The 57,671-nt window shown below is 57.9% G+C and carries 51 protein-coding genes and 10 pseudogenes (2 of these 61 only partly in view); 31 read left to right on the forward strand and 30 right to left on the reverse strand.

The genetic code is table 11. From position 1 onward, the window contains the following. The 4 genes and pseudogenes from SBC1_RS36015 to SBC1_RS36030 form a co-directional block, all read left to right on the forward strand. A pseudogene (locus SBC1_RS36015) lies at positions 1-483 on the forward strand (NnrS family protein); it begins 148 nt to the left of the window's first position. A gap of 22 nt (positions 484-505) precedes the next feature. Continuing rightward, on the forward strand, positions 506-1,048 hold the full coding sequence (locus tag SBC1_RS36020) for a hemerythrin domain-containing protein (protein WP_165105348.1): 543 nt from the start codon (positions 506-508) through the stop codon (positions 1,046-1,048). 35 nt (positions 1,049-1,083) lie between these two features. Beyond that, a complete protein-coding gene (locus tag SBC1_RS36025; RefSeq protein ID WP_165106530.1) occupies positions 1,084-1,353 on the forward strand; it encodes a DUF2249 domain-containing protein in 270 nt (89 codons plus the stop codon). A 325-nt stretch (positions 1,354-1,678) separates the two neighbouring features. Then, a complete protein-coding gene (locus tag SBC1_RS36030) occupies positions 1,679-1,843 on the forward strand; it encodes a hypothetical protein (RefSeq protein WP_165105345.1) in 165 nt (54 codons plus the stop codon). A gap of 533 nt (positions 1,844-2,376) precedes the next feature. Here the strand turns inward: SBC1_RS36030 and SBC1_RS36035 are convergent. The 12 genes and pseudogenes from SBC1_RS36035 to SBC1_RS40750 form a co-directional block, all read right to left on the reverse strand. Then, a complete protein-coding gene (locus tag SBC1_RS36035; RefSeq protein ID WP_241202483.1) occupies positions 2,377-2,613 on the reverse strand; it encodes a hypothetical protein in 237 nt (78 codons plus the stop codon). Between the two features lie 32 nt (positions 2,614-2,645). Continuing rightward, complete coding sequence (locus tag SBC1_RS36040; RefSeq protein WP_165105342.1) at positions 2,646-3,353, reverse strand: succinate dehydrogenase iron-sulfur subunit; 708 nt, start codon at positions 3,351-3,353, stop codon at positions 2,646-2,648. Positions 3,354-3,798: 445 nt separating this feature from the next. After that, positions 3,799-4,185 (reverse strand): DUF488 domain-containing protein, encoded by a 387-nt coding sequence (locus SBC1_RS36045; RefSeq protein WP_165105340.1) that lies wholly within the window; start codon positions 4,183-4,185, stop codon positions 3,799-3,801. Positions 4,186-4,202: 17 nt separating this feature from the next. After that, positions 4,203-4,569 (reverse strand): annotated as a pseudogene (locus SBC1_RS36050) (uracil-DNA glycosylase family protein); the annotation flags it as partial. After that, positions 4,567-4,761 (reverse strand): annotated as a pseudogene (locus tag SBC1_RS39690) (transposase); the annotation flags it as partial. The pseudogenes SBC1_RS39690 and SBC1_RS36050, both read right to left, overlap by 3 nt. Positions 4,762-4,783: 22 nt before the next feature. Then, entirely contained in the window at positions 4,784-5,593 is an 810-nt protein-coding gene (locus SBC1_RS36055) for a cytochrome c (RefSeq protein WP_165105337.1), read from the reverse strand. Then, a complete protein-coding gene (locus tag SBC1_RS36060) occupies positions 5,590-7,218 on the reverse strand; it encodes a b(o/a)3-type cytochrome-c oxidase subunit 1 (RefSeq protein WP_165105334.1) in 1,629 nt (542 codons plus the stop codon). Before SBC1_RS36060 ends, SBC1_RS36055 begins: the two co-directional genes overlap by 4 nt. Then, complete coding sequence (locus tag SBC1_RS36065; protein ID WP_165105331.1) at positions 7,208-7,774, reverse strand: cytochrome C oxidase subunit II; 567 nt, start codon at positions 7,772-7,774, stop codon at positions 7,208-7,210. The genes SBC1_RS36060 and SBC1_RS36065 overlap by 11 nt, the downstream gene beginning before the upstream one ends. Before the next feature lie 31 nt (positions 7,775-7,805). Continuing rightward, on the reverse strand, positions 7,806-7,970 hold the full coding sequence (locus tag SBC1_RS36070; protein WP_165105328.1) for a hypothetical protein: 165 nt from the start codon (positions 7,968-7,970) through the stop codon (positions 7,806-7,808). Between the two features lie 15 nt (positions 7,971-7,985). Then, positions 7,986-9,233 carry a cytochrome c gene (locus SBC1_RS36075; RefSeq protein ID WP_165105326.1) on the reverse strand — a complete coding sequence of 416 codons (1,248 nt, stop codon included), beginning with the start codon at positions 9,231-9,233 and terminating at the stop codon, positions 7,986-7,988. Positions 9,234-9,248: 15 nt separating this feature from the next. Further along, on the reverse strand, positions 9,249-9,863 hold the full coding sequence (locus tag SBC1_RS36080) for a c-type cytochrome (RefSeq protein ID WP_165106524.1): 615 nt from the start codon (positions 9,861-9,863) through the stop codon (positions 9,249-9,251). Positions 9,864-10,171: 308 nt separating this feature from the next. Beyond that, on the reverse strand, positions 10,172-11,101 hold the full coding sequence (locus SBC1_RS40750; protein ID WP_371826767.1) for an HVA1 family protein: 930 nt from the start codon (positions 11,099-11,101) through the stop codon (positions 10,172-10,174). Positions 11,102-11,460: 359 nt separating this feature from the next. On the opposite strand from SBC1_RS40750, the gene ctaD reads away from it, so the two are divergent. From ctaD to SBC1_RS36125, 8 genes are all read left to right on the forward strand, one after another. Then, positions 11,461-13,047 carry a cytochrome c oxidase subunit I gene (gene ctaD, locus SBC1_RS36090; protein WP_165105323.1) on the forward strand — a complete coding sequence of 529 codons (1,587 nt, stop codon included), beginning with the start codon at positions 11,461-11,463 and terminating at the stop codon, positions 13,045-13,047. 174 nt (positions 13,048-13,221) lie between these two features. Further along, positions 13,222-13,437 (forward strand): copper chaperone, encoded by a 216-nt coding sequence (locus tag SBC1_RS36095; protein ID WP_241202482.1) that lies wholly within the window; start codon positions 13,222-13,224, stop codon positions 13,435-13,437. A 129-nt stretch (positions 13,438-13,566) separates the two neighbouring features. Then, positions 13,567-13,932, forward strand: a complete 366-nt coding sequence (locus tag SBC1_RS36100) for a carboxymuconolactone decarboxylase family protein (protein ID WP_165105313.1) — start codon at positions 13,567-13,569, stop codon at positions 13,930-13,932. Then, a complete protein-coding gene (locus SBC1_RS36105; RefSeq protein ID WP_165105310.1) occupies positions 13,916-14,521 on the forward strand; it encodes a hemerythrin domain-containing protein in 606 nt (201 codons plus the stop codon). The genes SBC1_RS36100 and SBC1_RS36105 overlap by 17 nt, the downstream gene beginning before the upstream one ends. 316 nt (positions 14,522-14,837) lie before the next feature. Further along, positions 14,838-15,248, forward strand: coding sequence for a cupin domain-containing protein (locus SBC1_RS36110; RefSeq protein WP_370469729.1), 411 nt, complete (start codon positions 14,838-14,840; stop codon positions 15,246-15,248). After that, positions 15,241-15,867: a uracil-DNA glycosylase family protein gene (locus SBC1_RS36115; protein ID WP_165105307.1), complete on the forward strand. Its 627-nt coding sequence runs from the start codon at positions 15,241-15,243 to the stop codon at positions 15,865-15,867. The genes SBC1_RS36110 and SBC1_RS36115 overlap by 8 nt, the downstream gene beginning before the upstream one ends. A gap of 35 nt (positions 15,868-15,902) precedes the next feature. Continuing rightward, positions 15,903-16,289: a DUF488 domain-containing protein gene (locus tag SBC1_RS36120; RefSeq protein WP_165105303.1), complete on the forward strand. Its 387-nt coding sequence runs from the start codon at positions 15,903-15,905 to the stop codon at positions 16,287-16,289. Between the two features lie 508 nt (positions 16,290-16,797). Continuing rightward, the gene (locus SBC1_RS36125) at positions 16,798-17,214 is read left to right on the forward strand and encodes a ribonucleotide reductase subunit alpha (protein WP_165105300.1); all 417 of its coding nucleotides are present in this window, start codon (positions 16,798-16,800) and stop codon (positions 17,212-17,214) included. Positions 17,215-17,340: 126 nt separating this feature from the next. Here SBC1_RS36125 and SBC1_RS36130 read toward each other — a convergent pair whose 3' ends face one another. The 4 genes and pseudogenes from SBC1_RS36130 to SBC1_RS36145 form a co-directional block, all read right to left on the reverse strand. After that, complete coding sequence (locus SBC1_RS36130) at positions 17,341-17,796, reverse strand: hypothetical protein (protein WP_241202481.1); 456 nt, start codon at positions 17,794-17,796, stop codon at positions 17,341-17,343. Continuing rightward, a complete protein-coding gene (locus SBC1_RS36135; protein ID WP_165105297.1) occupies positions 17,783-18,508 on the reverse strand; it encodes an RNA polymerase sigma factor in 726 nt (241 codons plus the stop codon). Before SBC1_RS36135 ends, SBC1_RS36130 begins: the two co-directional genes overlap by 14 nt. Positions 18,509-18,528: 20 nt before the next feature. Further along, a pseudogene (locus SBC1_RS36140) lies at positions 18,529-18,824 on the reverse strand (cupredoxin family copper-binding protein). Between the two features lie 85 nt (positions 18,825-18,909). Continuing rightward, a complete protein-coding gene (locus tag SBC1_RS36145) occupies positions 18,910-19,443 on the reverse strand; it encodes a DUF4142 domain-containing protein (RefSeq protein ID WP_165105293.1) in 534 nt (177 codons plus the stop codon). Positions 19,444-20,045: 602 nt separating this feature from the next. On the opposite strand from SBC1_RS36145, the gene SBC1_RS36150 reads away from it, so the two are divergent. From SBC1_RS36150 to SBC1_RS36180, 7 genes are all read left to right on the forward strand, one after another. Beyond that, positions 20,046-20,243, forward strand: coding sequence for a hypothetical protein (locus tag SBC1_RS36150; protein ID WP_165105290.1), 198 nt, complete (start codon positions 20,046-20,048; stop codon positions 20,241-20,243). A gap of 682 nt (positions 20,244-20,925) precedes the next feature. After that, on the forward strand, positions 20,926-21,111 hold the full coding sequence (locus tag SBC1_RS36155) for a hypothetical protein (RefSeq protein WP_165989181.1): 186 nt from the start codon (positions 20,926-20,928) through the stop codon (positions 21,109-21,111). Between the two features lie 89 nt (positions 21,112-21,200). Next, entirely contained in the window at positions 21,201-21,698 is a 498-nt protein-coding gene (locus tag SBC1_RS36160; protein ID WP_165105282.1) for a universal stress protein, read from the forward strand. 236 nt (positions 21,699-21,934) lie between these two features. Next, a complete protein-coding gene (locus SBC1_RS36165; RefSeq protein WP_165105279.1) occupies positions 21,935-22,348 on the forward strand; it encodes a MarR family winged helix-turn-helix transcriptional regulator in 414 nt (137 codons plus the stop codon). 41 nt (positions 22,349-22,389) lie between these two features. Continuing rightward, positions 22,390-24,201: a chloride channel protein gene (locus tag SBC1_RS36170; RefSeq protein WP_165105267.1), complete on the forward strand. Its 1,812-nt coding sequence runs from the start codon at positions 22,390-22,392 to the stop codon at positions 24,199-24,201. A 74-nt stretch (positions 24,202-24,275) separates the two neighbouring features. Further along, complete coding sequence (gene cysM, locus SBC1_RS36175) at positions 24,276-25,178, forward strand: cysteine synthase CysM (protein WP_165989183.1); 903 nt, start codon at positions 24,276-24,278, stop codon at positions 25,176-25,178. A gap of 230 nt (positions 25,179-25,408) precedes the next feature. Further along, positions 25,409-25,729, forward strand: coding sequence for a DUF1840 domain-containing protein (locus SBC1_RS36180; protein ID WP_165105255.1), 321 nt, complete (start codon positions 25,409-25,411; stop codon positions 25,727-25,729). A 399-nt stretch (positions 25,730-26,128) separates the two neighbouring features. Here SBC1_RS36180 and SBC1_RS36185 read toward each other — a convergent pair whose 3' ends face one another. The 6 genes and pseudogenes from SBC1_RS36185 to SBC1_RS36210 form a co-directional block, all read right to left on the reverse strand. After that, the gene (locus SBC1_RS36185) at positions 26,129-26,806 is read right to left on the reverse strand and encodes a heavy metal response regulator transcription factor (RefSeq protein ID WP_165105253.1); all 678 of its coding nucleotides are present in this window, start codon (positions 26,804-26,806) and stop codon (positions 26,129-26,131) included. Positions 26,807-28,198: 1,392 nt separating this feature from the next. Further along, positions 28,199-28,366 carry a DUF2934 domain-containing protein gene (locus SBC1_RS36190; RefSeq protein WP_165105247.1) on the reverse strand — a complete coding sequence of 56 codons (168 nt, stop codon included), beginning with the start codon at positions 28,364-28,366 and terminating at the stop codon, positions 28,199-28,201. 468 nt (positions 28,367-28,834) lie between these two features. After that, a complete protein-coding gene (locus SBC1_RS36195) occupies positions 28,835-29,614 on the reverse strand; it encodes an ABC transporter ATP-binding protein (protein ID WP_165105244.1) in 780 nt (259 codons plus the stop codon). A gap of 12 nt (positions 29,615-29,626) precedes the next feature. Then, complete coding sequence (locus SBC1_RS36200; RefSeq protein WP_165105242.1) at positions 29,627-30,661, reverse strand: ABC transporter substrate-binding protein; 1,035 nt, start codon at positions 30,659-30,661, stop codon at positions 29,627-29,629. 80 nt (positions 30,662-30,741) lie between these two features. Further along, positions 30,742-31,596: an ABC transporter permease gene (locus SBC1_RS36205; RefSeq protein WP_165105240.1), complete on the reverse strand. Its 855-nt coding sequence runs from the start codon at positions 31,594-31,596 to the stop codon at positions 30,742-30,744. A 646-nt stretch (positions 31,597-32,242) separates the two neighbouring features. Then, a pseudogene (locus SBC1_RS36210) lies at positions 32,243-32,437 on the reverse strand (arginase family protein); the annotation flags it as partial. 463 nt (positions 32,438-32,900) lie between these two features. Here SBC1_RS36210 and SBC1_RS36215 point away from each other — a divergent pair. Beyond that, a complete protein-coding gene (locus tag SBC1_RS36215) occupies positions 32,901-34,040 on the forward strand; it encodes an HPP family protein (RefSeq protein WP_165105237.1) in 1,140 nt (379 codons plus the stop codon). Between the two features lie 82 nt (positions 34,041-34,122). Here SBC1_RS36215 and SBC1_RS36220 read toward each other — a convergent pair whose 3' ends face one another. Continuing rightward, positions 34,123-34,344 carry a hypothetical protein gene (locus SBC1_RS36220; protein ID WP_165105235.1) on the reverse strand — a complete coding sequence of 74 codons (222 nt, stop codon included), beginning with the start codon at positions 34,342-34,344 and terminating at the stop codon, positions 34,123-34,125. A gap of 347 nt (positions 34,345-34,691) precedes the next feature. On the opposite strand from SBC1_RS36220, the gene SBC1_RS36225 reads away from it, so the two are divergent. The 4 genes and pseudogenes from SBC1_RS36225 (at position 34,692) to SBC1_RS36240 (ending at position 37,579) form a co-directional block, all read left to right on the forward strand. Then, positions 34,692-35,555: a LysR family transcriptional regulator gene (locus SBC1_RS36225; RefSeq protein ID WP_165105233.1), complete on the forward strand. Its 864-nt coding sequence runs from the start codon at positions 34,692-34,694 to the stop codon at positions 35,553-35,555. 240 nt (positions 35,556-35,795) lie between these two features. Further along, positions 35,796-36,209 carry a MarR family winged helix-turn-helix transcriptional regulator gene (locus tag SBC1_RS36230; protein ID WP_165989185.1) on the forward strand — a complete coding sequence of 138 codons (414 nt, stop codon included), beginning with the start codon at positions 35,796-35,798 and terminating at the stop codon, positions 36,207-36,209. 103 nt (positions 36,210-36,312) lie between these two features. After that, positions 36,313-36,573, forward strand: a pseudogene (locus tag SBC1_RS36235) (chloride channel protein); the annotation flags it as partial. 685 nt (positions 36,574-37,258) lie between these two features. After that, a complete protein-coding gene (locus SBC1_RS36240; RefSeq protein WP_165105231.1) occupies positions 37,259-37,579 on the forward strand; it encodes a DUF1840 domain-containing protein in 321 nt (106 codons plus the stop codon). Positions 37,580-38,813: 1,234 nt separating this feature from the next. Here the strand turns inward: SBC1_RS36240 and SBC1_RS36245 are convergent. Beyond that, positions 38,814-38,999 (reverse strand): hypothetical protein, encoded by a 186-nt coding sequence (locus tag SBC1_RS36245; RefSeq protein WP_165106515.1) that lies wholly within the window; start codon positions 38,997-38,999, stop codon positions 38,814-38,816. A 155-nt stretch (positions 39,000-39,154) separates the two neighbouring features. Here SBC1_RS36245 and SBC1_RS40285 point away from each other — a divergent pair. The 3 genes and pseudogenes from SBC1_RS40285 to SBC1_RS36260 all read left to right on the forward strand — a co-directional run. After that, positions 39,155-39,525, forward strand: a pseudogene (locus SBC1_RS40285) (nitronate monooxygenase); the annotation flags it as partial. A gap of 294 nt (positions 39,526-39,819) precedes the next feature. Beyond that, positions 39,820-40,131 (forward strand): high-potential iron-sulfur protein, encoded by a 312-nt coding sequence (locus SBC1_RS36255; RefSeq protein ID WP_165105229.1) that lies wholly within the window; start codon positions 39,820-39,822, stop codon positions 40,129-40,131. 243 nt (positions 40,132-40,374) lie between these two features. Continuing rightward, a pseudogene (locus SBC1_RS36260) lies at positions 40,375-41,415 on the forward strand (tellurite resistance/C4-dicarboxylate transporter family protein). A 74-nt stretch (positions 41,416-41,489) separates the two neighbouring features. Here the strand turns inward: SBC1_RS36260 and acs are convergent. The 3 genes and pseudogenes from acs to SBC1_RS36280 form a co-directional block, all read right to left on the reverse strand. Beyond that, positions 41,490-43,430: an acetate--CoA ligase gene (gene acs / locus SBC1_RS36270; RefSeq protein ID WP_165989187.1), complete on the reverse strand. Its 1,941-nt coding sequence runs from the start codon at positions 43,428-43,430 to the stop codon at positions 41,490-41,492. Between the two features lie 81 nt (positions 43,431-43,511). Continuing rightward, positions 43,512-44,090, reverse strand: coding sequence for an acetate uptake transporter family protein (locus SBC1_RS36275; protein ID WP_165105221.1), 579 nt, complete (start codon positions 44,088-44,090; stop codon positions 43,512-43,514). Between the two features lie 930 nt (positions 44,091-45,020). Then, positions 45,021-45,560: pseudogene (locus SBC1_RS36280) on the reverse strand (IS5 family transposase); the annotation flags it as partial. 704 nt (positions 45,561-46,264) lie between these two features. Between SBC1_RS36280 and SBC1_RS36285 the strand changes: the two are divergent. Continuing rightward, positions 46,265-46,648 (forward strand): hypothetical protein, encoded by a 384-nt coding sequence (locus tag SBC1_RS36285; RefSeq protein WP_241202480.1) that lies wholly within the window; start codon positions 46,265-46,267, stop codon positions 46,646-46,648. Positions 46,649-48,479: 1,831 nt separating this feature from the next. Here the strand turns inward: SBC1_RS36285 and SBC1_RS36290 are convergent. Both SBC1_RS36290 and SBC1_RS36295 read right to left on the reverse strand, forming a co-directional pair. After that, a pseudogene (locus tag SBC1_RS36290) lies at positions 48,480-48,647 on the reverse strand (transposase); the annotation flags it as partial. Between the two features lie 344 nt (positions 48,648-48,991). Further along, entirely contained in the window at positions 48,992-51,181 is a 2,190-nt protein-coding gene (locus tag SBC1_RS36295; RefSeq protein WP_165105219.1) for a glycogen debranching N-terminal domain-containing protein, read from the reverse strand. An 801-nt stretch (positions 51,182-51,982) separates the two neighbouring features. Between SBC1_RS36295 and SBC1_RS36300 the strand changes: the two genes are divergently transcribed. The 3 genes from SBC1_RS36300 (at position 51,983) to SBC1_RS36310 (ending at position 56,232) form a co-directional block, all read left to right on the forward strand. Beyond that, a complete protein-coding gene (locus SBC1_RS36300; protein WP_165105217.1) occupies positions 51,983-52,789 on the forward strand; it encodes a PRC-barrel domain-containing protein in 807 nt (268 codons plus the stop codon). 186 nt (positions 52,790-52,975) lie between these two features. Next, positions 52,976-53,881, forward strand: a complete 906-nt coding sequence (locus SBC1_RS36305) for a PRC-barrel domain-containing protein (protein WP_165989189.1) — start codon at positions 52,976-52,978, stop codon at positions 53,879-53,881. Positions 53,882-55,167: 1,286 nt separating this feature from the next. Then, complete coding sequence (locus SBC1_RS36310; RefSeq protein WP_165105213.1) at positions 55,168-56,232, forward strand: glycosyltransferase family 4 protein; 1,065 nt, start codon at positions 55,168-55,170, stop codon at positions 56,230-56,232. A gap of 540 nt (positions 56,233-56,772) precedes the next feature. On the opposite strand, the gene SBC1_RS36315 is transcribed toward SBC1_RS36310, so the two are convergent. Further along, positions 56,773-57,671, reverse strand: partial view of an NRAMP family divalent metal transporter gene (locus SBC1_RS36315; protein ID WP_165105211.1) — the 3' portion only. It continues 388 nt past the right edge of the window; 899 of the gene's 1,287 nt are visible here — the last part of the coding sequence; its start codon lies off the right edge, out of view; the stop codon is at positions 56,773-56,775.

Here is a 57,671-nt window from a genome sequence, read left to right on the forward strand (position 1 = left end):
CGAGCGCGTGGCTTGTCGGCAGCGCGGCAGGCGCTACGGCCGTGGTCCATGGCATCCGGCTCGCGGAATGGCGCTCGTGGCAGGTCGGCCGCCGACCGATTCTCGCTATCCTTCACGCGGCCTACGCTTGGGTTCCACTCAGCTTCGCCCCGCTGGCGCTGAGCGCGCTCGGATTTGTGCCGCATTCCATCGCGCTTCATGCCCTTGCCGTCGGTTTGCTCGGAGGCGGGATCATCGCCATGATCACGCGTACCGCGCTCGGCCATACCAGCCGCAGGCTCGTCGCCGGGTCAACTTATTGCCTGTTACTGCCTCGTGATCGCCGCCGCTATTCTGCGCGTTTTCGGCCCGTTGCTCGCGAGTAGCGGGAGCATCTGGTGGATCGACGCTGCCGGCCTGTGCTACGGCGTGGCGTTCGCTCTGTACGCGCGCCAATACTGGCTCTACCTGACACGTCCGCGAACTGACGGCAAGGCTGGCTGAAGCGAAACGATGTGAGTGCAAAATGAAGCCGGACAACTTTTTGATTAAACCCGCGCCCTCTTTCGACGAACCGGTCGAAATGCTCAGGGCGTGCCATGAGCGCATTGCAGCGCAGTGCACGACGCTCGAGAAGCTTGTGGTGCACCTGCCTTTGCATGGCCCAAATATGCAGGCGCAGCAGGCAGCCAGAAACGTCATGCGCTATTTCGACGTGGCGGGCCTGCATCACCATGCTGACGAGGAACAGAATCTCTTTCCGATGCTGATCGAGATCAGTCAACGCCAGTGCTCATCGGTGGGCGAACGGATCGCATCCCTGCTTGACGAGCATCGAGTCCTGGAGGCCGCGTGGGCGCAATTGCGCACTGTGCTCGCCGACATCGTCGAAGGAAAAACAAGGCTGCTCGAACAGGTCTGGGTGGCTGACTTTGTCGGAGCTTACCGTGGCCACATTGTCCTGGAGGAGAGTCAGATTTTTCCATTTGCTGAAGCGTGCCTTGATCGACAGCAACTGGCCAGGTTAAGCGCGACCATGGTCGCCCGACGCACCATCACGACGCAGTGACGGCCACGATCAACCGCCTTTCCGGAGAAACAGCGATGCAAAATCCAGGAGACGTCCTTCCTATTCTTTCCCAGCAGTACGCTTTCGATGCACGCGGCGTTGCCAGACGTTTTCGCCACGCGGCCATTTTCGGTGCGCTCGATGCGCTGGAGCCAGGCGAGGTGATGCGCTTTGTCAATGATCACGACCCGCTGCCGCTCCTGGCCCAGATCGAGCGTCATTTCGGGCCGCGCGTGGACATAGGATATGTCGCTCGTGAGCCGGGCAATATCGTGATTGACTTCACGGTGAAGGCGGTGGATTGAAATGCCCACAAAGCTTACGCATCGGTCGTCTGGATATTCATGGCCAGAGGAAAGCATGTTGACCACAACCGTACCCCAGAGAAGCCCCACTGCCGTCCCATATCGTGAATCGCTCGCGCGGCCGGGCGCCATCGCAACTTGCCGCCGCCGTGCGACTTTTTCAGCGAGGTTGAGCGGGTTTCTTGACGGGAGTTGATTTGGCACTTCGTCGAAGATACTGATATACCTCCGCTTGCGCGCACATTCGAGCTCAGAGAAAAGGATGCTGCTCCCGTATTTGACAGGCCTTCTGACCCGTCGCCTTTCCTGCTATGAGGATAACGTGATGAAAATTTCCCATGGAGTGGCCGTCCCAATTGGGGGCGAGAGCGTTGAATCGCGAGCAAATCATGTCGAAGAATTACTCGACGAAGCGGGCGATGAAAGCTTTCCGGCGAGCGATCCACCGGCTGTACACCCGGAGCACCCGGAGGCAAAATTGCTCGCATAAATCTGCTATGCAAATCGTCAGAGCGACGGCATCTGCCGTACGGGTTGTCCAGGGCGAAATCTGTCGAAAGAGTTCGAGTGCTGGCATGCGCTGTACCTGCGGTTCTCCCGATGGCAGCGTAAAGGAGTCGGGGAACGCGTAGCCGGCGCTAGCAGGCGAAACAGAAATCGGGCAACTGATGCCCAACTCGGCCGTCGTGCCGGCACACCCGCATTCGGCCAGTGCGTCGATAATCGATGGTCAGCGCGATTTTTACAGGTCGGTGTTGACGTAAATTGGACTTGCGAGGATCTATCAGGGGTCAATGTGAGAGCAGAAAGCCTCAAAGGCAGCACGTTGTGTGAGTGCGAGAAGTCGGCGTCGGGTGACGATCTCGGCATTCGGCAACGGATATATTGAATCGTTGATCATTCACCACTCAGAGAAAGTGCCAGGTAAGATGAGTCCCATCGAGAGTGCTTAGCTCGGTATCCTGAAACGTGTTCGCCGTGGATCGCGCTTCGACAGCATTAAGGCCCCTGTCAATGCGCTCGTCAGAGTATGGAAGGTGATCGCAACCACTGCTTGAACTCAAGATACGCGACAATAAAGCGAGATCGATAGGGTTCGGAATGCGCGAAATGTCGATTCGAAAGCACTGCTTTTCGATAGATCCTCACCGTGGTGTGAACCCATTCAACAGTTGCCGGCAATCCGTCACGCGCGATGAGAAACTCGATACGTAAACGTTCTTTAATCGGTTCACCTCGTGATGCACGTTGAATTGCCATGCCAGCCTCCCTGTACGATCACAATGCATTAATCAGATAATTCTGCGTGCGAGCATGGTGCGGATCTCCCCGATTGCTTTTGCCGGATTCAATCCTTTGGGGCAAACATCCGTGCAGTTCAGAATCGTGCGACATCGGAACAGACGGTACGGGTCATCGAGATTATCCAGCCGTGCGGCAGTTCCTTCGTCGCGGGAATCGACCAGAAAGCGATAAGCCTGTAGCAACCCTGCTGGACCGACGTATTTATCCGGGTTCCACCAGTATGAAGGGCACGCGCTCGAGCAACACGCGCACAGGATGCATTCATAGAGACCGTCGAGTTGATCACGTTCCTCCGGCGACTGGAGCCGCTCTCGCTCGGGGGGCGGGGTATCGTTGATCAGGTACGGCATGATCGAATCATACTGCTTGAAAAATGCAGTCATATCGACGATCAGATCGCGTACGACTGGTAAACCGGGTAACGGTCGCAACACCGTGTGGCGAGGTAGATCGTTGAGATTGGTCGTGCAGGCGAGTCCGTTCTTGCCGTTGATGTTCATAGCGTCAGAGCCGCATACCCCCTCACGACAGGAACGCCGGAAGCTGAGCGTCTCGTCCTGTGCTTTGAGGCGAATTAGTACATCCAGTAACATTCGATCATTCACCGTCACCTCTAGCTTAAAGACCTGCGAATGAGGCGGGGCATCCTTGTCTGGATCGTATCGGTAAATCTCGAAGGTTCTTGTCTCACTCACAACGTCTCTCCAATCAGGTGGCAGGCTGCGCAACACCGGACGGTTGGCCGCCGTTGCTGTTACGTCGATCTGCTACTCGCCATAGCATGCTTAGACGGCTATCAGACATGGAGCGAACACCTCGCAGAAGTCATCGCATGCATCGTAATCCAGTTGCTGCCATCATCAGCCCACACTACGTGTCGACTACCGCCTGAAAAAAGCGCGATACCGAAGCGCGCCGTGCTGTGATCGAAGTGGTCCGCCTCGCTGCCGGCTCCCGTTTGACCGCTACCCAGATGAAGGTAGCTGCTGTGCGCGATCTAGTACTGTATATCATGCTGTGATATTGTCAGTGAATTTTTTGGTAGCGATGCCATCAATTGCTGGCATGACCGAAAGAAATGACGCTGCTCGCCGCCCGGACAGCCATGCAAGGGCAATCGTATGAAAGCAGTCACTGGTTTCATTCTTCAGACAGGCACGAAAGGACATCCCGCAAGACAACGGCCTGGTTATGGTTCTCGTCCTTTGCGCCATAGATGAGTGAGATCGGACGGCCACGCGAATCGCTCAAAAGGCGTCGCATTCGCTCTTGCTGCTCCTCAGAAGCAAGTTCGCTTTGGTAGCGCTGCTCGAATGCTTCCCATCGCTTCGGATCGTGGCCGAACCATTTGCGCAATGTCGTACTGGGTGCGAGGTCGGACTCCCACTGATCGAGGGCAAGCGCGGCCTTGCTGCGACCTCGAGGCCAAACGCGGTCTACAAGGACACAATAGCCATCCTCCGGTGTCGGGTTCTCGTATGCACGTTTGATGAATATCTGCAATTTCTTGCGATCCGCCTGCGGCATATCGTGCTCCTTGCGGGTTAGCTTGCCGGCTCCGCATCAGGCGCCAGGATCGCTTCAATTCTTGCGCGCAACACCGGAAGCAATCCTTTTCGAACCATAGATGCCGTGGAAACCAGGCCTAGTTGCGTGGTGACGGATGAGGCAATGGCATCACGGTCGGCTCATATTCTGCCCACGCGCCAACTGTTTCGGTCAGGGCCCGCTTGCGGCAGCCACCGAGAAAATGGCGTTGCGCATACTGGCCGATCAACAGCGTGAGCTGGACGTGCTCCAGCTTTTCCAGAGGCTGTCTAGCCAGAGCTGCGCACATTCGCGGCGTGGCGGTTTATCGCCACCGTTGCCCCGCCCCGGATAACAAAATCCCATCGGGATGATTGCGAACCGCAGCACCGCTCGCGCGCCGTGAATGAGCAAGGTGCGCAGGTAGGTGTCACCGCGCCGGCTGATGTGATACAGGCACGACTTGCCGCCGGAAGAATACTGCCGCGGCACCAGGCCCAATCAAGCAGCCAGATGCCGGCCGTTGCGGAACTGTCGGGCGTCGCCGACGGCCGCAACGATGGCCGTGTTTGGGCCACTAAAATACGTTGCCTGACGATTAGGGCTGGGTAGGTTGCGCCCCCGCGTAATATGCCGCCGCTGCGTCAATTTCATCGGACGTCATGTTGCGCGCGATATTACGCATCTGCTCGTTGATATCGTTGTGGCGCGTGTCGTTGACGAATGCCGTCAACTGATCCCGCGTGTAGGCGGCCGGCAGCCCTTCGAGCCATGGGCTGCCCGCCTTGTGATCGACACCACCATGACATGACGCGCACGAAGCAATATTGCGCATCGGCGAACCATGCGACACGATTGCCGGCATCGGAACCGGCGCGGGCAGGCCAGGAATCCTCGGCTTGGGCAAGTATGCGTAGTACGCCGCCAGGTCACGCATGTCCTGATCGCTGAGCGAGGCGACCATTGGCGACATTACAGCGTTACGACGAGCGCCTGAAGCGAAGTCAAGCAACTGCTTGTAAATAACAGCCGGATATTGTCCAGCAAGATTTGGCGAGTTTGCCTCACTCATGCCACGCGCGCCGTGACACATGGTGCATCGCAATGCGAGGGTAGCGCCCCGCCCGACTGCCGAACTACTCGATACAGCCAGCAACTGCGGCGTCATAACCACGTTACTGGTTTGCACCGTCGGCACGGGAGGAGCGGACGAAATACGCAACCATTGCTGCGGCACGCCGGCCGCGCTGCAGATCGCATTCCAGACGCCCTGGAAAGGCTCGTCTTTCTGAACCGACGGCAACCACACAAAGCCGATCAACGCAGATACGACGGCGAGCGCGATCGTTCCACCAACGGTCACTGCAAACCAGCGGTTGCGGAACGTGAAGAGACGGTCTTCGTTCATCGTTGCGGCCCTCCGATTGGAATGGCCGGTACGGAAGTCTCGGAGCGCGATAACAAGGACGCGATCGGATAGCCGTAGTTGAAGAGCGTCAAACCAACCATCAGCGCGAGCCACAACCCGAAGCTATTAAGCGCCACGGGCACCGTCTTTGGTTGGTGCACGGCGACGCTGAAGCGGAATTCTTCGACCACGATTTTTGGAGCGCGATGTGCCCGGATCAGCACAGTAAAGAATAATGCCGCCGATACCACCAGAATGAAGCCGCCGATCACCGAGACAATCACGGACACAGCTTGCGCCGCGATTTCAGGATCCGTGTAATCGTAGAACGCCATGCGTCGCGGCATGCCGAGTATGCCGACGAAATGCCACGGAAAAGTCAGCACTATCATGCCGATGAACCACAGCCACAATTGCGTGCGCATGAGGCGAAGATCCTTCATGGCGCGGCCGGTGAGATGCGGCCAGAGGTCATAGGCAATCGCGAAATACATGATAACGATCGCGCCCGCGAAAATCAGGTGGAAGTGGCCCGTGATCCATTGGGTGTTATGGATCGTGGAGTCCATCTGGTAGCTCATGTTGATGATGCCGCCCGCGCCTCCAAAGCCGAGCATCACGAACGAGAACGCTACCGCAAGCATCTGCGGGTTATCCCACGGCAACGCCTTGATCCATCCGAAGTTGCCCTTCCCGCCGCGCAATCGTGCAGCAATTTCAACCGATGCACAGATCGTGAACACCGTCAGCAAGGTCGGCACGGCGACCAGGGCAGTGAACACTGAGTGCATGAACTTGAAGCCCGAACCCACGGTAGGATCGGCGAAGAGATGATGGATCCCGATGGGCATGGACACAACGAGGAACAGGATGAACGAGATACGCGCCATCGAATCGCTATAGAGACGTCCGCCAATGGCCCGCGGAATGATCGTGTAATACGCTATATACGCTGGCATCAGCCAGAAATAGACAATGGCGTGCAGCGTCCATGAGAAGAACACCCGAGCGAGGCCGGCGTCTATCGTCGTCTTGAAGCCGAGTGCTACGGGCAAGATCTGGAAAAGTATTTCGATGGCGGCACCGACTGCTGTCCAGCCCCACAGATACGCGCCCGCGACGCTCGCGAACATGACGAGCGGCACCGCCTGACCCGGATGCTCGCGCTTCCAGACCGTCATGTTAACCGACATCAGTCCGACCCAAATCCACGATCCGACCACTACCAACACAATGCCAATGTAATAGAACGCGTTGCCGATCATCGGCGGATAAAAAGTATAGAGAACGGACGCGAGGCCCATGGCGACGGGAACCATCGCGGTGACGGTGCCGAGCGCGACAAGGATGAACCCTGCCCACGCCCAACGCACGCCGATCATCGTTTTCTTAAGCGACAACTCGGTCACCGCATAGCCGAACCCCATCGCGATCAACGTGGGAAAAACGTAGCCCATGGCCGATCCATGCGCCGTGACGGATCGGTAGTACAGCTCTGGGTTCTGTATCCACGGATGCAGCGGGCTGCGCACGTACATCTGCCACGCGCCGAGTAGCAAAGCGCCGCCGAAGCTAATAAATGCGAGCCAGAAATGGGCGAGGACGAGTCGTTTGCTATTTAACACAGCTGAGTCTCCGCGAGCCATTGGCATGCGCCATTTGTAGGAAAGTTGTCTTGTCGATGACCTGCACGTGCGCCCACATCGCCTGATGACCCGTGCCGCAGTACTCGTGGCATGGCATCAAGTGATCGGCCGGCTTAGTGAAGTTTGTTTTGAAGGTGGAGATATAGCCAGGCTCGACCATTGAATTAATATTGGTGTTGGTCACAAGGAAACCGTGGACCACGTCGGCGCTTGTCGCGCGAAAGGTGAGCGGGGTGTCAGTGGGAACGAGCAGGCACTGCGGCGTGAATGAATATTGCTGCGCGACGATCCGTACGGTGACGGAGCCGTCGGCTTCCACCGCACTGCCCAGATTGCTCTCGATGAATTCGCCGCTCACGTTCAATGTGTCGGGACGAATGGTTTCGACGCGCGACGGTGGCATCATCGCCCAGTGAAGGCCGGTGAAGATCACCATGCCGACCAGCACGACCATAATGCTCAGCACGAGGACTGCCCACTTACGCTCGATCCGCGCAGCAATATCCTCTGAAGAGGGTCTGTTTTCAGTGCTCATTGAGAGGTCTCATTGCAAGTGTCACTTAGGGTCACTGAATGACGCCACGAGGCAGAAATACAAGAAAATAAAACGCGAACCACAAGCCGATCACAATTGCCGTCGCCGTCCCCGCAAGGGCGATTGCGCCACGCGGACCCTCACGGACGATTTCATCCACAGCTGCGTCCACCTCGTCGTGATCCGAATCTGTCATGGAGTATCCCTGTCTCTAATAAAGCGGCGACGAGCGCAGCGCATTCACATCGTGCCCGTTGACTGGCGCCCCGTGGTTGCCCCATGCCGTGCGGATAAATGTGACCACAGCTGCGACTTCTTCGTCGGAGAGAGATTGCGCGAAGGGTGGCATGCCATAGGGCCTCGGATTCTTCATCGTGCCGGGCGCATATCCGCCATTCAGAACCATGCGAATAGGATTCACCGATGACGTCATCTGTATGGATTGGTTGTTCGCGAGCGGCGGGAAATCCGGCAACTTGCCCTGGCCTTGCGCCGCGTGACAAATCGCGCATTCGGCGTCGTAGATCTTGTTGCCAAGCGGATACAGGCGGTTCTTTTCCTCGGCAACCGCCGCCGTCTGCGCTTCGAGTTTTTCGCCCGCGCGCGCCGGCAGCGTCTTCAGGTAGACCGCGACCGAGCGAATGTCCTGGTCGCTGAGATACTGGAAGCTGTCGTAGACGACCTCGGCCATTGGTCCATAAACCGCGCCGCGATTCGATACGCCCGATTGCAGCAAGTCCGAAATGTCCTTGATTGTCCAATCGCCCAGACCGGCTTCCTTATTCGATGTCAGCGAAGGCGCATACCAGTTCTGCACTGGGATCAAGCCGCCTTCAAACCGCTTCGAAGGTGAGTTGCCCCCGAGCGCGTTGATGGCGGTATGACACATCGTGCAATGACCGAGACCTTCAACCAGGTACGCGCCGCGGTTCCATTCGACCGATTGCGTCGGGTCGGGTTGATACTCACCCTCGCGCAGGAACAACGTGCGCCAGCCGTACAACAAGGCCCGCTGGTTGAACGGAAAACGCAGTTCGTGCGCACGGTTGGGCTGGCGTATCGGCGGCGTGGATTGAAGATACGCAAAGATGGCGTCGGAATCGTCGCGCGTGACCTTGGTATACGAAGCGAACGGCATGGCCGGGTACAGCAACGTATCGTCGCGCGACTTGCCGGTATGCATCATTTTGTAGAATTCGGCCGGGCTCCACTTGCCGATACCCGTCTCCTTGTCCGATGAAATGTTGGGCGTAAACAGCGTGCCGAACGGCGTATCCATCGGGCGGCCGCCGCCGAACAGTTTGCCCGCTGGCACCGTGTGACACGCGATGCAATCGCCGGCACGAGCCAGATATTCACCACGTTTAATCGTTTCTGCGGGGGTGACGCCATGAGCTTGGGTGGCCGTCAGAGCCAGTAAAGTCAGGAAGGCCCCGAGGAGGTTGCGAATCTTGAGCATGTCGATTCCCCCCCTTTAATTGTTAGGTTCGGTGCCACAAGCAAGCGGCATCTTGAGGGAGCCAACGGCCACCGGCACCGGATTTTCTGGCGCCGGCAACGAAGCGAGATAGGCTGCGATCGCAGTGATACCGCGCTCGTCGAGCCGCGTGGCAATCTCGTGCATGCAATCGGGCGCGAAGGTCTTGCGCGTGCCGTAACGCCACGCGCCCAACTGCGCGGTGATGTAGTCGGAGTGAAGGCCGAGCAATCCTGGAATAGCCGGCTCCATGCCGGTCAGCGCAGCGCCGTGACAAGCCGCGCACGCCGGAATTTTGCGAGATGCATCGCCATTGCTCACCAGCGATTTACCCAGCGCCAGCGTGACCGGATTCGCCGTCACCGGCGCGGGCGCGGGGAATGGCGGCCTTTCGGCGGCAAAATGGTCGGCGATCTGCTTAAGGTATGCAGCGGGCAGGTATGCCAGCAAGTAATTCATCGGGGGATAGTTGCGGCGACCGTCACGAAATGCAAGCAACTGGTTGTACAGATACCCGGCGGGTTTCCCAGCGAGCCGCGGATAGTAATCGTTCCCCGTACCTTCGCCTTTACCCCCGTGACACGCGGCGCAACCCATCACGCGCGCCTGCATGGTATCGGGCGCTTTCTCGGCGGCTGCGTTGTCCGCGGCATAGGCCCCAACGCTATTACACGCAAGCAGCACCAGTATCACTACAACCCAGCGTTTGCCCACCGTCGTGCCTCTTGTCTTCGTTATTGTTTGTAGCGCCGGACAATTATTCGAGCCTGCGCTGAATTTATTCCTGAACTAAGCGATGGCGACGGCCACTCTGCTTAGTTTGCACGTCTCCTATCGCCCGAAACGGACATGCGCCAAGCAGAGAGCATAAAGCATTGCAACGACGTTGCGAAAATTTGCCAAATGCGCCCGCATCACGTCTACGGCGAAACACTCGCTGAACGCGAAAATTGTAGGAGACCAGTCGATCTCAGAACCGTGCATGGGTCTTTCGATCCACACGGCTCAAGCCTCTGAAGGCATCTTTCGTCACCCGGGTTCACGACTGTATTTCGGGCAGTGCACATGCGGAGGGTGCCACCCGGCACTATCAGCCGCACCGGCTCGGCAGCAATAGCGAGCAGCAGGACATCATAAGCGACGCGACTACCGTCCACGAGTTGCAGATGCCGGCTCGTTGTGTCGAGGAGAATGACGGACGCGTCCAGCTTCAGATCGATGCGATGCTTCTGGCAGAACTCGAGCGGACGGAGCGGATTCGACTCCGCGGACGCAGTGCCCGGAAGTACGCATGGGTATTCTCCCTTGATTGCCAGACGATGTTCGCGACAGGGCGAACGTGCTGCGGCATCCGGTGTCCTGTCACAACCAGCGCTTGGTGCGTTGCGTCCGTTCCTTGCTGTCCGCGCGTGCACGCTCTCACGGGAGCGATCCTGAAATGACTGGGGTGCGCAGCGTGCAACAAACAGGTTTTCATATCTGCCTCGCCTGGACAGTGGCGGTCGACGCTCACAGACATCCGTGGATTTTAGCGCTTCTCCTTTGTGCATTGCACTATGGTCGGTTTTGTCGCTCTCGGTCTCGTACCGTGGGTCATTCAGGCTGGCGTGATGGGTATGCCGCTTGTAATCGGCATCTTTCGTATGCACCTTGATCATCTTACCGCAGACATGGCCGGCCTCAGAGTTCCAGGGTAAGTGACCGCCAACCATGAATTTTGCAGCCATGATAGGTATCCTCAGTTCAATGCTTCGTGTTGCGGCGCCCGGACGTAAGCACACCTTGTCGACGGCGAAGCCAAGCTCGTCCAACGCGACATCGCCTGGAACCGAATCGCCGAAAGGTTCCATGCCAAGTACCCGCGAAACGCGCACCTATCGATGGCGGGGGCACTGCGGCGAGGCATACCGCGTACTCGACAGCAAATTCAGGTGGTGGTTCGACGCACTTCACTATAGATCATACTGTGACATAGTTTAAATTCAATTGAATTTCCGAAGATTCTGACGCACAAGAGAAGGGCGACATGCAGCCATCGAGACCGCGCGGATCCGTCTGGGAAATAGTGCGGCGCTTCACGTCTTACACACGCATCGTTCCGTGTGGCTCACGACGATGTGATACGCAAACGACATTGGAACGATGGGCGATTCCTTGAGACGCCATCAACTATTTAGGTGCGGTTCTCACCGACTGGAGCGTTGATACGATGAGTACAATCATCCCGATTCCGCATGACCACGCGCACGCACGGCCGCACGGCTGGCGCCGCTGGCTGCTCGCGACCAATCACAAGGACATCGGCACGCTGTACATGCTGTTCGCGTTCACCATGTTCCTCTCAGGCGGTGTCATGGCGCTGATGATCCGGGCGGAACTATTCGAACCGGGCCTGCAACTGATGCGGCCCGAGTTTTTCAACCAGCTATCCTCGTTGCACGGTCTCGTGATGATCTTCGGCGCGATCATGCCGGCGTTCGTCGGTTTCGCGAACTGGATGATTCCACTCCAGATCGGCGCACCCGATATGGCCTTCGCGCGCATGAATAACTTCAGCTTCTGGCTCCTGCCACCCGCAGCGATATTGCTGGTTGGCTCCTTCTTCGCGCCGGGCGGCGCAGAAGCGGCCGGCTGGACGATGTACGCACCTCTGTCGGTCCAGATGGGTCCCGGCATGGACATGACCATTTTTGCGGTGCACTTGATGGGCGCGTCTTCGATCATGGGCGGGATCAATATCATCGTCACGATCCTCAACATGCGCGCACCCGGCATGACAATGATGAAGCTACCAATGTTTGTATGGACCTGGCTCATCACCGCCTATCTGCTGATCGCCGTGATGCCGGTGCTGGCGGGTGCCATCACGATGCTGCTGTTCGACCGCCATTTCGGCACGTCATTTTTCAATGCGAGTGGCGGCGGCGATCCCGTGATGTACCAGCATATTTTCTGGTTCTTCGGGCATCCCGAGGTGTACATCATGATCCTGCCGGCGTTCGGCATCATCTCGCAGGTCATCCCGGCATTTTCGCGCAAGCCGCTCTTTGGCTACAGCTCGATGGTCTATGCCGTGGCGTCGATTGCGATCCTGTCGTTCATGGTGTGGGCGCACCATATGTTCGCCACCGGCATGCCGGTCACCGGCCAGTTGTTTTTCATGTATGCGTCGATGCTCATTTCCGTGCCGACCGGCGTGAAGGTGTTCAACTGGGTCGCAACGATGTGGCGCGGTTCCCTGACGTTCGAAACGCCGATGCTGTTCGCGGTGGGATTCATCTTCGTGTTCACGATCGGTGGCTTCAGCGGCCTGATTCTTGCCATGGCACCTCTGGACATCGCGCTGCACGGTACGTACTACGTCGTCGCCCACTTCCACTATGTGCTGGTTGCCGGATCGCTGTTTGCGATGTTCGCGGGCTGGTATTACTGGTCTCCGAAATGGACCGGGCATATGTACAACGAACTACGCGGCAAGATCCATTTCTGGGGCACGATGATCACATTCAACGTCGCGTTCTTGCCAATGCATTTTCTGGGTCTCGCGGGCATGCCGCGCCGCTATGCCGACTACCCGGCCCAGTTCACCGACTGGAACCAGGTGGTCACGATCGGCGCATTCGGTTTCGGCTTGATGCAGGTGTATTTCCTGTTCTGTGTCGCGCTGCCGGCCTACCGAGGCGTTGGGCTGGAGCGAGCAGCCGATAATCCGTGGGACGGGGCTGAGGGGCTCGAATGGACGGTCCCGAGCCCGGCGCCCTTCCATACGTTCGAGAAGCCTCCGCTGGTTGAATAAACGACATGGCGGGAAGGGCAAACCGGATGGGTCGCATCTGGACGCCAACGGCGGCACATGGTGCTACGAGTGTTCGATCTGTCCGGCGTCGGCGCAATGTTGATCCCTGTGGCCTGCCAGCGGATGGCCGTTCGAGTCCGAAGTATTCATCAGCATAGATCGAAGGAGCCACACATGGAAATCGAACACATGGAATTCGAAGTGGAGCACATGACCGGCGACAACGACTTGTCTACCCTCGTGGGGGCCATGCGCACGGTGGACCCGGATGCGAAAGTCGACGTGAACGTCAATGCCAGGATTGTAATGGTTGACTCGTGGCTGTTACCCGAGGAATTCCTGGTTGCGTTCGACGAGGCAGGATACAAGGTCAAAATAAGCAAAGGTTAAGTTGACATATTGGTAGCCGCTTTCCTGAATTTTCTCACCAGTCGTTTCTCCGTCCGATCCGGGCTCGGACACGGCGTGCACGGCCCTAGCCGTGCAGTGTCGCATCTAAACTATCTTCGGAGTTGAACCGTGGACAAACCAATGTACCCGCCGTCGAGTTCAGAAGTCGCAAGCAAACGCAAGGAGCTCGCGCCCGAACCCCTCGCTGCCTTCAAGGCGTTCAGCCGAGCCGTCTTCGCTGATGGTGCGCTGAACGGAAAGACGAAACAGCTGATCGCCGTAGCCGTCGCCCATGTCACTCAGTGCCCTTATTGCATAAAGGGGCACACGGCTGCCGCGCTGAAAAGTGGTGCTACCGAGCAGGAGATTATGGAGGCCATTTGGGTTGCGGCCGAAATGCGCGCGGGCGCCGCTTATGCGCACTCGACGTTGGCGCTCGAAACGATGACGGCGCAAACGGACGCGAACGAGGCGCCAGATGGGCACGATCATTGAAAGGCTACATGCGGAGCATGTAACGCTTGAACGATTGGTGCGCCTGCTCAGCGATCAATCGTCACTTCGCACCGATCCGGGTGCGCCGAAGATCGCGCTATTCGTGGATGCACTATACTATTTGACGCGCTTTCCCGACGTGACCCACCATGCGATCGAGGACCGTATCGTCGAAAAGTTGCTGGGAAAGAACGCTCTACCGGTGGCGCTCGGCCACGAAATCGAGGTCCAACATGCGACGTTAATTCTTCAGGGCCATGAACTCTTGCAGGAGCTTGAAGCGGCGGCCCGTGAAGAAAACATGTCACCGGAACTCGTCGACATCCATGTCCGGCTTTACGCGGAGCGACTGCGGCACAATATGGTCGTCGAGGAGTTGACGCTGTTTCCTGCGGCGGTGCGTCATCTCGACGATGACGACTGGCGCACGATCGAACTTTCGGACACGCTCGGGCACTTAGATCCACTGGTCTATGGACTGGGAGATGAGCGGTTCGTGCAGCTCCGTCATGTGATTACAGCGGAGGCGGCGGCAGCGCAACGTGAAGGTGAGACCGAACGACAGGTGGTTCATCGACTGCCATATTGAGACGTGCCGCTCACCGCGGGCAGCCAAGCCCGTGCCGAATTGTAAAAACGAGTGAGCGGCGAGCCTTTCTTCTCGAACGACCCATTGACGCCCGCGATACGTCGCTCAAGCGAGCTGCCTTAAGAATCTTAAGAACATGTGACTTTGATTCTAAGGGTCGTCCGCTGCCTTCAGCCGCTTTGGCGGGCTGGCCGCACTGGATTCAGCCGGAATGGCCCATCGCCGGGAAGCGCAGTGATCTCACGAGTGACAACATGGGCGTCTCGAGGCGACGCTCACCTGTTGACCCAACCGTCTCGTATCAAGGAGAAATCCGGTGGCAATATCTCATCTTTCGTCCGGCGAAGTTGCATGCCTTCTTCCGTTGGGCGATGAGCTTGAACAGACTCCGACCACGGCATTGTTCAAGCATGACCGCCTTGAAGTCATGCGAATCGTTCTGTTGGCAGGCAAGGGAATGCACGCGCACGCGGTGGACGGGCCGATTACGGTGCAATGCATTGAGGGCGAGGTGGACTTCAGCGTGGAAAACGCGCATCGAATTCTTCGTACCGGTGACCTCCTTTACTTGGAGGCGGGTATTGAGCATGAACTGGCGGCCATTCAAAACTCGTCGCTACTTGTCACCATCGCTCTCCTGAGTCCGTCAGATACGCCGAGAAGTGCCAATGAGAGACGAATACGTCATGACGACGGTTTGGAAATGAGATGGCCGAAAAGTGAGTGAACGTCAATATCCCTCTCTCAACGCGCTTTTGAGCGAAGTGCGTGCTTGTCGCGCGTGCGAGCAGCATCTGCCGCTCGGCCCTCGCCCGATTGTGCGGGCGGGAGCCGACGCATGCATCCTCATCGTCGGACACGCGCCAGGTGCACGCGTGCATGCATCAGGCATACCGTGGGATGACGCAAGCGGCGATCGCCTACGGAAATGGCTTGGGGTCGATGTCGCCTCGTTTCATGACGAATCGCGGTTCGCGATTGTTCCGATGGGATTCTGTTATCCCGGGCGGGGCAAGGGCGGCGACAACCCCCCGCGTCGGGAGTGCTCGCAACTATGGCTAGACAGCCTGTTGGACAAGCTGCCGCAGATTCAACTGACGTTGCTGATCGGTCAATATGCGCAGCGTCACTTTCTTGGCACCCGGCGCGAGCCGTCGCTCACCGAGACCGTCAGGGCATGGCAGGACTACGCGCCAACCTTCATCCCGTTGCCACACCCATCCCCGCGTAACCAGCCGTGGTTTCAACGACACCCGTGGTTCGAAAGCGAAGTCCTTCCCATGCTACGCGGGCGAGTCGGTTCACTCCTCGCATACGACGGTGCACGTCGGGCGACGGCTACATAACACCCACTGATGCGTTTTCTCGATCGGAGCAAAGCATGCCACATGCGAAGCGCACGAAGTCGACGATTTTGATTAAGCGGGCGTACGAAGATCCATCAAAGGACGACGGCTATCGTGTGCTTGTCGACCGCGTCTGGCCCCGCGGACGCAGCAAACAGACACTCGCACTCGATCAATGGGCGCGCGACCTCGCGCCAAGCGCACAATTGCGTAAATGGTTTGGACACGTCCCGAAGCGATGGGAGGTCTTTCAGCAACGCTACCGGGCGGAGCTTGACACTGAAGAAGCGCAGGAGCAGATCCGACGTCTTTTAACCGATGCGAATGGTCAGTTAATTACGCTCATCTATGGGGCGAAGGACGAGGAACATAATCAGGCAATCGTTTTGCGCGACGTGTTGTCGCACCGACATGAAGGGTGAATTCAATGCTCTGCGCCTTTACCAGGTGGGCAATGGGAAAGTTCTAACCTGTGAGTCCTACGCGCGACGGGTATCTTACAAAGCAAGTTTAGCGCGTAGGCCAAAGGTGATTGTTCGTCCAGAAGACCTATCGCTACGCTGAGTACGACGTAGAACTTCAGAGTGCGACCAAAGGGTTGACACGTGTCCGTGGTAGATCAACAGGGGCGACGTTGCTTTGCTACTGGGAAAACTTTGCGTGTCGCGAGAGGATCAATCGACAACTTAGCGCAACCAGGCGTCTCGAACGCCTTGTGATCGCGCCGTGTCCATGAGGTTCTGATAATCATATAGCCGGCCTGCGCTCAAGTTGCTTCATGTTGCTCTATGGAATTGTCTGGTTGTCCCTCGTCCTGCTTTATCAATCGAGCGTGCGGCAGACCCGGTTAGATGGACAACTCAACCGAGGATGAGCGGCTGATCACCGCGTGGGGCCGGTGCCGGCGCCACGCCATAAGGATGCGTAAAAATGAGCGCGAGCATTTCGAGTTTTGATGACCTGGTCGCTGTCGCTCGGCAACAAGCCGAGCCTCAGCGGTTGCTGTTCGTCTTCACCCGAGTGGAGTTGCCCGAGGACTGCACGCCAGAGCAGCGAACCCGTTTCGAAGCGGGTGTTGGCGGTGCCCTGACGCCGTTGGCATGCCTCGACAAAACTCCAGAGGAACTAGGCGCATTTGACGAATTGCTCGACGAATCCCGGCAATTCCTTCAGGATTGGACGATCGTCTTCGTCGCAGCGCTCTCGGGAAAAAACGGACACGCACCCAGTTCCGAAGACGCCGAAGCGCCTTTGAACAAAATGGTGGAATCGATCAAGGCGGGAACCGTTGGCATGTTCGTTTCATTCGACGTCGACGGTCACCCGGTCATATTGAGTGCCTCTTGACCAGCAGAATTCCAAGTAGAGGTTTTTCCATTTGGCCGGGTCGATAGGCGTGAATCAGTCAGTGTGCGTAAGGAGTTTCTGCATGTGCGACAGCATGCATCGGCGGGCTGACTAAAACATCCATCGCTATTTTCCCGCGCCCGTCTGTCGGACACAACTCAGCACCAGCGTGCTGCCTGCCCCGGCCTCCGGGCTGAGCATGGCGGTATGAAACTCGGTTTTGCCGCAGCGCCACTCCGCGAGAAAATCCTTTGGGCAACCCGCGTCGGGGTCAGGGACCCTTCTCCGGTCAACGCGATATTCGCACGTGTCTTTCCCGTCGCACCGAATCGCGAGTTCGGATGTTGCGTTGCCGCGTTGCGCTCCGCAGTTCTGCCCGTAGGTACCGGATACCACCTTGATCGCAATTGCCTGCGCACCTGAACTCGCCAACAGGGCCACAACCCCGAAGATTATCCAGATGAGGTGGACTACGATCGCCCGCTTTCCAGTCGGACCAAGGGTAGTCTGTTCATAGGTTTCCGGAGCAAGCCAATAACGCTCGATTGTCCGCGAAGGCAACATCCGGTCAAGGTGATTCATTCCCATTGCCGCCCCGGCGATCCTCATCCGTCAAGCGCGCCAGTACATTCGCAACCACGCGGTTACAGTGAGCGCCGCCGAACTCGAATACATCGCGCTCGGCAAGATCGATCGCTTGTGCCAACGATTCGCGCAGCAAACTCCTTGCGCGGAAATGTCGGGTGCGAACGGTTGCTTCGGAAATTTGCAGGCACTGCGCTGTTTCCTCGATGCTGAGTTCCTCGACTGAGCGCATCACGAATACACTGCGAAAGACTTCGGGCAGTTCGTCCAGTTTGCGCTCTATCAGCGCACGCATCTCGGCGCGCGCCGCGGCCTTGTCTGGTGGGTCGGACTCGTTTGTGCTCATGGCATCGATGTCAGCTTCAGCGAGGGTGTTTGCGTTGACCATCGGGATCACGTTCTGGCGACGAGCCTCCTTTCGCAAGCGGCCGAAGCATTCATTGAGGACCAGCCGCGATAACCACGTCGGGAGAGCGGCGTCGCCGCGGAACTGACCAATCCTTTTGTAGGCCGACAGATAGGCTTCCTGCAGCGCGTCCTCCGCCTCCGCGTCGTTGCCCAACGTGGCACGCGCAAGCCGATACAGGCGCCGGTTGTGCGTGCGCATCAGCAATTCGAACGCTACGCGATCTCCCGCACCAATGCGGCGTGCAAGCTTCAGTTCGTCGCTTGCGACCAATACCGGATATGTTTCAGCTGTTTCCGTCATGGAACCCTCTTTCGCCCGGTTCATCGGACGGTCAGTATTCCACCCATCGCCGGGTGAAAGCTGCAACGATATGCATAACTGCCTGGCTGACCGGCCACATAAGTCCACGAAGCATCCGGCGCGATGCTGCGCGAATCGAATGCCTTCGAGTTTGCGCTCGCGGTGTGGGGAAACAGATCCTTGTTAACCCATGTCACGTGATCGCCGCGCCGCACCGTCAGCTCCGGAGGTTGAAACGCATCTGTTCGATCACGACCGTGTATGTCGTGGGTGAAGCGCCGGCCCCGCTGGAGAACGCCAGAACGAGGGAAGCCACCACACCCAGGTTAAGCCCGGATGTGCCCCGCCGCGGGTTGCCGCCGAGGTTGACACGGCGGTTGCCGGCGGCATCAGGCAAGGAATCATGCACCGCTCTTCCCCAGTTCCGCCTGTAGGTGCTTCGCATGCTCGAGGTGCGCGACAAAAGCCGGCCGCACCTTGACGAGAAGCGCTTTAAGCTCCACGTTCTGTGCGCTCGGGATCAGCGTCTTGTCGAGCGCGTCCAGCACGCTCTCGTGGTAGGTCACTTCATGGTCAATGTATGCCCGATCGAAGTTCTTGCCGCCAAGCCCCTTAAGCTTGGTCAGATTGTCGTCGCCGCCTTGTTTGAGGCTCTGGCTGGTCGGGTTTTCCTGTGGCGTCACACCTAGCTTGTGCACCAGGTCGACAGCCGCCCGGTTGACGCCGCTATGGTCGGTGACCATTCGCTGCGCGAACGCCTTGACGCCAGCCGACTTCGTCTTGGACTCCGCAAGCTTGCCGGCGTCGATATCGACTTGATTGGCGGTCACAACTATCGCCGCTATCTGCGGATCCGTGGGTCCAGCGCTCTGCGCCCAGCCCGGAAAACTGGCGAACGCCAGTGCGCTGAACAATGCCGCATGAATGGCTTTCATATGATCTCTCTTGACAGGGCCGGCTGGCCATTGCGCGTCCGTTTGTGTCGGACGCGGTTACGTACTTAGATGTCACGTGTCTGAGCCCTGTTCCCGGTCGCACGGTCGCATACAAACACAAGGGACCGTCACCCAAGAGCGACAAGAGCGGTTCCAAACCCGAGGTGGCGCGTCGCAGGACAGTTCGGGATCGCCGGTTTGGGAGACGGATGGAGAGGAAAGCTAAAAATTCACCCGCTTAGGGCAGACAACGCCTCGGATATCTTCGCGGCATCGCGCTACGCGATGCTCACTGACACCAGAGCATCGATTCAAACAGTGACAATCCACGGTACCCGGAAGAAACTCCTCCCAAGAAGGTTTCACCGAGTAGGGCGACTCAAATCAACCGCTCTCTCGTTTTGGTACCAAGCGAGTTGACACAAACCGGAAGGAAATCTTCACACGAAAATCACCCTGAAAGAAATTTATCCCACATATCGAGCATTTGCTGAAATGCACATTAAGATGATCGCCTCGCATCCGAAATCCGTTAGGTAAACTGGATTGCGGCGAAAGTCAGGTTCCCAGCCAATGAAGCACCTGTTACGTAGGAGACGACAATGCTGAGTCCTCATGAGTTCGCAACCCTAATGCTGCTTAGGGACGCTCCAGATCAGATCGACGTCGACCGTGCGGATCTGGAAGCCCTTCTTGAACGCCAACTCATTACGATGGAAAAGCTCACGTCCGGGCAACCGCGGCCACTTGTCACCAACAATGGTCACTCGGTTCTCAAGGCTGCTGCGCGGATCCGTTGAATGACACCTGCGGAACACGGCTTGCCGCCCGATCCCGTCATGATGCGCAATTCGATCCATATTTAATCGAACGCCGCCCCGGAGCTTGATCAGATTCCGTAATGGAAAGGAGTCGTCGTGACTGACTTGTGGGTGGGGATTATGGTGGGTTCATTTGGGCTGGCCGTCGCTACGCTGCTCGTCATCAGCCACTATCGTCGTGAATGGATGCGACGGCGACTGCTCAGGCGAATGGATCATCGACACTGTTGGGATGTGATGCGAAACCGTCGCTAATGGCGCTTGCCGGTCGCTGTGGGCGATCATTCGACGAGTACGCCTTTAGCAAAACGCATTGATGCGCTCCTGAGAGTCGTCCTGGCGGAAGCCCCGAGCCGCGGTGTCAGGTTCAGAAGGCATCGTGAGAAATGCTTCGTCTGCAGCGGCTAGAGCCCGTACCACGCTCTAAGCCAGTCTCTCAGTTCGGGGCGTCAATGCATGCCCCTGCTCGTACGACCCAGCAGTGCATCCTTGAATACCTCCTTTAATTTGCCCGTCAAGCGACCGGCTGATCAGAGAGTTGCAACTCGCGCGTCGCACCCTTTTATATCTCAGCGTGATGTATAATTTGGTTGCGAATTTGTTTTTCTACGTCCTTTTCCGGTTGTCATTGAAGCCGGATCACGCGTCGGGAGGAAGGGTCATGATCATCAGCAGCGACTTTGAAATTGGGTATTTACTGGCTGCCTTTGCCATGCTCGGAGTCATTCTGGTCGGTAGCCTTCTTACAGCGCTGCACCTGAATCGATGGCACCCAAAATTGGTTAGCGCGACGATTGGTGTATTGCTCGGTTTCGCTCTAATCGAAGCAGTACCGCTCTTCACGTAGCTGGAAATGGTCTACGTCTTTAGCGACGTACGAGCCTGCGTCAGAGGGTGCGTTTCGGTACGTGAGCTATTGAGACTTGGGAGTTGTTGATGTCTTCCTTTGACCGTATCTTGCTTTGCTATGACGCTACACCGGAGGGACAAGCCGCCTTGCGGTGTGGTGCGGAGCTCGCGAAACGACTCCGCGCCGAGACCCACCTGGTCGCGATTTTCAATTGCGCGCGCTGGACACGCGGATTCGACGTCTTGTCTTCAGTCGGTTTTGACATCGACGAAGAGGGCGCGCGAGCCGTGCTTCAAAAAGGAATCGACAGACTTCGGGAGTGGGACGTTAACGCAACCATGCACCTTGTCACGGGAAACCCCATCGACGAAATTCCCCGCCTTGCAAATAGTCTTAAGGTGAATTTGATCGTTATCGGCCATCACCACGAAAATTTTCTTACCCGTTGGTGGGGTGGCGAGAATCATGCGCAGTTGCTCGAACGGGTGTCGTGTGATGTTCTGTTCAAAAGCGCTGATCCTGAACAGGATGACGAAATACTTTCTCCACGGACCGCCGCGGACGTTGCCAGAGAACCTTGTTAGTGGTTCGACAGCCCCCCATCGAGCGCTCTTGACTCGTTCTTCATTTAAAACTAGCCAGCCACAGCCGGTGCAGATGCCATCGCTGGCGTGCGTGACCCTCCCCCCTGCGTAGGCTGTCTCCCATGTGGCAAGCGTGCGTCACGCTAGGGTCTCCCGATTCTGCACATGCAAGATTTTCTCGTATATGTCACTGTATGATACAATATCGATCTAACTTCCTGACTGAACTATCAGCCATGAAAGAAGCTGTTCGCGGGCTGAGCAAGGAGGACTTTGCGCAGCTGTCTGAGTTTCGTCACCAGATGCGGCGGTTCGAGCGGTTCTCCGAGCAGGCTGCTCAGGACGAAGGCATTACTCCGCTACAGTATTTGCTGTTGTTGCATATCAAGGGCTACCCGGACCGGGATTGGGCAACCGTCGGCGAACTAGCTGAACGGTTTCAGGCACATCACCACGGAATAGTTGCGCTCGTGTCGCGGTGCGAGGCGCTGAATCTGGTCAAGAGGAAGCCTAGCGAAATTGATCGCCGCCAGGTCGAAGTTCATTTGCTGAAACCCGGAGAGAAGATCCTCTCGCGGCTCGCCGAATCGCATCGGGCAGAACTGAAGTCGCTCGCGGGCACCTTTCGCATTCCGCAGGTCGATTTTTAGATCGATGCAAACAAACAAATCTGAATTGATCAGGAGTTAATGTGCACGAAAACGCTTCACGAGGTGATTTTGCAGCGAATGCTCATCTGCCGCGCATCACGGCCATTGCGATAGTGATCGGCGCGTTGAGCACGGTGACGGCCTATGTCCTGCTCCACCTGATCAATTTCTTCACCAACCTTTTCTTCTTCCAGTCCCTGTCGTTCGAGAATCACTCGCCCGCGGGCAATACCCTCGGTCTTTGGGTGATCGTGATTCCCGTGATTGGTGGCCTCGTAATCGGACTGATCGCGCGCTATGGCAGCGAAGCCATCCGCGGACACGGCATTCCTGAAGCGATCGAAGCCATCCTGTTCGGTAAGAGCAAGATGTCGCCGAAGGTCGCGGTGCTCAAGCCGCTTTCCTCCGCAATAGCCATCGGCAGCGGCGGCCCGTTCGGTGCGGAAGGGCCAATCATCATGACAGGCGGCGCAATCGGGTCACTGCTCGCACAATATTTCCACCTGACCGCCGGTGAACGCAAGACGCTGCTCGTCGCCGGCGCCGTAGCCGGGATGACGGCGGTTTTCGGTACACCTGTCGCGGCAGTTCTGCTCGCGGTCGAGCTGCTGCTGTTCGAACTGCGCCCGCGTAGCCTGCTGCCCGTCGCCGTCGCGTGCGCGGTGGCCGGTTTCACGCGCCCGCTGCTGATCGGCAGCGGCGCCCTCTTCCCGTTGCAAACCATTCCACTGGGTCCGCTCGGCCTCATTTCATGCGTGGTGGCGGGTCTCGTGGCCGGCGCAATGTCGTGGGGCCTGTCATCGGCGCTCTACAAGGTCGAGGACCTCTTCGGCAAATTGCCGATTCACTGGATGTGGTGGCCAGCGCTTGGCGGCATTGCCGTGGGCATCGGCGGATATTTCGAGCCACGCGCGCTCGGCGTAGGCTATGACGTTATCGGCGATTTACTGCATAACCATCTTGCCATCAGTGTCGTGGCCGGCTTGATACTGGTGAAGGCGATCATCTGGGTCATCGCCCTCGGCTCGGGGACGTCCGGAGGCGTGCTCGCCCCGCTGCTGATGATGGGTGCGGCCATGGGAACAATCGCCGGACCGTTCCTGCCTGGCGGGGAACCCGCCGTATGGCCGCTGGTATTCATGGCAGCGACGCTCGGCGGCATGATGCGCGCACCGATCATGGCAACCGTGTTCGCGTTCGAACTCACCCATGACGCCAATGTACTGCTGCCCCTGCTCATGGCTTCGGCTGTCGCGTACGGATTCACGGTGCTGCTGATGCGGCGCTCCATCCTGACCGAGAAGATCGCGCGCCGCGGTTACCACATCTATCGGGAGTACGGCATCGATCCGCTCGAACGTCACTTCGTCGAGGAGGTGATGACACGCAAGGTCGAGACGATCGACGCGGATATGCCGGTCGCCGAGGTGCTTGCGAAATACTTTGGTGAAAAACAAATACATCGCGCGTTTCCGGTGACACGAGACGGCGCGCTGGTAGGAATGATCGAGCGTGACGGATTTATCGCGCGAACCGGCAATCCAGCCATCCGGGTCATGAGCGACCTGTTCGGCGCAAACACACCCATCATGGCATTGCCCGGGGAAACCTGCCGTATCGTGTCCAACCGGCTGGCGGTGCATGGACTCGAGCGCTTGCCCGTGGTGTCGGATCCACAGTCGCGTCGTCTGGTGGGCTTGATCAGCCGTAGCGATCTGGTGAAGCCGTCGCTCGCGTTCTTCGAGGAAGAGGAGCAACGGGAGATGTTCCGGCGCTCCCCCCTGCACCACCTGAAGAAACGGTTTGCACCGGTGCCCAGGCATAAAGACGACACAACCCGGGAGCGCCCGTAAGCCTCCCAGGTGATTCCCCAGGCCGTGCCGTCCGACACCTGGCGGCTCATCACGTCGACCGATTGGAAAACGTCATGTCTTACAAAACCATCGAAGACACCATCGGCAACACTCCGCTGGTCCAGCTTCAGCGCATCCCTGACAACGGCATCAGCGAACGGGGCACCGTGATCCTCGGCAAGCTCGAGGGGCACAACCCCGCGGGCTCGGTGAAGGACCGACCTGCACTGTCGATGATCAAGCATGCGGAAGCGCGTGGGCACATCAAGCCGGGCGACACATTGATCGAATCCACGAGCGGCAATACGGGTATCGCGCTCGCCATGGTGGCGGCAATTCGGGGCTACAAGATGGTCCTGATCACGCCGGAAGATATCTCGGTGGAACGCCGCCAGAGCATGGCGGCCTTCGGCGCACAAATAATCCTGACGCCGGCAACCGGCGGGATGGAATACGCTCGCGACCTGGCCGAAAAAATGCAGCAGGAGGGCCAGGGCGTGATCCTCGACCAGTTCGCCAATCCCGACAATCCGTTGGCTCACTATGAGACCACCGGACCCGAGATCTGGCGTGACACGGCGGAACGCATCACCCATTTCGTCTCCGCGATGGGGACCACCGGCACGATCATGGGTGTATCGCGCTTTCTGAAGGAACAGAGCGGGAGCGTGGAAATTATCGGCGTGCAGCCGGAGGATGGTTCGCGCATTCCGGGCATCCGTAGATGGCCGGAATCTCATACGCCAAGGATTTTCGACCGACGCCGCATAGATCGGGTCGAGACCGTGAGTCAGGTGGCGTCAGAAGCGATGGTGCAGCGCCTGGCTGCGGAAGAAGGCATCTTTTGTGGCGTCTCGGCAGCGGGCGCGTGCGAAGTTGCTTTACGGGTCGCCCGTCAGGTTGAAGATGCGACGATCGTCTTCGTCGTGTGCGATCGCGGTGACCGGTATCTGTCGACCGGTCTATTTCCCGCGTAGGAAGCGAGTGCATCGTTGACGACTCTTTCACTCTGCAATATCGCTTATCCGTCTGATCAATATGTCTCAGTCTGATTTCATTTATATCACGTCGTGATATACTATTGCCGAAGCGATAATTCCTCGTCCGACCCGGTCGAAAGCCCACAAGTGTCCGATACGAACTCGTATGGAAACTGACGTCGCGTTATTGCACACCAATGGTTTCACTTAACAGGAGGTGACCTGCTATGTTGATCACATTCAAATCGCGAGCGTCACCCGACGTCTTGATGCTTGCCGATCTCGCGAATTACCTTCTTGGTATCGTTGGCAAACGCCTTGGTCCGCGTGGCGTTATCGCACGCCATGAGTTACTAGATGTCATTGGCCGGATGGAAGACGCTATCGCGGAAGACCAGAGAACGTCTGATGAACACGATGAGATGCACTACGGAGCACAAACCGGTGTACGCGAGCGCAGTGTAGGACTGGCACAGCGCGCGTATCCCTTTTTGGACATGCTTCGTGAAGCTCAAAAGCAGAATGTAGACATCGTTTGGGGCCTGTAGCGACGTGCTTGCTGAGCCGTTTGAGATATTGGAACCAGGTCTCTGGCGCCGGAGTTCGCGGCATCACGCGTCCCATTCTGAGCAGGTCGCGCGCCAATGCTGTGAGCAACATCCAATACGGCGTTATGCTAGGCTTTCTAACGGTATCAAATTCGAGGCGACTGCTTGTTCGCCAACCGTTGGATTCCGGTGTGCGCCTCGTGTGCCGCGTTCTGGAACATTTGAGAAACGGCCTGGAGATCCCTGCGCTTGGCCGTGGCTAAAGACGGGCCGTACGCTGTGTCTCATCGAATGAATCTCACCAACTTCAACGTCCTCCGGAACCTTCACGGAACCAGGAGCGAGGCGACCGCGGCGTATGGACACAGCACAGTTCCGTATTTCGTCCGCGCATGCGCGTTAGCCCGACTCTTTGGAACCGAGCACATACCCAACCCCGCGCACAGTCCGAATGAGCTTCAAGGTGAAGTCATCGTCGACCTTCGCGCGCAGCCGACGGATCGCAATCTCTACGACATTGGTGTAGCTGTCGAAATTCATGTCCCATACATACGAGGCGATCTGGGTGCAGCTCAGCACCTCTCCCTGCCTACTGGCGAGCAACTTTAAGAGAGCAAATTCGCGCGGCGTGAGATCGATGTGCATGCCGCCACGCGTGATCTGGCGTCGGATAACATCGATCTCGAGATCGGCGACCTTGATCAGGTCGCTCTCACGCGGCGGGTCGCGCCGGCCAAGTGCGTGCACCCGCGCCAGCAGCTCGACAAATGCGAAAGGCTTGACGAGACAATCCTGCCCATCGAGTTCCGGCCCTCGCACGCGATCGATAGCATCGCCGCTCGCCGTGAGAAAGATTACTGGGGTAGCCTTGCTGACGCGCAAATTCTTGAGTACGGTTCGGCCGTCCATCGTTGGCAGCATCACGTCGAGCAAAATCACGTCGTAATTCTCTTTTAGGGCCAAAGCCAGACCATCTGCACCGTCGTTCGCGACATCGGCCAGGTCACCCGATTCTTCGAGCCCCTTCTTCAGAAAGGCGCTCATCTTTACTTCGTCTTCGATAATCAAAATTTTCAAGACTTGCCCCGCGATGCCGGCGCGTCCGCCTCTGCATCGTATCTAAATGCACGAACAGCGCCCGAAACGCCAAAAGAAGAATCAATCCTCGTCGGTTGAATCAGACGTCTTAGCCTTGTTGGATCCCGCGCTGCACCATACCGCCCCTTCGTCGAAATGCGCATCGTGCCCGTTGCCTGCACGGATCAGGCGCCTTGCTGTGAGCGCGAGCGCGAAATGGCGAGCATCTTGCTATGTCCCTGCACACCTGCTCCGTAGAAACGAGGCGTCACTTTCAATGACCATCAGTAGGAATCGTGGTGGTGTTTATCTCGCTGCTCATCCGCGTGCAAAAAAGTTCGGGATGACGATGCACAGTATGATGAAACGCATTTATTGGCCAGCCCCGCTGCCTCTTCTCAGGCAACTAGGCTCAGACCTAACAATCTTTATCTCAATTATATGTCATAATGTGACATATAAAAAACGAAATCGACGCAGTAATTGGTGGAGCTGTCCAGCATTGCACCAGCACCGTAGGTGCCGCAAATTGCGCTGCCAGCGCACCGCTACGCTGCGGGCGGGGCATGGGAACTCAATCGGTTGGTTTGGTTGCCCGCAACTTTACGCGGCTGCGCCTATCCCTTGAGAACAGCGAAGCGTGCGAGGATGTCCTAAAATGGCTCGGTGCCGATACGCCCCCACTGCCTCTCAATGCAATACGAGGAGGACCTTGTGACGATTCATCATAGTGAGGTGCATTGCGGCTACGCGATCTTCGTCAGCGAAGTCGCTCCTCGAACGTTCGAGGTCACGATTCAAAACCTGAGAGGGCACGGACCGGCGACCGACGCGCTGCGACACCGAGTGGACTCAAGCGTCAATTTGCGTTTTGAATCGCTCGAAGGCGCACTTACTGGGATATCCCAGATCCGTCAAGCACTCGACGTGTTGCTCGCGTACAGGCACTCGGAATAGATGTTCGGGCTAGCGCCTAGCCGGGACGTAAGGTCGAGGCGAGCGCGAATCGCTTCTCGACGCCCATGGACATCAATGCGATTGATCGTGCTTGACCGTCAAACGGCCAGATACCGCTGAAGACGGCATTGGGTACCTTCTGCGATTTGCGGCCATGACACAGACAGAAAATCCAATTCAGTGCTGCATGCGCCTTTCACGCGATGGCTCCACGGCAAAGCTTTTCAACAACTGCAAAAGATGCAGCAGCTATTGAAGTCCGCTAGCTCTTCTATTAGTTTCATGAGATACGCTACTTACGTCCGTAATCGTCCGTACGCCGAATGCGACCTGCACACGAAGCATGCACACTGGGCATTTTGGCTCCAAAGCGTCAGGTTTCCCGATAGACCGGAGATGCAAACGAAAAGTCGCGTCGAGGGATGCAGCTGCGGCTCAGACGTCTGGTTGTAGTGTCTTACCTTCGTCTTCGGTTATTTCCCGTTCAATCATTTGACGAGCTTGATGGCAGTACTCGTCGGCGCACCCCTCCAATGCACCATCTCGCTGCCATAGCTGGAATGCCCGATCGCGAATGCGTTTTTCGGTCGTTTGCGGTTCCATTTGATCTCCGGACCGACCGCTGATTCCCACGTCGGGTTCCCCAAAAATCGTCTTTTTCTGCAGGGACCCGGCTCAACTGCGTCTTGCGCGCTTACAGCTGTGAACGATCAAGGTCGGCGATAGCGTAGGGACATGCCCGGATTTCCCTGACACACCTATCTTTTCGATATGGCAGCAATCTCCATCCGTGACTGTCGATCCTGTCCTCAGGACTGCTGGGTGTATACCGAGCTATCGATGCCGACGATGATGGAGCGCTCCGGGCACTTTCTTCCCCATTTGGTTGTACCTGCCGTCTTTCCTCGGTGTGCATCAATGTCAGCGAGCTCGTGTGCGGAAGTGGAGTTTCGTTGTCGCAGCGGGCATACGAAACTTAGCGAAACGGCACGTCGTCTAATGCGTTTCTGATATCGTGCTCAGAAAGCGCGCGGCATCCTTTAAAGCACGCCAGCGGCGTGGAACATCTCATCAATTGCGAATATCGAACTTGAATTCCCCCAACAACGATTCCCGCAGGCAAACGAAAGCTGGACTGCCCCGATCGCGCGGACGCGGCAAATCCACCGGAACGATCTTGAGTGATGTATCCCCAGCAGCGCCTGTCATCACCACGACCTTATCCGCCAGATAGACTGCTTCTTCGATATCGTGCGTCACCATCACCATGGTGACCTGTTCTTCCAGCCAGATGCGCTCCAGCTCATGCTGCATTGACATTTTCTTCATCGCGTCCAACGCGCCGAGCGGTTCGTCGAGCAGCAGGATGGCAGGCTTGATAGCCAGCGCTCGCGCGATGCCCACACGCTGTGCCATGCCGCCGGATAACTGGCTAGGGTAGGCGCTGCGGAAATTCTCGAGTCCCACAAGGTGCAGATATTCGCCGATCCTCTGGCGAAGGCCTTCACCGGAATACCTCTGCAGTTCGAGCCCGAAAGCGATATTCGCTTCGACCGTCAACCATGGCAGCAGGCGTGGCTCCTGAAAGACCATGGCCCGCTCGCTGCTGACACCGGTCACGATTTCGCCGTCCACTTTCACCGTCCCGCGATCGCCCTTTTCCAGTCCGGCGAGGATTCGCAACAGGGTTGTCTTGCCCGAACCGCTAGCGCCCACAATGACAATGAATTCGCCAGCCGCAATATCGAGATCGATGTCCTTCAGCACAGTCACGACGGATCCACTAATCCTGAACGACTTGCTCAGACGGTTGATCTGCAGCTTGTGCTGCGAGCTTCCAATCGGCGCCATATCGGCACTCTCCTATTGCGACGCGTAACTGTTGTATCGGTTCGTCTGCACGGTATTGACCGACAGTTGTCCCTTGCGCAAGGTCCCTTCCCGCTCAAAAACGTCAAGCCAGAACTGCGCATCGTGATCGGTGAAGAGCGCATTCTGTCTGAGTCCGAAACCCGGCCAATAGCTAGCCAGCACTGGATTTTCGCCACGTTCCGCAAGCAGCTGCGCGATCAGTTTCCTGGCGTCGTCCGGATGCTCGGCGGCCCAGTCCGCCGCTCTCGCTGAATCACTCACGAACGCGCGGGCCGCCGCCGGGTGGGCTTCGAGAAACGTTCTACGCATGACGTCGTATCCCAATGTGATGTTGCCCAGTACCTGATAGTCGTCGAACAGCACGCGCACTCCGCCATCGGCCTCAAGCTTGCCTGCGAAGACTGCCTGCCACTCTCCGATAGCCACGACGTCAACCTGCCCGGATCTAAGCGTCTGTTCCAGCTGCGGCCCGGGAACCACGATGAGCCTCACCGCATTCTGCGGAATCTTGTGAATCCGCAGATACTCGCGCATCGTATAGTCAAGATGGGCTCCCAGCGTATTCACGGCGATGGTTTTGCCAATCAAGTCGCTCGGCTTGGTAATCGGGCTTTTCGCCAGCACGTAGAAATTGCTCTTGGCCGTCTTGCTGACGCCGAAACCCGGCTTGACGGCGATCACGTCGCTGCCGTTGGATATCGCGTTGATCACCGCCGCAGTCGCGGCACCCGCCACGTCGACCGAGCCCGACGCTATCGCGAAAAGACTCTCGGGGCCGCCTTGCGAAAAGCCCTTCGATTCCAACACGACGCCGTCTGCCTGCAACCATCCCTTCGCCGCAGCAATCTCGCTGGCATTGATCGAACCGGTGTTGCTCAGATAACGGATCACGGTGACGTTCGGGCTACCTACTGCAGACGTTGACTGCTGCGCCGATGCTACGGCATGAGCACCAACGAAGATGATTAAGCCTGTCGCCAATAATCCTGTCTTACTCAAAACCAGATTTTTGAACCTATGGACCATCGGTCTACCACTCCAGTATTTTTGCGCGAACGAAATTAGAGAAGCGTTACGAGAAAACAGTGCGGCAGCTGGAGCCGGATTCATCCGATATCCCTTGCGTCGACCCATTTGCAAATTCTTCTTTGCAGGAAGATTAACGAGTAGTTGCTGAGCAAACCGAGGCCCGCCAGCAGGACGATCGCGCCAAACATGAGCGGGATCTGAAAGTTGTATTGGGCCTGCATGACTTTGAAACCGAGCCCCTGATTGGCCCCGATCATTTCCGACGCCACGAGCATCAGCAGAGCCATCCCGGCGCTCAGCCGCAGCCCGACGAAGATCGATGGAATCGCGCCCGGCAGCGTCACGCGGCGGAAGATCTGCAGCTTCGATGCACCAAACATGCGCGCCATCTCGATCAGACGCCGATCGACTTGCTTGACGCCGGACATCGTATTCATTAGCAGCGGAAACACCGTTGCCCAGAAAATTACGAACACCTTCGACGTTTCGCCGAGACCCATCAGCAGAATGAAAATCGGGTAGACGGCGAGCGCGGACGTTTGACGAAACATCTGCAAGATCGGGTCGATCGCGTTCTCAAGCCGCGTGAACGTACCCATTACCAGACCGAGCGGGATAGACACGACGACCGCTGCGGCGAATGCGATGCCAGCCCGCTGCAGGCTGATGAGCAGGTCGCCCAGCAGCGTGCCATTGACTAGCGCGACAAACAGTGCGCGCACGACGGCGTCGACCGGCGGAATCACCGCGGGATTGAGCCAGCCGCGAGAGCTAGCAACCTGCCATAGCGCGAAAAACAGAATCAACGCGCCGTATCGATTAAGAAAGGCCCAAGCCCTCAAATTTCGGGCCTTTTCAATTCCAGAATCAAACGCATTGAGAGCTGGCCTCACACCAAAATTGCCTGCTTGCTCCAGCTGTCTTTCGGCCATGCGATCCTCCATATGATTTAATCACATCGATACGCGAATCCGCCATCCAACAAGTTCGTATCGAGCAATCCACACGCAGCTATTGCCAGCCGGACGTACTCAGGATTGAAAGCGCCGCCCTTAGAAGACTTTCGCTAGCTGCACGAAGCACAGTGACTGTACCGAACAACCATCACGCTGTGATAGATTGAATTCTTGATAGAACAGGCTTAAAAGTGCTTAGTGCGATACAGCCTAAATGGTTGGACTAATGCGGCCGTGTAAGAAATGGATTGCAGAACCTCCGGCACAAGAGAACCTCTTCGGTCGGGGCTGTCGGATACGGCGGCCGGGGAAATCGGCGAGGTAAGCTTCACCTCGTTTGTACCGGGCGCGGCTGCGACCAGTTGCACAACGGGCGATCTCGCCTGGGATGCAACGCCCGATACCGGATTTCAGATGCATCGAACATCGTTTAGGCTTGGGTGCGTAGCGTCCGCTTTTGCTTTGCGTCGGTGTGGTCGGCCGAATGCGTCGATCAACACATCCGCGGCTAGCATGAGCTGCTGTTCGATAGTGCTCATAGGCGAGTTCTGAGAGAAATTTTGAAAAAAACGGCGAACAACGCCGGCGTCTGGTTTGCGCTCGCTGAAAGCGCACATGCTCGTCAGTCGCGGCAGAGAACGCCAGGCAGCACACACAACATTTCAAACGCGAGGTTTGCCGCCACCAGCGCGGTCGTACCTTGGGGATCGTAGGGTGGCGACACTTCGACGAGATCAGTGCCCACCAGTTGCACTCCGCGCAGTCCGCGGATTATTTCGAGTCCCTGCTGTACAGTGAGGCCACCGATCTCAGGCGTCGTACGTAACCGCGGTGAACGGTATAAGTCGATCGGCTTGTTTTCCGCGAAGAAACTACGCTTGCCGGACGGAGTAAATGCCCATTCCGCACCGACTTCGTCACCATCTGCGAGGCGGCCTGCCCGCACTTACGCTTCCATTAATTGCCTGCGTGAATTGACGCCGGAAAACTTCGGTTCCTTCTTCGCCGTGGAGGGAGTGAATCCGCCATACCCGCAAGACGTCAGGGCATTTTTAACCTTTGTCCGAACTGCCCGACTTCAGTTTGTGCCGGGACATCGAACGATGGCCTGGCTTACGGCTGAGCTGCTACGTCCGCCTGGAATCGCCCCGGCGAATACGTTGATATATGTCATAATCACATATTTTTTACAATGCGTTTGGCAGGAGACGCTGCCTCGCAGTGAGAATGGGTGGGGACCTCCGATGTAAGGTCGCCCGCTCACAATATCTTCCAAGCTTATGGTCCGATCCGCTCTCGCACGCTGGCTTCTCAGCTTCTCCCCTTCACCCGTCGGACTTGGTTGGCCCGAACGATTCAGGTCCTGTCTCGGCGCCCTGCTCGGCATATCCTTCACCGCAGGGGTGATGCATGTAGTCCTGGGCGACAACGCGCTCATCCCCCTGCTGGTCGCACCGATGGGGGCCTCCGCAGTGCTGCTGTTTGCTGTTCCCGCGAGCCCTCTCGCACAACCCTGGTCGATCATCGGCGGGAATATAGTTTCCGCGGTTATCGGCGTGGCGTGTGCCACCTGGATCACGAACCCGATCGACGCCGCGCCGATTGCAGTGGCAATGTCGATTGGTGCGATGTTCGCGTTCAGGTGCGTGCATCCTCCCTCGGGTGCGGTCGCGCTCACGGCCGTGCTCGGTGGGCCGGCCGTGCATGCCCTCGGATTCGGATTCGTCTTTGCGCCAATAGCGGCGCAGTCGTTTGCGCTGTTGGCGGTCGCGATCGTGTTCCACGCGTCGACGGGGCATCGCTATCCTCATGCGGCGCGCTCCGCCAGGGAAACCGGCGTCCGTGCGCCAGCGGCCAGCCCAGGATTCACACGGGCAGACCTCGAGGCAGTGCTGGGCCGTCGCAACGAGTTGCTGGACATCGACCCGGGAGATCTCGAATCGCTGCTGCTGGAAATACAGTTGCAATCGTACGTGCGCGGCTTCAGTGGACTGAGCTGCGCGGACATCATGTCCAGCCCCGTCGTTTCGGTCACATCCGGCACGGCGATTGCCACCGCCGCCGCCATGCTCAAGCGTCATGGCATCAAGGCGCTTCCTGTCATTGACGACCGCGCGTTCGTGGTCGGCATCATTACTGCGGCCGACGTCGCAAGAAATATGGCAGCCGGAAAGCTTCGGGTGCTGGCGACATTCATTGAGCGATGGTTCGCCACCCCCGGTTCAGCGCTGACGGTGGCGTCCATCATGACGACCGACGTGTCCACAGTCAGCGTCATTACTTCCATTGCGAAGCTCGTGCCGATATTCGCCGCTTATGGCCATCACCATATTCCGGTGCTCGATACGCAGGAGAAACTCGCCGGCATGATCACCCAGGCAGACCTGATACTGGGCCTTTACCGACAAACACACGCCTAGCCGGGGCGAGATCGCGAAGGTGGCACTTTGGAACGCGCCGAGGAGCGGGGTATCTTCGACACAGCCACCGGCACGTCTTCAGCTATCCGACCTGACCGCGCAGGTGGGCCAATTTCGACGCCGCGGCCTTGACTGACTTACCGGTAATTTCGTCATGGCTGTCAGCGCTCAGTCCGGCAAATCGGCCATTGGCCTGCGCCTGCTGCAGCACGTCCTGCGGAATCAGCGACGCAAGCGCGAACGTCACGCCAGCCCCTGAGGCCATCAGCGCGATTGCGCCGACTATCCATAGTGCGATGCCCATTTTCGACTCCTTCGCTTGATCGTTCGTTATTGGATTCTTCAACATCACTCGCCGTCCCGTCGAGCCTGAAGACTCGCATGGTCGACATCCTCTGCGACAGTCAGATGTGGCCGCCGGAAATGTCAGGCGTCCACAGCCGGGACATAAATAAGTGAACAAGTGAAGTCGATTTCATTTAAGCATCGGTATCACATAGCAACAAGTTAAATATATTGCTGTTTATGTGCAATAATTTTGAATATAAAAGCGATTCAAGCGATGCAACCAGGTGGGTTGCTGATGGTTGCAGTTGATCCCCGGTGCAAGACTGCTGCACCTTCAAATCAAACTATTTGCATGCAGGCCCCATGGACGTCGAACTCGCACGCACGTTTCTCCAGGTGGTCAGGTCGGGAAGCCTGGTCTCGGCAGCCGCGCAACTGCACGTCACCCAGACCGCGGTAACCGCACGAATCAAGAACCTCGAGGCGCAACTGAAATGTCGCCTGTTCGAGCGCAACAAAGCGGGCGCGCGGCTCACTACAGATGGCGAAAAATTCCTCGGCTACGCCAGCCAGCTCGTCCAGACCTGGGAGGCGGCGTGCCGCGATCTACCATTGCCAAGCGGCTATGACGACATGTTTACGTTCGGTGCGGACGCGAGTCTCGCGAATCCACTCGTCCTGCATTGGGCCGCCAGGTTGCGCCAGGAGCTCGCTACCTATGCGGTGCGCGCGGAGTTGGGAGACGGTGCTGTGCTCCAGCAAAAGGTGCGCGGCGGAGTGCTCGATGCGGCACTCGTATACGGACCAGAGTATGTCGCGGGCATTCAGGTCGAGGAGATAGTGGAGGAAAAGCTGGTGCTGATCCGGACGTCACAAAAACCGGGACCGTATGTCTATGTAGACTGGGGCCCCGAATACAGACGACAGCACGACATATCGCTGCCCGAGTACGCGAAGTCGTCGCTGTATTTCAACCTCGGCCCGCTGGCTCTGCAATACATCCTTCAGTTCGGAGGTTCGGGCTATTTCAGAACACGAGTCGTCAAGTCTTACCTCGATCATGGCGTCCTCGAACGAGTCGTCGAAGCACCCGAATTCTCATATCCCGTGTACGTCGTCTATCCGCGATCGTCGAGCAGAACCGGCTTGCAAGCGGCGCTGAACATCTTGCGGCAAGTTGTGAAGGAGGACGCCGACTGGTCGCAGCGATGGGACTTTCTCGTCTAGGGTTATACCGGGCTCGCGCGCTCATGACCGGTCGTCTGCACTCCCCGTTTCGAACCAGCCATGGCAGCTTGTATTGTTACTATCGCGGGCGTGCATGGCCCTGTGCGCCGCGTGTGCTGTCCCCAATCAGCCCAAGCGCGCGTCACGCCAAGCTCCCCGTTCCTGCGCATGCAGGACTCTCTCATATCTATCACCATATAATAGAATTTCAATCTAGGTTCCTGACTGGACTTTTTCCCCATGAAAGAAGCTTTTCGCACACTAAGCAAAGAGAACTTCGAACAGCTGTCCGAGTTTCGCTACCAGATGCGGCGATTCGAGCGGTTCTCCGAGCAAGCAGCTCAGGACGAAGGCATTACGCCGCTGCAGTATTTGTTGTTGTTGCATATCAAGGGTTATCCGGACCGCGATTGGGCAACTGTGGGCGAACTGGCTGAGCGGCTTCAGGCGCATCACCACGGCGTCGTTGCGCTCGTGTCGCGGTGCGAAGCGCTGGACCTGGTCAAGAGAAAGCCTAGCGAAATTGATCGCCGCCAGGTCGAGGTTCATTTGCTGAAACCCGGAGAAAAAATCCTCTCGCGGCTAGCCGAATTGCATCGGGCAGAACTGAAGTCGCTCGCGGGCACCTTCCGCGTTCCGCAGGTCGATCTTTAGATCGGTGCATGCCGACACTGCCCACCTTTGCTGGCGTTTCAGCAAAGTCACGCCGTTCCGGCAGCCGATGCAACAAACAAATCTGAATTGATCAGGAGTTAATGTGCACGAAAACGCTTCACGAGGTGCTTTTGCAGCGAATGCTCATCTGCCGCGCATCAAGGCGATTGCGATAGTGATCGGCGCGTTGAGCACGGTCACGGCCTATGTCCTGCTCCACCTGATCAATTTTTTCACCAACTTTTTTTCTTCCAGTCCCTGTCGTTCGCGAATCACTCGCCTGCGGGAAATACCCTCGGTCTTTGGGTGATCGTGATTCCCGTGATCGGTGGGCCTGGTAATCGGACTGATCGCGCGCTATGGCCAGCGAATCCATCCGCGGGAGCCCGACTGTGCTCGCATACATGGGCCTGCGGACTAAGCCTGGTTTAAGTAACAGAATCTATTCTGAACGTGAGGGGCACGCGCGCTCCGCGTCGCGAGCCCCTCCTGGGCCGGCATCTTTCGTTGGCGGCCCGCGGATGGTCCAACCTCGGATAGCGAAGTGGCCAGTGGGACCTCCACCACTTGGCTATGCAGACCATCTGCTTTGGGCCCGACAGAAACGCCGGGCCCTTTTTACAATGTCGTGGGCGCACAAGCTGAGCTGCCGCGTTCCACTTCCGTTAGGTGAATCCAACCCTTTGGTTGGGTGATCGTTCTGTTGCGCACATTTAAACGGGCTCTTTAAATCAGACCCGCTGCCGGGTGCCGCGCCGCTTGGCGGCCTTGCCTTCCGAGCATGCTCGATGCATGCGGTTTAACGGAATCGAAGAACCGAAACAAGGTGAGTTTTTGTTATTTACATCATGTTATGATATACATAACATCGTGTCTATCCTGAAGCGTCGAGTCACGTTTCGCTTCTCATAGATGGATGATCGGACCACGGATTCTGGACAGACGGTTTCGGTTCCCGACCGCCCCGGTTCGTCGTCGTGACGTGCCTGCGCGAGAGCATCCGACGCAACGTGGCACGAGGTGGTAACGAAAACAGGAGGATAAATATCATGCTAATCACATTTCAATCGAATGCCACACCCAATGTCTTGATGCTCAAGGATCTCGCAAGCTATCTGCTGGCAATTGTAGGCAAGCGGCTAAATACCCGTGGCGTCATCACCCATGGCGAATTGCCGCACGTCATCAATCGCCTTGAGACCGCGATCTCGGAGGACGAAAAAGCGGCAGTTGAACACGATGAGCTCCACCGTTCGGTGCACAGCGGTCATCACGAACATCCTGCAGGACTATCTCAACGGGCCTATCCTTTTCTCGACATGCTGCGTGAAGCAAATAAGCAAAATGCCGACATCATTTGGGGCCTCTGACGAGAACTTTGATTTTCAGCACCGCCGATCACGGAGAACCAAGCTATCGCTCGGCGCTACCAGTCATTGTCTCAATCTGCTCAATTCGTCGACGTGAAGGACATCTCAAGAAAAAGCGAGGATCTAGCCGGCTATGCGCCTTCGGTCCGAGCAGCCTACGAGCGGTTCTGATGCTTGGGCTGCGCTCCATTAACGGCTGATCGACGTCATTCTGCATCGGAAGGGCGCGAAAACGATGCGACCCACGTCGTGACATTGCACCAGTGATGAAGGCTCGCCAGGGACTTTCGCGTTGCTGACGCTTTCGAAGAGGCTTGAGATGAACCAATCGGCAGCATTGCGTTTGTTCGCAACCACGTTGGCCATCCTTGGGCTAAGCGGACCGGGACGGGGTGCGGCGAATGAGATAGTGTCAATCCGTGACTGTGCGGCAATTTCGTGTGCAGACTGCGGTGCCGGGTGCAGTGGTCCGATGCCGAGCAGGCGCGTACCTCGCGCAGTCAGGCAGACTGCGCCCTACGCAGGTGGCGCTTCGGCAACGCTTATCGGACCATACGGCAGCCTCCTGCCAGACTTGCCATTCAGTGGTCCGATCGTATGCACCGGATGGCCGATTCGCGACAGCGCCGCATCGCATGGTCGTTGTATCGACGACGCAGCAAAGGGGGCGTCAAGCGCAGGCGAGCATGTGATTTTCATTTGGCCCGCGGTGTGAGGACGACCCTGTCCCGCTCATTCAGGATCAGCGCTGTGCATGCGGTTGACTGCGGCCGTCTCTGCGGCGTGCTCGCGCAACAATTCGTTCGCGAAGAGATTGTCGACGCCATTGGCCGATGACTAACAGAGCTACCAACGCGAACGCCATCGCCGCGACAACAATCGGCACCATTAAATCGACCATATACGCCTCCGTTTTTGAGATTTCTCGGGCAGCTTATCCGTAAAGATCGAACCTGATCGCGTACAGGACATTGAACCTGGGTGCCCAATACGAGCAGTCGAGAATCGGAAGTAGGCGGTTCTCGGCGTCTGGTTGCTTCGCGAGTAACGCACCGCAGCGTAACGCAGTCCCACCTTCCGGCCTTGCGCCGTAACACAGCAGATCCGAATAAACGGTGGCATGGTCGTTTCCTCGCGAGAGCACAGTCGGCAGTCCAATCAGTTCCGCGCCCCCTTCGGTGATTTTGATCACGCCGACCGTCCAGCGTCGATCCGTGTGACTCTCAAGTGGTCTCTATGTGATCAGCGGAACAGCTTCGATCAATGCGATGCCCAAGAGTGCGCCCATCGCTGCGCCAAGCATTTTCGGATGCCACCGGTCGAGATGTAATGCACTGAGCAGACCGCCAAGCAGAATAACTCCGAGCAATGCAAAGACGATCACCAGATACCCGATTTCGAAATCATTGTTGATAATCACGTTGCCTCCTTCACTACGGCCTCGATCTGCACGTCCAATGTGCGGAAAGTCCATCCATTGCCTCGTTCCAACTGTCACACCATTGGCAGTTGCAGGCTTGAGTTTCACTGTCGTTACGTTATTTTTATATCATGTCATGATATACAGATGCAAGATCCACGCACGAATTTTGTGCCCATGCGTATTACAAGCAGCGTATCGTCGATGCCGTCGAAGGTGACACTGTTCTGACGGACATTTTTCATATCAACTGGGCGAGAGGTGCGCGGGTCCGCGTATGTCACAACAGCGTCACGCGCGGCGAAAGAGGTGATCCGTTTGGATCGGAAAAGACCGTGATCGGAGACGGGGAAGGCCACCCAATCTATCTGTTCAGCACCGACTCGCCGCTGCGTTCGATGACGGCGATTTTGAAGCCATGGCGCTGTACGCTGGAACTGGCGATGCTCGAATCGATTCCGTCACCGGCGCGGCCGAGAGATTTCATCGCATCGCAACCGACGCCGCGACCCTTCTCAGCGCTGGCCCCGTCAGCTGACAGACTGTGCAAGCGAAGCAATTCGCCAGCACCACGTGCAGATATATGTATCGCATTGTCATATAATAAGTTGAGCATCGGTGCTATCCACCGATGCTCAACGAAATCGTAAAACATGCTGATTTCGAGGCACGCGAAGCGCCAACAATCCGGCTATCCAATCGGTGGGTATGGCGTATGCTGACCGGTCTTTCATGGACCGACAGGATCCAGTCAACGTGACCGGACAAAGCGCGGCACGCCTCGCATCCGTCGGCTCCATTTTCTACAGGAGTCCCTGCCATGCCACTCTCCCGCCGGCATTTCATGATACTTGCCGCATCCGTCGCATCGACGACGGTTCTTTCCACTGAGGCGCGAGCCGACGCCCCGTTGCTCGCCGAGAACGATCCGACCGCACAGGCACTTGGCTACAAGATGGATGCGGCCAAAGTGGACAAGGCAAAGTTCGCCCAGTATCAGGCTGGGCAGACCTGCGCCAATTGCCAGTTGTATCAGGGCAAGCCCGGCTCGGAAACGGGCCCCTGCCCAACCTACGGCGGCAAGCTGGTTTATGCGAAGGGATGGTGTAGCGCTTACGTGAAAAAGGCCTGAATCCCGCGCGCTAATGCTCAGTCACATGGAGTCGCATGTTGCTGCATGAGTAACCCGTGTCGAACGAAACGGTACCCCCGCGGCAGTGCGTGTCGATGTCCTGTCGAGGTCCATCAGGCGTCGCTGCGGCCCGAGCGATGTCTGGATGTTTTTTCTCCTGTTTGGGCTGGGGTCAACTCGGCCCCGGACCATAGCGAATACCAGCGCAGAGTCGAGGCGCGGGTAGGCGTCAGGCAGCAATGAATGTCGACCTTGAATCCAGGTCAATCCTGGCTGCAGGCATTTCCACCAACGGCCTTCGCGATGGTTATGGCGACAGGCATTGTCTCGATCGCGGCGCATCTCCTTAGCTACGACATCGTTGGATGGTTCCTGCTCGGCACCAATGCCTTGGCCTATCCCGCCCTGCTTGTCATTACGCTTTGCCGCCTTGTGCGCTATCCGCGCGCGGTGCATACCGATATCGTCGATCACGGCCGCTGGCCAGGTTTTCTCACTCTCGTCGCAGCGACCGCGGTGCTCGGCAGCCAACTGTCGATATATCATGTCCTGCCACAAGCTTTGCCGTGGCTGCTGGGTCTCGCGGCCGGACTCTGGCACGTCGTCACGTATAGGTTCCTCGCTGCAATGACCATTGGGCAAAGGAAGCCTGGTCTGCGCACCGGGCTCAACGGAACGTGGCTGCTGCTGGTCGTCGCCACCGAGTCCATTGCGGTCCTCGCGGCGGCCGTCGCATCGATCTACGGCGCTTCCACGCCACTCGATCTGCTGGCCCTCGCGGCGTGGCTGCTCGGCGGCAGCCTGTACATGATGCTGATCACGCTGATTTTCTATCGATGGTGCTTCGTGCCCTTGGCGACCGCGGACCTCACGGAGCCTTGGTGGATTAACATGCGAGCGATGGTCATTACTACGTTCGCCGGCAGCCGTCTCATTCTGGCCGGCCGCAGCTTGGCGGGTTGGCCGGGCGACGGCCAATTCGTGCTGTAGGTCCTGACTACCGCGTGCTGGGTCATGGCGACGTTCTGGATTCCTCTGCTCGCGGCTCTCTTCATCGAGAAACACGCCATCATTGGCGATCCAATACACTACACGGCTGGCGAATGGTCCGTCGTATTTCCACTGGGCATGTACTCTGCCGCCACCTACACTTGCGCCGATGCGGGCCACGTTCCCTTTCTCGCCAACGTGGCCCGCATCACCGTTCTGATCGCCTCCGCGACGTGGATTCTGGCCTCTATCGGACTGCTGCGCTCGGCGCTCAGATCGGTCAAAGGAAAATGACGGACCCGTATCAGGTCCCTCACGGTCAATCGAGCCGCCCTGTGCGTCCGAGGCTTTCGTTGCTTTTCTCCGCTTCAATGCGCTATCCGATGATCGATCAGCTCCTTGACGACGCGCGGATCTGCCAACGTAGAGACATCGCCCAGATTGTCGTAATCGCCATCAGCGATCTTCCGCAGGATGCGACGCATGATCTTGCCTGAGCGGGTCTTCGGCAGGACGGGTGCCCACTGAATGAAGTCAGGGCTGGCGATCGGGCCAATTTCCTTGCGCACCAGTGCCACCAGCGCCTCGCGCAACACGTCGGACGGTTCGACTCCGACCTTGAGCGTCACATAGGCGTAGATGCCCTGGCCTTTGAGCGCATGTGGGTAGCCGACCACTGCCGCCTCGGCAACATCGGGATGCATGACCAATGCGCTTTCCACTTCGGCGGTACCAAGCCGATGCCCCGAGACGTTGACGACGTCGTCGATCCGTCCGGTGATCCAGTAGTCGCCGTCCGCGTCGCGATAGCAACCGTCCCCGGTGTAGTACTTGCCTTCGAACTGGCTGAAGTACTGCTGTCGCATGCGATCCGGTTCGCCATACACGTAACGCATCTGTCCGGGCCAGGAATCGAGCATGCACAGGCTGCCTGCACCCGCCCCCTGGATCACCTCGCCCTTCTCGCCGATGAGCGCGGGCCGTACGGCGAAGAAAGGCCGCGTGGCCGCTCCGGGTTTGAGCGTCATGGCGCCCGGCAGCGGCGCAATCAGAATGCCGCCGGTTTCCGTTTGCCACCAGGTGTCGACCACGGGGCACCGCTTCTCGCCGACGACTTCGTAATACCATAACCACGCTGCTGGATTGATCGGTTCGCCTACCGTGCCCAGCAAACGCAGCGACTTGCGCGAGGTCTTCCTGACCGGCCCGTCTCCGTCGCGCACCAGGGCGCGGATCGCGGTTGGCGCGGTGTAGACGATTTGCACCTGATGCTTGTCGCACACCTGCCAGAACCGTGAACTGTCCGGATAGTTCGGTACACCCTCGAACATCACCGTGGTCGCGCCGTTGGCGAGGGGACCGTAGACGATATAGCTGTGTCCCGTCACCCAGCCAACGTCGGCAGTGCACCAGTAGACGTCACCATCGTGATAGTCGAAGACGTACTGGTGCGTCAGGGCGACGTACGTCAGATAGCCGCCCGTGGTGTGTACGACCCCTTTGGGTTTGCCCGTCGAGCCCGAGGTGTAAAGGATATACAACGGATCCTCTGCATTCATTTCTTCTGGCGGGCAGTCTGCGGAGCTCTGATTCATCAGATCCGCGTACCAATGATCGCGGCCTTCGCGCCATCCGACCTTGCCTCCCGTACGCTTGACCACAACGCACGTTTCGACTCCGGGGCATTTTTCCATCGCCGCATCGGCATTCTCCTTCATCGATATCGCGCGACCGCCTCGCACGCCCTCGTCGGCCGTGATGAGAATGTTGGAAGCACAGCCCGTGAGGCGGCCTGCGAGCGCCTCGGGAGAGAAACCGCCGAACACCACGGAGTGAATTGCACCGATGCGCGCGCACGCGAGCATCGCAACAGCCGCCTCGGGGATCATCGGCATGTAGATGGTCACACGGTCGCCGCGCTTGACGCCAAGCGCTTTCAGCACATTGGAGAACTTGCAGACTTCCGTATGAAGTTCGCAGTAGGTAAGGGTCCGGCTGACGGTGGGATCGTCGCCTTCCCAGATGATGGCCGCCTGATCGCCGCGCGTCTGCAAATGGCGATCGAGACAATTGCTGCAAGCGTTCAGCGTGCCGTCGTAGAACCATCGGACGTGCAGGTCATCGCTGGCAAATGAAACGTCTTTCACGCGTGTATACGGCCTGATCCAGTCGAGACGTTTGCCTTGCTCGCCCCAAAAGCCCTCCGGATCTTCTGCCGAACGCCGATACATCTCCTCGTAGCGAGCCTTATCGGCCCATGCATGCTTGGCCCAGTCCGCTGGCACAGGAAAGGTTTGATGCTCAGACATGGCTTCCTCCTTGAGGACGTTGCGCTGCCATGCCGGCGGCGGAGGCGCCCTTCGGCACGCTGCCCCGCCGGCGCCCAACCGCTACGCTGCTTGTGGATGTGGTTCTACGTAGGGGTGTGTCGGCAGCACGATACGCCCGAAGCTTTCATTGATCACCATCGCCGCCGACGCGTAGAACGCCAGCAAGGCCGTAATCAGGCCCGTATAACCGCCCAGATGCGTGGCGAGAACGGACCCCGTCCACGCTCCGATCGCCAGAAGCAGATAGGTGATCCAGAGGGCAAGGAAGACGACCTGCACGGACGTACTGGTGTGCATGGAGCCAATCCACATATAAAACGTAAACACGCCCCACACCAGCAGGTACCAGCCCACGAACGCTTCAGGCACCTTCGTGCCCAGGAACGCGACAAACAGGGCGAAGGACCACCAGAACGCGCCATAACTGAGGAATGCCACCATCCCGAGCGTATTGCCGCGCGGAAATTCGAGCACGCCAGCGATCATCTGCGCCGTGCCGCCGAAAGCGAACGCCAGTGCCAGCACCAGGCCCAATGCATCGGAATTGAACCAGCCTGCGTTGACCATGCTGAGCATCCACGTTGTGAATGCAAACCCGGCGAGTCCGAGGGGCGCCGGATTGGAAAATTTGCCACCCATGATTTGTCTCCGTGGTCATTGCTTCCGATTGCCATAGTCGAGCCATCTGCGCCGCTATGAGCACCCCAGTCGCCGATGTACTCAGCCGCGCGCGTGATCACGACACGGACGTCTGCTTCGACAGCCCCGTCCGCAGGCTGATTCCTGTTATTCATCGGAAATCCCCCGCGAGCCGGGCACAACTACGGCGCCGTTGCGCCTCGTGTTGCTTCCTGCAGTAACAGCTAGGAATCCCATGTTCATTATAGTCTTTATATCACGTCATGATATAAATTCCGATGGCTTACTCATGCGAGTGTCGCGGGCCGGATTTACTGGCTCGTAGGCTTGCGCCAGCCCGTCTAGCGTCGGTCGCGCAAGCGCCACAGTGCACTTCGGGCCTGTCGAAGGCCGGGATCGTTCGTCGCTAAGTTCCGTGACGAGTATTTGCAGAGCACGGGCGAGTAAATCGCGTACCAGCGCTCCATTTAGGTCGGCCGCGTGGAGCAGGAACTGGCTAGCGCCACCCAAGTAGGGAAAGTCAGTTGTCGTCTGACCGGACTCGCGGGCGCTGATGTGGTGCCGGCTCGTCTTTATCTGTGTCTGGACCTGGCGGTTTGGTCTGCGGCGCCGAAGCAGGGAGCGGCTTATCTCGCGTCGCCGGTGGCGCGGCAGGATTTGCGGTAGCGTCAGATGGCATCACGCTCTCCCGAGACTGGGGAAAATCCCGACCTTCAGATTAGCACTGAACCAATCGATTGACTCGGGGCACGACGCATACGTTTCGACCCTGCGACCGAGAGCAGTCCATGCTGGCGCATCAATGAGCGATTACCTATCGGCCTTCGAATTTGCCGCTACCGCAGCGCCTGAAAGCCGCGATTATTCGCTGACGGCCTCATTTTTCGTAGATCTCCGGGGGCGCTAGCATAACTAACTAACACCGCTAGCGTCGTCTACGTCTTGATGAGTCGTCAGCGCCGCGGGTATCTGGCCCGTCTTCACGTCCAGCCCGAGATGGACCTTACGCCAGGTCCGCCGCTTCGAGTAGCCGTGCTTGCGCACCTTCCATTCGCCTTCGCCGTAGAGCTTCCCGCCCGTACTATCGACAACCGGATGAATCGGGTCGCCGCTCGACATCTCGGGCAACGTCACCTGTAGTTCCTGGGCACGGCGGCTTAGCATCGTATAGCTGGGCACAGGCAGGTCCGCAAACGCGAGTTCACGAAGACTTTGCACAAAACCCTGAGAGGCTCGAAGCGTCAAATGATCAACGTGCTTAAGCGTTAGCACGGCCTGAATCACTGCGTCCGAGTAGACCTACGGTCTGCCGCGCTTAACAGCTCTCGCTTCGCTCCCATTCATGAATGCGCTCTCGTCGATCTACATGGTCAAGCTGCCTCGCGCAATCAGCCCTGCGTTGTACTCTGACCAATTCCTGACTCGATAAACCCCTTTGGGCTCACGACTCTTGCGTTCATCTTTGCGCATCTTCCCGCCAAATATCGCGAATCTACGCAGTTGCTCAAAGAGTTAGCAGGGGCGCCGCCCAGACCGTTGGATCGCCGCATATATGCAACAACGCCCTGCGCTTGCGTGAAAGTCGAACCGCCGTTACATTGCATCGGAAAGGAGCGAAAACGACGCGAACCGCACCGCGACCCGGCATCAATGATGAAGGATCATCGGGCACTTTCGCGTTCGCTGGCGTTTTTGAAGAGGATTGAGATGAACAGATTGGCCGCATTGCTTCAGCCAGCCGAGCATGGCGGGAATCGCGTAATCTCCACGCCTTGTTCGGCGGCAACCAGGCCGAAATCCTAAATCTGCTTGCCGACCTGCGTCGAAATGAGAAGTTCACTTCTCTCGCAGGATCTCGGTGTTGTAGTGCACCTGTGCGATCGCATAGCGTTCATGCTCAACGGCAAAATTGTTAAGACGTGTTGCACAAGTGATCTGTCGACAATTGAGCTATCTCATCCGTATTCGCGAGTGCTTGTCGATTCGCCACGCGGACGTTCTCAGAGGCAAGGTTGCTGACCGCATCCGTTTTCCGGAAACAAAGCGAATGCATTTGAGTTGGGATTCCGTGACAGACGCCCTATTTCAAAACCATAGCGGCAACTCTAACGAGTGTAGCAGCAAGGTCGCGTTATCCTAACTCGGCGATTCGCGGCGACGACGCATCCAGCGTCGTGTCCGTCAATGTCCGTTGCGCATCCGGTTCCTTTTTTACAGGCTCGGTGTTGATGCTTCATCAGAAAAACCTCCTCGATATCACGGTCATCCACGGCGATGGCCCGACGACGGCAGCGAAAAAGGGCGGCGACAACATTGGTTTCAGCGGGCACAAGAAAGTGAAGGGCGACAAGGTCGTCGCCTTCTGCGACCGCAACTGCAATGTGATCGCGCCGGTTGTTTCGGGCCCGGGCAATCGCCATAAATCCCCACTGCTTCGCGAAGCCCTTCCAAAGTTGAGGCGGACTGCCAAGGCGGTTGGCTTCGACCTTCACGGACGCATTGTCAGTCTGGATGGCGTCTATGACTGCTGCCTTAACCGCAAGGCCATTTTCAATTAGGGGATGATTCCCAACATCAATCCAAACTCCCGTGGTCGCAAAACACCAAAGCGAGGCCGCAAACCGCTCTTCGACCCCGCGATCTTCGAAGAGCGATTCAATACGATCGAGCGGCTGTTCGGTTAGGAAGACAAGTTCGGACGCTTGCTGCTTTGGTTCGATCGCCTCAGCGAGTTGCACATTTAGAACCCTGGCCTATACGATGATCAACCTGCGGCACTTCTGCCGCAGCTGATCTTCAAACCCATCTTTCTGATCCTTGATAGACGGAGTCAGGATCTCTCACGTCCATTGCATGGCGTTCCTTCACAACCATCGCCAAACATCTCTCGAAGCGGCCTCCCGCACCGGCGATCTACCCGATTTTGATTATGCGTGAACAGTCCACTCAACGCTTCCGTTCAGATCGAGGCACAAGCCCACAACCAGTAGAACGCGAGAAAGAACAGCACCCAGTAAAATTCGATATTCACGGCGATCACCTTTCGTCACCGATTCCGTCATGTCATTCCACAATTGCTCCACTTTGCCATCAGACAATGGCCGGCGAATCTGATGAGATCCTCGGGCATCCGTCCAATCAAGCGGCAAAGACGTGATGTCGACATATCGTCGCCATCGCGATGGCAATTCTCAAGGCATCTCCTGAACGCTGAAAAACCCTTCGTTTCGGGTCACACAGTAGCTTTCAATGTGCGCAGGTGTCGTCTTGCCACTCGATGACGGTCACCCGCTGATAGACCGCACGAGCTCCAGACCCTTCGTCGGCCACCGGATCGCTGCGCACATGCGTAGATCTGGCAGCGCTTGTAGTCTTCGTATGAATACTCGTTCATCGCCCCCCCGGCTCAAAACCTTGCGCGGCTCACAACCGGAAACTTCGAACAGACACCAAACGACACGCGCTCAAGCAGTAGCGCATGGTTTTCTCCCGTCCACCAGCGCGCGAAGAGGCCATGCCGTGATGCCCGATGACGACCAGATCGACCTTCAACGAAATGGCGAGGCGTGAGATCTTCAACAAGCTCGTCCTACATTGCGACAACGCTGTGAGGAATTCCTGCTCTACGGCTGAATCAGCACCAGCTTTGCCAATGATGGGCGATTGACTCATCTTCATTATATATCACACAGTGATGTATAACTCTCGATTTCGCGTTGAGCACTTGACGGCATCGCGGTCACTGACCGTTCGAGGTGGGATGTCATTGTCCAGTTCAATCGGCCGGCGGTAAGTTCGCCGCCGACTTTCGCGCGACGCGCTCAGAGAGCGTTGGTCGCGCCGATGACGGTTTCGTGCGCCGGTGGCTCACTGGCTGTCGAGCCGAGCCAGAGCGCTGCGTGCGCGACCCGGTCGAGACGTTCGGCAGGGTCCGTCCAGCGACGTGCGCGGACCGTGGTTCTTACAGTCCTCCCGGCCGATGGCTATCGTCGTGACCGCTTGCGAATTAGACTTGCGATAGCCATTCGGTGCGGCGCCGCTTGAATGGCCTCCTCACTGCTTGCCCTACCGGCTTTGGGCTACCTTCGCGCGTGGATTTTGCCCGGGAACCCCACGTTCCACGTTATCGGATGATTTCAAAGCGTTTTCAATACGCTCGCGAGACGCATTCCGAGGGGACGAGCGAGCTCCTCACGTGACCCAGGGTGAGCTGATGCAGGCTCGACCATCTTTGAAAGCATTCGGGTGTTCTACCGGCGCACCTGCAACCACGACATTGCGATCAGCCACGCCGATGATCGCCACGTCTTGACCGGTGCATCGTGCACTGCATTGGAAGTAACGCAAGCGCCATACCCCCGTATCCTTAGATTAGAAGCTGTTGCTAAATTAGTTGATTAGGGATTTCAGAGGCGTCCAACAAATCAATGCGCAAGCTAAAGATAGGAATGCCTCATGGACATGATCATAGCGTCCGTAGCAAATCTTCAAGCGCCGAAACGAGTGAAGCCAGACAATAGATTGCTCGACTGGCCACCGCGTCTTACCGAGTCCGCTTCGGACTACGGCAACGCCGAATATGCGTGGGAACTGTGGGGCCGGGATTGCGGAATAGAGAACAAGCACTCTTCTACGAGTCCATCATAAAAGCATTTTCGGTCTATGCGACTCACGTGTGTTCCCGTGGAGTTTCGGAGGGGCTCAGATGAAGCTTACGATCGGGCGCCCCGCTTGACACAATGGATAGAGCACGCCGCTCACCGTGCGCTGCTCCCGCGACGGTTAATGACCGCGTCCACCCTCCTTCAACTCGTCTCCAGCCTGATTCGCATCCTTTGAGGGGTGGCAAAAGGCCTTAGACAATGAGCCGGCAGCGGCATGCTGGCTGAACGCGCGGCCACCTACGGGCAAGAGCTCTCGTCGACGCTACGGTTCAGTGAGTCGCCCCATGCAGTCATTTCGCGGCGCGCGACCGAAGCCGGAGCCCCTCTCAGAACGGCAAACTGTGTCGCTCCGCCAGTCCCCCGGAAGCAGATATCGAAAGTCTGGTCGCCGACATGCAGGTCCCTGAGCGTCACATCACTCAACCACGGCGGCAGGACCGGGTCGACGTAGAGCATCTTGTGCGGCGCATCCGGCTGGAGCCCGAGAATCGCGTGCAGCAACGAGAAAACCGATCCTGCGGCCCATGCCTGCGGCACGTTGGCCCCCGGATACTGAACGGGAAAATTCGCCGCGTCCCGATGCAGGCCTGCATAGAGTTCGGGTAACTGATTGAGCATGAAAAAGCTCCCTGCCCCGCATACGTCGTGCGCGATCTGGCCCGTCTCGTTGGCATAGCCATAGCGCCTGAAGCCTTGCGCGATGAGGCCGTTGTCGTGCGGCCAGACTGCGCCGTTCTGGTACGAATACGGGTTGTAGGCGGGATGACTCGCCGACAGCGTGCGAATGCCCCACCCGCTCCACATGTCCGGCTGCATGAGCCGTGCGACGACACGCCCAGCCCGTTCAGGCGGTACGATGCCAGACCACAGGCAATGGCCGGGATTGGACGCGACACTCAAGACTTTCTTCTTCTCGCCGTCGAGTGCAAACGCGTAAAAGCCTGTCTCCTCGTCCCAAAACGCTTCATTGAAATGAGTGAAGAGCGCAGCGGCTTTCGCGCGCAAAACCGCTGCGCGAGCGACGTCACCCAGCGCATCATAGATTTGTGCCATCCGCAACCACGCATCGTAGACATAGCCCTGTAACTCACAGAGCGCCTTGGGGCCCTCCACCAGCGTCCCGTCGGGATACACCAAAGCGTCGCCGGAATCCTTCCAGCTCTGGTTTTCAAGACCGGCCGACGAGCGCGTGGCGTATTCCTGAAAGCCGTCACCGTCACGGTCCCCGTACTGATCGATCCAATCCAGGCATCGCTCGGCGGTCGGCAGATGACGCCTGAGCAGTTCGCGGTCACCGGTACAGCACCAGGCAGTATGCAGGGTGATGAGATAAAGAGGCGTCGCGTCCGCTGTGCCGTAGTACGGCGTGTGCGGCACCAGTTTGAGCTTTGCCAGCTCTCCCAGGCGGAGCTCGTGCATGATTTTACCGGGCTCGGCATCGCGATAGTCGTCGCGCTTGGTCGCCTGCCGGGCGCCGAGCACATCCAGCGTCCCGCGCGCAAAATCGGAATAGACGAGCGAAGTCTGCAGCGAGGCGATCAAGCTGTCACGTCCGAACAGCGCCACGAACCACGGCAAACCAGCGGCCGGCACAAGTTGCATGTGGTCGGCGCCACGAGCGGGCAGGCGCAGTGCTGCCATGTCGTCGGTTGCCTGACGAAACAGGCGCCGGAATCCGTCGTTGCTGCTATCGAGCTTGAGCACCGCGCACTGCCAGTCTGCGAGCCGCTTGCTGTTCTCCGACGTGTCGCGGTCCTGTCTGGTACACCCGTCCGGTGCCGGATAGCTTTGCTCGCCGTCTGACAGATCGTAGCTGAGACAGCTATGCCAGTGGCCACCGGGGGCCAGTTCGACGTCGAACGTAAGCCGGCCATTTGCGTACACCGCCGGCGCGCCGTTGTTACGCGCCGTCATCGCGACCTCGCGGGAAAAGTCCTGGTTGCGGTACGCGGTAACGAGACGCTGCTGCTGCTCGAACCATTTCGTGGTGATGTGGCCGCGCCGGACGAAGTGACCGGACTTGACTTCGAAGAGGTCGGCGAAATCGCTACGCACCGCGATTTCGAGATTGAAGCGCACCTTCGACCGACCGTAGTTGACCAGATCAAGATCTTCGTGCACACCGCCGCCGATATGACGACTCAGCATAAGCCCGACCGTGTGCGGCGCGATGGGGCCGGCTTCGGTGACGAGTGCACGGTTGGCCAGAAAGATACGCGCGGTGAACGACGTGGTCGTGCCACCGTTGAGCAGATCCCAGGACTCCCCGTTGGCATACACCGTCCAGCTGCTGATCACCCGGGTGTCGTAGAAGTACAGACCCTTCTGGCCCGACGCCTCGATCTGGCCATCTAATGCGGTCAGGAGAACCGCGTGCCCCTGATGGATCGCGAGCTGAGGCGGCCCCACCTTGATCTCCAGCGACATGGTTTTCTCCTCGTGTATCTGTATCCGACTCCCCCGCACCATTCATACCAGGCACCCGGTGCTCCTGTGCGGGATCCGAAACCAGCGGCAAACCCGCAACGCCAGTCACTGTCAACTATATCGTACCGTGATGTATTTACCGGGTCGCGTTGTCCGGCAGGCGCGGTCGGGTCTGCAGGGCCCGCGCCCGCGTTGCGGTGGTTCGCCGGTGTTCATCTTTACCGCAGGGAGGGCGCTTATTTTCGGTGAAAACAGTCCCGTGCGAAGCGTCGAGCAGGTACGGGAGCAATCGAATATCTTCGCACGCGTTGTGCTGTGGGACTGTCAGCAACACGATCCCGACAATTTGATGTGCCCAAAGTCACTCTGCTTGAATGCCACTTCCGCCTTACCGTATCGCTCCAACCTGATCCAGACAATCCGGGTGAAGCGGATCGGAACGCAGACCGACGCCCAGGGCAACGCGCGCATCCATCATCGCGATGTGCCATGCGCTGGCGAGTACGGTGACTGATGCAGACAGACTCGCGCGCGTCCCGCGCTCCTTCGGGTACGCCCGTAGGTCGGATAAAAAGCGAGCAAGTATTACTACGACGTGTCGAATGCGCTCTACGCGCCGAAGTCAAAACATGGTCCGGAATCAAGAATGCCTGACTCAGGGTATCGAGGTTTCCGGATTCCTTTCGCTTTAATACCCGGGTAGCGTCAGAGCGAATAGTTGTGGAGTTCGGACGATTGAACACACTCTGTTTTCCATTCGCCGGATGCCCGATGTCCGACGCGCTCGAAGGAGAACGACCCATGTTACGCAGCATGAAGGATCTGGAGGACTATGCCGTCAGCGCGACCGACGGCCTCATTGGTCACGTGAAGGATTTTTATTTCGATGATGAAGCCTGGGTCATCCGCTATCTCGTCGTTGACACTGGCACCTCGCTGTCGAGTCGGAAAGTGTTGATCTCCCCGATCGCGATCGGCCAGCCGAACTGGACGGACAAGGTACTGCCCGTCTCGATCACGAAAGAGCAGGTCAAAAACAGTCCCGACATTGATACCCAGAAACCGGTGTCGCGACAGCACGAAGTACGCTACCTTGGGCATTTTGGCTATCCGTACTACTGGGGCGGAACCGGGCTCTGGGGTAACGGACCGTACCCGCATACGATCGCCACAGGCTTTGCAGGCTACGTTTCGATGCCGCAAGCCATACAGTCGGAAGCGGAGCAAGCTTCTGCACACGCTGAGGCAGCGCAGCATCAGGATGACGATCTCCACTTGCGCAGTTACAAAGCGGTAACGGGCCATCACGTCCAGGCAACCGACGGCAATATCGGCCATCTCCAGGGCCTACTCGTCGATGACGAAACCTGGGCCATTCGATATCTGATCGTGAACACGAGCAACTGGTGGCTCGGCCATAACGTGCTCGTCGCGCCGCAATGGATCCAGGAGGTGAACTGGTCCGACGCCACGGTCGCCGTCAACCTGACACGGCAAGCAGTGAAAGACGCCCCGCCGTACGACTCAGCGGCGCAGCTGGATCGGCTGCAGGAAGTGGCTATCCACGAACATTATCGACGCCCGGGCTATTGGGCAGACGAACCGTAACATGACGCCGCAATATTAGGTTCGCGCGAGAAGGAGCTTGCAAAATAGCAGGCCTCATTCAGACGCAAAAACGATCTCGTCCTCAATCAAGTAGCTCCCGCTTTCTTTCAGCGTTGCTTGCTGCGAGCGCGGTACGGCAGGCAACCCATTCGAAGTCGACTCAAAACGCAACAGCGAGACAACACCATGAAACGCTTAGCTCTTTCCGCCTCGCTCACAGCGTGCCTATGCTTTGCTTTTGCCGCGCCGTTGCGCGCGGTTCAGCCGACAGCAACCGCCGCCGCGCGCAACCAGACTCATGACGCGAATGCGGCCGCCAGCAAGAAGCCTGCGCAGAAATGCCTGGGCGATCTGCGCGCCTTCGCTGGCCAGATGCAAAAGGACGGCTACTGGTTGCATGGATCCGGACCCGACTCCGGCTATGGCTATCCGATGTACGGTTACGGTTACGGCGAGCGCGGAATGTTGCCCACCGGTGACATGAACAACGGCACGAACGGCACTCCGGCCGCGGCCGGAGCCGACTACTGGCGGGCGCGGCCCGGCTACGAGGCCCGGACGCTTATTGCTTCGGCCAACATCCTTGCGCAGCACGGCCAGCAGCAGGCCTGTGAGGCATTGCTCGCCGCAACCCACAACATCTACAAAGGCTATGCGGCAGATCTGCGCAAAGGCAATGTGCCAAAAGCCGACGAGCTGGGTTGGCAGCGGCAGCAGATCGCCGCCGCCCAACCGGTCACCGGTAGCAACACCTCGTTCCGGTCCGATCAGTTGGTTGGCACCGACGTGGTCAACCCGCAAAACGACGATCTTGGAAGCGTCAAAGATATTGTCCTGAGTCCGCAGACGGGCAAGATCGCTTACCTGGTGATCGGTCGGGGCGGGGTGTTCGGCATCGATGAGAAATACGTCCCGGTGCCCTGGGACGCCTTCAAGGCGACCCCTGGCGCGAACCTGCTGGTGCTCGACACGACCAAGGGCAACATGGACGCCGCTCTGCAGGTTAGAGAAGACCAGTTCTCAGCGAATGGTGACTTCGGTCAGCAGAGTAAAAAGGTGGACGATTACTGGAAGGCGCACCTGACGAAGTGACCTCGCCGGATGGCGTGCCCATAACTCCGGAAGTGACGCGCCAAGCATCGCGCATTGCCCGACTCGATAGCGATGACGGCGCGCGCACCAGCGGAGCCAATGAAAGTGTCAAACTAAAATGACGCCGACACACTCTAATAGCGGTTCAAGTTGATTTGTTCGTCGCTTGTCGCGTTTCGGCCGCCGAAGCCCGGGCACAGACCGCGATCAAAACGATGTGCCTTGTTTGTTCATTCGCACGTAGGTTGCAAGCCAACTCGTGTCCGTTGAGCTCTGGCATATCAATGTCCGAGCGGCCGACGTCTGGTGTCATTCCAAAGCCAAAGCCTTAATCGTGGCCTCGGCACCATCCGAAGCCACCAGATCGAATCTCGCAAGCGCGAAACAGGCTGCGAGTGCTTCCACCGAGTCGCGATGAGCGTCGGCCAGCAAAACTCGCATAGCGCAGCTTCGAGGATTTAGGGTTCGGGCGGTGTCGTCTTCTGCTCGGCATTTTGCATCTGCTTCACGGGTCCGCCCTATAGAAATAGATGCGATCTACATATTGTTCCTGGCACTTCGAGGAAGCTCAGCCCCCTCTGTGCGCGTGTTCAACCAGTGAGAGATTGGGAACGGCATTTGCTGCACCTCAATCATTGGTCGAGGTGCTCAACCGCATGTTAGAGCGGCAACCATGAGCACAGATCAGTGCAACGGCAGAAAGGTCAAGTAGGGTCAACGAAGTGGTTGGCGAAGTCACGGGTGACAAGGCGCAGGAAGTAAAAGGTGCAGGAAGTAAGGAGGAAGGCCCAACAGGTCGCGGGAGCAAGCGAGAGGAATACGGTACCGCGACGGGAGCGCGAAAAAGAACAAGCCCATAGTCGTGGTCAGCAACGAGCGTGGGTGGCACCTTCGCACCGTTCCGGCCGCACAGCGCACCAATGCAATCGGGCGCGATCTTTGCCGTAGGCGCATCGTACGAAGCCTACAAAGGGTGATCTCGAGAATTCAGATTGATAGGCTCCCAGACCAGTGGCGACGATGGTCAGTTTTCCATCGATAGCACCATCACTGCGCTCTTGTGCTTCGCCCCCGGGTCAAGCACAGCGTAATGCGGCTCGCGGGTGTCGGGTCGAGATTGTCGCAGGTCCTCGGCGAACGCCGCAACACTTGTTCGGCTCGTGGCTGAGCCTGGAGTGCCGAACCGCCGCCTTGCGGTTTTCGTACACGGTATCAGTGTCGAATACCCAATTCGGGACCTCAACTCTGCATGAGTTGGAGCCTGCACCTTCCGGAAAGAGCTAACCATGCGAATCGCACAGATTGCACCGCTGCACGAAGCAGTTCCCCCGAAATTCTATGGTGGCACCGAGCGGGTCGTGTCCTATCTCACCGATACTCTCGTCGACCAGGGGCACGACGTGACCCTGTTCGCAAGCGGAGACTCGCACACGAAGGCGACGCTCGAAGCAGCGTGGCCGCGTGCGTTGCGCCTCGACCCGTCGATCCGCGACGTTCTCGCTCCGCACATGCTGCTCCTGGAAAAGGTGCGTCATGTCGCCCACGAATTCGACGTGTTGCACTTCCACCTCGACTACCTACCATTCTCGCTGTTTTCGGAGCTGGGCGTGCCGTTCGTCACCACCCTCCACGGCCGACTCGACCTGCCAGAATTGCAACCGGTGTTCAGTACGTTCTCGAAGGTGCCGGTCATTTCGATTTCGGATTCGCAGCGCCTTCCGCTACCGCAGGCGAATTGGCTGAAGACGATCTATCACGGTCTGCCGGAAAACCTACTAACCCCGCAGACGCTGAAAGAACCGAGATATCTCGCCTTCCTCGGTCGTATCTGTTCGGAGAAACGCCCTGATCTCGCCATCGAGATCGCTGCACAAAGCGGTCTACCCTTAAAGATTGCCGCCAAGATAGACAAAGCTGACGAGGAATACTTCAAGAACACGATCACGCCGCTGCTGTCGCGGGCGAACGTCGAATTCCTCGGCGAAATCAACGAGCTGCAGAAGCCAGAGTTCCTCTCGGGTGCGCATGCACTGCTGTTCCCGATCGACTGGTCCGAGCCCTTCGGCCTCGTCATGATCGAGGCGATGGCATGCGGCACGCCCGTCATCGCGTTCAACCGTGGCTCGGTGCCGGAAGTGATCGACCACGGCGTGACGGGTTACATTTGCGAAAACGTTCAAGACGCGGTGGACGCACTCCAACGCATCGATGAACTGTCGCGCCCGGAAATCCGTGCTCAGTTCGAACGCCGGTTCGGCGCCAAAACGATGGCGCAGAATTACGTCGACATCTACACGGGGCTGCTTCAGTCGGAAGCACGCCCGGTGTTGCGGCGTTCCGCCGCAAGGTGATCTGCGTCGAGACACCTTCCGATCACGAATCCCGGACGCCGAAATCCACGTCCGCTGGTCGGTGACAAGCAACTTGTCCGGTCGTGAATAGCGGCAAACGGTTGGGCCGGAGACGAAGCACCGTGGCCGCGCCAAGGCGGCGGAGCCTTAGGATGAGTTGCTCGAAAACGAACTAGCGATCAGCCTCATTGCAATTGCTTACCTGGCTTTGCGATTCCCGGTCCGACCTGTTGAGCCGCTCACACGTCAGTGCCCCTGCAATCTTTCGGCGTGTCATCCCTCAAAGAGGAGACCGCGCCGCAGAGGGGCTCAACGCACCGTTATCGCGTGGATGATAGTTGCCGGCTAGCGCCAGTACCATCACTCGAAGCATGATCTCATGGGGCTTGTTCAAGACCCTCCGCATTAAGTCGGCGCCACTTCACTAATTCGGTGGACTAGTCGGTGGCTCAATAGCTAATGCTAAGCGGCGCGATGCGCGGCAGTGAGCGCTGCGAAAAGTTTCCACGAATAGGGAACACGGGGCAGTGTTTGTCGAACTCAAATGAAGACGAACATCGCGACCACGGCGGTGGCCATCACCCCTGTCGCGAGCCATCCAAGGACCCGCAGCGGCACCGGGATGACGAACTTTCCCATAATGTTAGCGTTCGACGCCATCAGCATCATCAGCACCATGATTGGCACCGACGTGACGCCGTTGATGACAGCGCTCCAGAACAATGCCTTGATCGGGTCGATCGACGTGAAGTCGAGCGCGAGACCCACAACCGTCGCGAGCACGATGATCCCGTAAAACCGTTTCGCCAGTTGCGGTTCCAGCGCGAGGCTGTTTTTCCACCGGAACGTGCCAGCCATCGCGTACGCAGCGGAGCCGGCCAACACCGGCAACGCGAGCAGCCCCGTGCCGATGATACCGAGACTGAAGAGCAGGAACGCAAACTCGCCCGCAATGGGTTTCAACGCGGAAGCGGCCTGGGCAGAAGTCTGTATATCGACGATGTTGTGCGAATGCAGCGTGACCGCGGTCGTCAGGATAATGAAAAACGCGATGAGATTGGAAAATGCCATCCCGATCGACGTATCCAGGCGTATGCGGTTCAAATTTGCAGGGCCCTGCGACGGCGTTTTTTTCAGTGCTTGCTGCCCTTCTTTTGCGTGCATCTCCTCGACCTCTTGCGACGCCTGCCAAAAGAACAGATACGGGCTAATGGTCGTGCCAAACACGGCGACCACCGTCGTGATGTAGCTTGCGCTCCACGACCCGTGCGGAAACACCGTGCGCATGGCCACGGTCGCCCACGGAATCTCGACCGCGAAGACGACGCCAACATACGCGAACAGCGCCAGGGTCAGCCACTTGAGCACGCGGACATAAACGCCGTATGGCAAGAAGACCTGCAACACCAGCGAAAACACGCCCAATCCAACCGTATAGA

The sequence above is a fragment of the Caballeronia sp. SBC1 genome, assembly GCF_011493005.1.
Classification (GTDB): Bacteria; Pseudomonadota; Gammaproteobacteria; order Burkholderiales; family Burkholderiaceae; genus Caballeronia.

Excerpts from the sequence above, each read along its gene's own strand:
- SBC1_RS36020 (WP_165105348.1), top strand. The coding sequence starts at position 506 with ATGAAGCCGGACAACTTTTTGATTAAACCCGCGCCCTCTTTCGACGAA.
- SBC1_RS36025 (WP_165106530.1), top strand. The coding sequence starts at position 1,084 with ATGCAAAATCCAGGAGACGTCCTTCCTATTCTTTCCCAGCAGTACGCT.
- SBC1_RS36030 (WP_165105345.1), top strand. The coding sequence starts at position 1,679 with ATGAAAATTTCCCATGGAGTGGCCGTCCCAATTGGGGGCGAGAGCGTT.
- SBC1_RS36035 (WP_241202483.1), bottom strand. The coding sequence starts at position 2,613 with ATGGCAATTCAACGTGCATCACGAGGTGAACCGATTAAAGAACGTTTA.
- SBC1_RS36045 (WP_165105340.1), bottom strand. The coding sequence starts at position 4,185 with ATGCCGCAGGCGGATCGCAAGAAATTGCAGATATTCATCAAACGTGCA.
- SBC1_RS36055 (WP_165105337.1), bottom strand. The coding sequence starts at position 5,593 with ATGAACGAAGACCGTCTCTTCACGTTCCGCAACCGCTGGTTTGCAGTG.
- SBC1_RS36065 (WP_165105331.1), bottom strand. The coding sequence starts at position 7,774 with ATGAGCACTGAAAACAGACCCTCTTCAGAGGATATTGCTGCGCGGATC.
- SBC1_RS36070 (WP_165105328.1), bottom strand. The coding sequence starts at position 7,970 with ATGACAGATTCGGATCACGACGAGGTGGACGCAGCTGTGGATGAAATC.
- SBC1_RS36075 (WP_165105326.1), bottom strand. The coding sequence starts at position 9,233 with ATGCTCAAGATTCGCAACCTCCTCGGGGCCTTCCTGACTTTACTGGCT.
- SBC1_RS36080 (WP_165106524.1), bottom strand. The coding sequence starts at position 9,863 with ATGCAGGCGCGCGTGATGGGTTGCGCCGCGTGTCACGGGGGTAAAGGC.
- SBC1_RS40750 (WP_371826767.1), bottom strand. The coding sequence starts at position 11,101 with ATGGAACCTTTCGGCGATTCGGTTCCAGGCGATGTCGCGTTGGACGAG.
- ctaD (WP_165105323.1), top strand. The coding sequence starts at position 11,461 with ATGAGTACAATCATCCCGATTCCGCATGACCACGCGCACGCACGGCCG.
- SBC1_RS36095 (WP_241202482.1), top strand. The coding sequence starts at position 13,222 with ATGGAAATCGAACACATGGAATTCGAAGTGGAGCACATGACCGGCGAC.
- SBC1_RS36105 (WP_165105310.1), top strand. The coding sequence starts at position 13,916 with ATGGGCACGATCATTGAAAGGCTACATGCGGAGCATGTAACGCTTGAA.
- SBC1_RS36120 (WP_165105303.1), top strand. The coding sequence starts at position 15,903 with ATGCCACATGCGAAGCGCACGAAGTCGACGATTTTGATTAAGCGGGCG.
- SBC1_RS36125 (WP_165105300.1), top strand. The coding sequence starts at position 16,798 with ATGAGCGCGAGCATTTCGAGTTTTGATGACCTGGTCGCTGTCGCTCGG.
- SBC1_RS36130 (WP_241202481.1), bottom strand. The coding sequence starts at position 17,796 with ATGAATCACCTTGACCGGATGTTGCCTTCGCGGACAATCGAGCGTTAT.
- SBC1_RS36135 (WP_165105297.1), bottom strand. The coding sequence starts at position 18,508 with ATGACGGAAACAGCTGAAACATATCCGGTATTGGTCGCAAGCGACGAA.
- SBC1_RS36145 (WP_165105293.1), bottom strand. The coding sequence starts at position 19,443 with ATGAAAGCCATTCATGCGGCATTGTTCAGCGCACTGGCGTTCGCCAGT.
- SBC1_RS36150 (WP_165105290.1), top strand. The coding sequence starts at position 20,046 with ATGCTGAGTCCTCATGAGTTCGCAACCCTAATGCTGCTTAGGGACGCT.
- SBC1_RS36155 (WP_165989181.1), top strand. The coding sequence starts at position 20,926 with ATGATCATCAGCAGCGACTTTGAAATTGGGTATTTACTGGCTGCCTTT.
- SBC1_RS36160 (WP_165105282.1), top strand. The coding sequence starts at position 21,201 with ATGTCTTCCTTTGACCGTATCTTGCTTTGCTATGACGCTACACCGGAG.
- SBC1_RS36165 (WP_165105279.1), top strand. The coding sequence starts at position 21,935 with ATGAAAGAAGCTGTTCGCGGGCTGAGCAAGGAGGACTTTGCGCAGCTG.
- cysM (WP_165989183.1), top strand. The coding sequence starts at position 24,276 with ATGTCTTACAAAACCATCGAAGACACCATCGGCAACACTCCGCTGGTC.
- SBC1_RS36180 (WP_165105255.1), top strand. The coding sequence starts at position 25,409 with ATGTTGATCACATTCAAATCGCGAGCGTCACCCGACGTCTTGATGCTT.
- SBC1_RS36190 (WP_165105247.1), bottom strand. The coding sequence starts at position 28,366 with ATGGAACCGCAAACGACCGAAAAACGCATTCGCGATCGGGCATTCCAG.
- SBC1_RS36195 (WP_165105244.1), bottom strand. The coding sequence starts at position 29,614 with ATGGCGCCGATTGGAAGCTCGCAGCACAAGCTGCAGATCAACCGTCTG.
- SBC1_RS36200 (WP_165105242.1), bottom strand. The coding sequence starts at position 30,661 with ATGGTCCATAGGTTCAAAAATCTGGTTTTGAGTAAGACAGGATTATTG.
- SBC1_RS36205 (WP_165105240.1), bottom strand. The coding sequence starts at position 31,596 with ATGGCCGAAAGACAGCTGGAGCAAGCAGGCAATTTTGGTGTGAGGCCA.
- SBC1_RS36215 (WP_165105237.1), top strand. The coding sequence starts at position 32,901 with ATGGTCCGATCCGCTCTCGCACGCTGGCTTCTCAGCTTCTCCCCTTCA.
- SBC1_RS36220 (WP_165105235.1), bottom strand. The coding sequence starts at position 34,344 with ATGGGCATCGCACTATGGATAGTCGGCGCAATCGCGCTGATGGCCTCA.
- SBC1_RS36225 (WP_165105233.1), top strand. The coding sequence starts at position 34,692 with ATGGACGTCGAACTCGCACGCACGTTTCTCCAGGTGGTCAGGTCGGGA.
- SBC1_RS36230 (WP_165989185.1), top strand. The coding sequence starts at position 35,796 with ATGAAAGAAGCTTTTCGCACACTAAGCAAAGAGAACTTCGAACAGCTG.
- SBC1_RS36240 (WP_165105231.1), top strand. The coding sequence starts at position 37,259 with ATGCTAATCACATTTCAATCGAATGCCACACCCAATGTCTTGATGCTC.
- SBC1_RS36255 (WP_165105229.1), top strand. The coding sequence starts at position 39,820 with ATGCCACTCTCCCGCCGGCATTTCATGATACTTGCCGCATCCGTCGCA.
- acs (WP_165989187.1), bottom strand. The coding sequence starts at position 43,430 with ATGTCTGAGCATCAAACCTTTCCTGTGCCAGCGGACTGGGCCAAGCAT.
- SBC1_RS36275 (WP_165105221.1), bottom strand. The coding sequence starts at position 44,090 with ATGGGTGGCAAATTTTCCAATCCGGCGCCCCTCGGACTCGCCGGGTTT.
- SBC1_RS36295 (WP_165105219.1), bottom strand. The coding sequence starts at position 51,181 with ATGTCGCTGGAGATCAAGGTGGGGCCGCCTCAGCTCGCGATCCATCAG.
- SBC1_RS36300 (WP_165105217.1), top strand. The coding sequence starts at position 51,983 with ATGTTACGCAGCATGAAGGATCTGGAGGACTATGCCGTCAGCGCGACC.
- SBC1_RS36305 (WP_165989189.1), top strand. The coding sequence starts at position 52,976 with ATGAAACGCTTAGCTCTTTCCGCCTCGCTCACAGCGTGCCTATGCTTT.
- SBC1_RS36310 (WP_165105213.1), top strand. The coding sequence starts at position 55,168 with ATGCGAATCGCACAGATTGCACCGCTGCACGAAGCAGTTCCCCCGAAA.